The sequence below is a fragment of the Blastococcus deserti genome, from assembly GCF_042682525.1.
GTDB lineage: Bacteria > Actinomycetota > Actinomycetes > Mycobacteriales > Geodermatophilaceae > Blastococcus_B > Blastococcus_B deserti.
Genome location: NZ_JBHUHP010000030.1, coordinates 112,226 through 167,663, shown reverse-complemented (window position 1 = coordinate 167,663; position 55,438 = coordinate 112,226). Strand labels below are relative to the sequence as shown.

The window sequence follows — 55,438 nt, the reverse complement described above, 5'->3', positions numbered from 1 at the left end:
CGACCATCCCCTTCTCGGCGTCGCGGTCGTGGGCCCACAGCGGCGTGAAGCCGCCCGACCGGTCGCCCAGGCCGGCGAGGTACTCGATGCCGGCGCCGTCCTCGAACCAGGGATCGCCCTCGAAGTCGAGGTAGAGGTCGCCGGCGCTAGGCGGCGGCAACCGCAGCAGCCCGAGTCCCGGAACAGGAGGAAGCAGCGTCCGCGAAGGCTGACCCGTCATCCGCTCGCGCAGCTGCTCGGCCGCCTGCTGCTGCAGCCGGCCCCGCGCGTCGGCGCCGATGCCGGACGCCTTCAGCTGCTCCGGTGAGGCCGAAGCCAGGGCCGCCAGGGTCAGGATGCCGGCGGCACGCAGCGCGTCCCGGTGGTCGCCGCGCATGCCGGCGACCAGCCCCAGGTCGTCGGCCTCCCTCAGCTCCGTGTCGCACCGCACCGCCCAGCGGCACTGCTGGCAGTAGCCGATCGGCACTGGGCCTGTCGACGGCGGCGCATCGACGAAGATCTCCAACCGGGCCCGCGCCCGTCGGGCGTAGGCGGCGACGTCGATCAGCCGCCACGGCCGCGACTCCCCGTTCCCGGTGACGACGTGCACGAACTCCGGCGCGACACCCTGCAGCACCGTGAGCCGCTCGGCGTAGGTGGCCATCTGCAGGAGCGCGGCGACCTTCAGCTTCCGCGCGAGCTTCGTGTCGGCGATCTCGTACGACCAGTCGCCGAAGGCCGGGGACGGGGTCTCGACCCGGAGCAGGAAGTCGGCCTGCCCGCCCCAGGCGCCGTCGAAGAACGTCCCCTGGTAGACGACGTCGACGCCGCGCCGCATCGCCTCGACGGTCTGCACCTCGGCCCGGCGTCGCCCCGCCAAGTCGAAGGAAGTGTCGATCCGCGCGACCGTCCTCCCGGAGGCCTCCAGCGACGCGAGGTACCTCTCCTCGTGCGCCATGCCGCGGTCGAGGACGAACTGGAGCTCGTCCGACACCTCGACGTCCGGCGCGGCCCACCGACCGGTCGCGACGCCGAGGTCGAGGAACGTCAGGTGCCGGCACTTCTGGTGGGAGGTCAGGTCGGTCGGGCTGAGCACCAGCCGCCCGTCGAGTCGCTGCATCGCCTGCGTGCCTCCCGATCGCCGTCGTCCGGCAGCCGGGTGGACGACCCTGCCGCGCCGCAGGCGTAGCGGACGCCCCTGACACGAATCGGCGGGCTCAGGCTGCGGGCGCACCGGCGTCACCCGGACGGGCGACCGCAGCGGCTCCCGCACGGTTCCGTCGTCGCGGTCGAGGCAGTGCGTGCGCGCCGCGCGGCACATCGCGGGCGGCGCGCGCGGCGGTCTGTCGACCGACCGCGGAGGGGAGCAGCATCTCCCCCGCGGCGACGCCGCCGGGGCGTCGCCCACCATCCCGAGAGGAGGGCGGCATGTACGCCCGTTCCACCACCGTCCACGCCGACCCGCAGCGCATCGACGACGGCATCGCCTACGTACGCGACGAGGTCATGCCCGCGGTGCAGAGCATGCCCGGCTGCATGGGCCTGTCCATGCTCTGCGACCGCGACTCCGGCCGGTGCATCGTCACGACCAGCTGGGACTCCGAGGAGTCGATGAGCGCCAGCAGGGAGGCGGTCATGCCCATGCGCGAGCGGGCCACCGAGGTGATGGGTGGCCACTTCGACGTCCAGGAATGGGAGATCGCGGTCCTGCACCGCGCGCACCAGGCACCCGAGGGCGCCTGCTGCCGCGTCACGTGGACCCGCGGCGATCCCGCCCGCATGGACGACGTGACCGAGACGTTCCGTACCGGCCTGATCCCGCGGCTGGACGACATCCCGGGCTTCTGCAGCGTCAGCATGATGGGAGACCGGCAGTCCGGCATGGGCGTCGTCACCGCCACGTACGACGACCGTGCGTCCCTGGAGCGTTCCGCCGAGACGGCGCGGGGGATGCGCGAGCAGTTCGCCCGGGAGATGGGCCTGGAGATCACGGACATGGCCGAGTTCGAGCTGGCGATCCACCACCTGCGCGTCCCAGAGATGGCCTGACGGACGGCGGCCGGCGCGGGCGTCCGAGCGCGCGCCGGCCCCCGGCAGGGCGGAGAGCGTCCGGCGGGACGATCCTCAGACGCCGAGGTGCGCCAGGGCCTGCAGCAGCAGCGTGCTCTGCCCGTTCGCCAGCTCCGCCAGCACCACCGGATCGCGCGCCTCGATGGGCGAGAACCAGGTCAGCTCGAGCGCGTCCTGCTGCGGCGCGCAGTCCCCCTCCACCGGCACGACGTAGGCCAGCGACACCGCGTGCTGCCGCGGGTCGTGGAACGGCGTGACGCCCGGCGTCGGGAAGTACTCGGCGACGGTGAACGGCTGCGGCGCGGGCGGCACCCGCGGCAGCGCCAAAGGCCCGAGGTCCTTCTCCATGTGCCGCAGCAGGGCCGCACGGATCCGCTCGTGGTACAGCACCCGCCCCGAGACGAGCGCCCGCTTGATCTGCCCGTCCTCACCGACCCGCAGCAGCAGACCGACGGCGATCACCGTGCCGTCGTCGTCCACCCGCACCGGCACCACGTCGACGTACACGATGGGCAGCCGCTCCCGCGCAGCGTCCATCTCCTCGCGGGAGAGCAGGCCGCCACCGGTCGCCGTCGTCAGCTCCGTCATGGGGACTGTCTAACCGATGCCGCTGGGCGCCGGGGAGGCGACCATCAGACCGGCACCCGGTCCTCCGGCCGGCGGCGCACCGTGCGCACCGTCCGCAGCGCCGCGTTGCGGGCGAGCTCGCGGATGGGACCGGTGTCCCACATCGCCCGGGACGGCTCCTCGACCTGAGCCGGCGCGGCGGGCGTCTGCTGCGGAGCCTGGGTCCGGGCCGCGACCTCGGCCAGAGCCGCCCGACGGCGGGCCAGGATCGCCTCCTTCTGCCGGTCGACCCGCTCCTTCTCGGCGAGCACCAGCAGCTCTTCCTTCGCGATCGCGACGGTCTTCCGCGACTCCTGCGCCAGCTCCTCGATCTCCACGTCGCCGGTGTCGCGCAGGGCGGCGAGCTTGTCGTAGGCGCTGGGCGGGCTGAAGTTGAGCAGCAGCTTCATGAGCACGGGCAGGACCTCGACGCACATGAACAGCAGCGAGAGCATGAACTGGGCAGCGGCCAGGGTGGCGTTCTTGTCCCCGAGCCGGTCCAGCGCCTCGAGCCGCAGCAGGATGCCGCCCGACCCCTCGTTCTGCGCGTCGAAGGCGCCCTGCAGCCGGTCCAGCTCCGCGGTCAACCGGGTCAGCTCGGCCCGGTCGGTCTCCAGCGACGAGGCGGCCAGCGAGGCGCTGCGCGACTCGGCGGCCGACGCGGCATCGACGGCGGCGTCGAGCTCGGAGCGCGCCGTGTCGACGACCGCCGCCTGCGCGTCGGCCGCGGCCCGGGCCTCGACGTAGGCGGTGCCGGTCCCGGCCTCACCGGTGCCGCAGGTGCCGTCGAGCTCGCACTGCGCCTTGGCCTCGAGCGCCCGCGACACCTCCACCGCCTGGTCGAGCACGGCCTGCTTCGCCGTCACCTCGGCCCGCACCACCGCGAGGCCGGTGTCGGCCACTCCCCCGCTGGCCACGATCGATTCCGAGACGGCGATCCGCTCCTCCAGCTCCGGCAGGTGCGCGAACCGCTCGTCCTGCTCCAGCGACGTGCGGTGGGCGTCGGCCGCCTCGGCCTGCATCACCACGATCTCGGCGTCGATCTCCTTGTGGAAGACCTGCAGGGTCAGCGGCGTCGCGACGACGATCCCCAGCACCAGCGCCAGCCCGACCCGCGGGACGGCCATCACGAGGTTGCGCTTCAGCGACGAGTCGTGCGCCATCCCGACCAGCAGCATCCGGTCGAGGTTGACGACGACGGCGCCCCAGCCCAGCCCGACGAGCAACGCGAACGGCCACCACACGCCCAGCGCCATGTGCACCGCGAACGCGGCCGAGACGGCGGCCAGACCACCGGTGCTGAGCAGCACGCCACCCAGCGCCACGAAGCGGGCCCGGGCACCGGGCGCCGCGGCCAGCACGTCGGGACGCGCGCCGGCCAACTCCGCCATGCCGTTGCCGATCCGCCCTCGTCGGAACCTCATGCAGCGCACACCCCCGGCGACGGGGATCGTGGGAGGTCCGTCGCCTGCCCTGCTGTCATCGGCAGTCCCCGGCGGCACCCGGACCGTGATCGCCCTCGCGCGGCTTCTCCGGTGCGGCGTCGTGCCGAAACCCGTTCCCAGCGGACCCCGCGTCGAGGACAGTGAGCGGCCACGGCGACGCCTCCAGGGCGCGCCGGCTCAAGGGGGAGCACCGGCATGTATGCCCGATCGACCACTTTCCGCGGTGAACCAGGCGCCATCGCCGACGGCGTCGCCTACGTCCGCGACCACGTCCAGCCCGCCGTCCAGCAGATGGAGGGCTGCGTCGGCCTCTCGATGCTCGTCGACCGCCACACCGGGCGGTGCATCGTGACGACGTCCTGGGCGGACGCCGACGCCATGCACCGCAGCGCCGAGGCGATGGCCGTGATCCGCGAGACAGCACTGCGGACCTTCCAAGGCGTCGCCGGCGAGACCGAGGTCGCCGAGTGGGAGGTCGCCATCCTGCACCGCGTCCACGAGACCCACGAGAACGCCGCCGCCCGCGTGATCTTCACGAAGGGGCCGCTCGGCGCGGCCGACCGCATCATCGACGGCTTCCGCACGAACATCGTCCCCCGCATCCACACCCTCGCGGGCTTCTGCAGCGTCAGCCTCTTCGTCAACCGGGACACCGGGCGCTGCGCGATCACCTCCGTGTACGAGGACCGCCAGACGATGAACCGCGCGAAGGGGCAGGCCCAGGCGATGCGCGAGGAGTTCACCACGCACCTGGGCATGCACATCACCGAGGTCGCCGAGTTCGACGTCGCCCTCGCCCACCTGCGGGTGCCCGAGACGGTGTGACGGACCGCATCCACCGCCGCGTCCGTCAGTGACCGCCGAGGCCGGCGTGGGCCGCTTCGGCCCGGGGGCAGGCGCCGCGCCGCCGGTGCCCCGCGTGCCACCCCTACTGGACAACTCACACCACCTGGTGGTGATCTGCCCACTCCCTCGTCGACGGCACGAGGCGCAATCCGTCGCGTCCGCCAGGGGGTGTCGTGAAGCCGAGGATCTGCCTGTACACCGACAGCACGGCCCCGTCCGGCGTCGGCCAGCACATGCTGACCCTCGCGGAGGAGCTGCAGGACGGTTTCACGCTCTCCCTCGTCTGTCCGCCCAGCCCGACGGGATCGCGGCTGCTGGGCCGCGCCCGTGCGCTGGGGATCCGGACCGCGGAGATCCCCGTGGGCCGTGCCGACAGCGACGCGCTGCTGGCCGCCTTCCTGAGGGACGCGCACGTGGAGCTCTTCCACTGCCACGCCGGAGTGATGATCGAGGGGTACGCCGGCGTGCGTGCAGCCCGGGGGGCCGGCGTCCCCGCGGTGGTGCGCACCGAGCACCTGGCCGAGCCCTCGACCGTGTTCCCCGTCGAGGAGCTGCCCGACCTGGTGCACTCGCCGTACCACCGCCCCGACCGGCGGCTGTCCGACGCGGAACTGGCGGCGCTGGTCACGGGCTTCCAGAAGGAGTACCTGGACGTCGTCGAGCTCGTCGACCGCGTGATCTGCGTGTCGGAAGGCGTGCGCGACAGCTATCTGAGGGTCGGCGTCGACCAGGCCAAGCTCCGCGTCGTGCGCAACGGGATCCGGCCGACGCGCGGCGCGGCGACCCCCCAGGACGTCCGCGCGCGCCTGCACCTGCCCCCGGAGCGACGGATCGTGCTGAGCGTCGGCCGGATGGTCGACGTGAAGGGTCACCGCTTCGTGCTGGGGGCGGTGGACAAGGTGGTCCGGAGCCGACCGGAGGCGGCGTTCGTGTGGGTCGGCAGCGGACCGCTCGAAAGGGAACTGCGCGAACGGGTGCGGTTGATGGGCCTCGAGGACTGGGTGTGGTTCGCCGGAGAGCGCTCGGACGTCCCCGACCTCATGGCCGCCGCCGACGTCTTCCTCCTAGCCTCGGCCGTGGAGGGGCTTCCGCTCGTCGTCCTGGAGGCGATGGCCGCAGCCCTTCCCGTCGTCGCCACCCGGGTGCCCGGAACCAGCGAGGTCGTGGTGGACGGCGTCACCGGACGGCTGGTCGAGCGGGGAAGGCTGGACGGCACGGGAGACATCGACGCCCTTGCCACTGCCATCCTGCAGCCGCTGGAGGACCCCGAGCTCGCGTCGGCCTGGGGCAGGGCCGGCCTGGCGCGCGTGCAGCACGAGTTCACCAGCGAGCGGATGGCGCAGCAGACGGCCGAGGTCTACGCCGAGCTGCTGCGCTGAGACCGTGCCTCGGGCCGAGCCGTCGACGCCGGCCGCGCTAGGAGCCCATCGGCCCCATCTCGTCCATCTGGCCGGTGCCCGGGACCGTGAGAGCCGGGACCGCGTCCGGGGCCGCGAACACCAGCCCGCCGAGAGCGAGCAGCAGCGCCGCCGTCGCGTAGGTAGCCGCCCGGCGCCACGGCAGCGTCTTCTCGAGGGCGATCAGCCCGGCGACCAAGGCCATCCAGGCCACACTCATGACCCCGAGGGCGAACAGCGCGGCCATGAGCGCCCAGCAGCAGCCGACGCACCAGGCGCCGTGCATGGCGCCCATCCGCACTGCACCCCAGCGGCCGTCCCGCCACGAGCCGAGCAGGAAGCCGAGTGGGCTGCGGCACTTGCCGAGGCACACGTCCTTGAGCGGGGTCAGCTCGTAGACCGCCGCGACGACGAGCGTGGCGCCCGCCACCCACCGGCCCGCGCGGTCCCAGGCGAGCACGCCGCCGGACATCCGATCCACGGCTGCCACGAGGGCGAAGGCGACCAGCCCCGCGCCGACCCAGGTGATCAGATAGCCGCCGGCGAACAGCAGCGGCGACAGCGGAGACCGCTGCCTGGTCATGCGCGAGTACAGCGCGACCGTCGGTGCGACCGACGGGAACATCATCGCGGCCATCATCACGACCCAGACGCCGAGGAACCAGCCCAGCGTTCCGAGGGCGGTCCACGGCCCCTCGTCCATGCCCCGCATCTGTTGGACCGTCCACCACCAGGCGAGGCCGGCGAGCGCGAAGAGCGCGGCGACCAGCCCGAGCCGGGCGCGGACGGCGGCGAAGGCCGGCGCGAGACCGCCACCGGCGGTCGGACGTTCCTGCGCCGGGGCGCTCATCGGCTCAGGCGGCCCAGGAGAACTCGGAGGTGGAGAGACCCGTCTTGCCCTCGTACTGGATGCCGAAGGCGTTGATCCGCGAGCGCCGCGCCTCGGCCATCGTCAGGTTCGAACCGGCCGGGTGGAACATGCCGTCGAACCGGACCGGCCGACCGTCCTCGCTCCCGAACGGCACGATGTCCTCGACCTCGAACTCGATCGTGTCCCCGACCTGGACGCGGTGCCGCAGCCCGCGGTCGTGCATCTCGATCGCCGCCCGCTCGACGCCGACGATCTCGCCCACGAGTGGAGCGAGGGCGGCCATGGGGCCGCCGAGCTGCCCGCCGAAGACCTGGACGAGCTTGTCGAACTGCTCGTCGGTGGCCTGGTCGTCGACGTACATCCCGAGCCGCCAGTTGCCGTCGGTCATGACCTTCGGCGTGTCGATGATCGTCACCACCCGGCGGCCCCCGACGTCGGTGCCGTCGACCTCCCCCTCGCGGATGTCGAAGGCCAGGGTGGCGCGGCAGAAGTCGTAGGTGGCGCCGTGGTCGAACGACAGGTTGCAGGGGCACATCAGCTCGCACGAGCAGGTCTCGACGTAGCTGCCCTTGAGGTTCCACGACATGGCCGCCCCCTCCGCGAGGGAGCAAGTCTCCATCCGACGGAGAAGACCGGTCAATCACCTCCCGAGTGGCAGATTGCGAGTACAGCGGTGGTGTGACGCGGAGGGGAAACCGGTGGACGACGGCGAACTGGTCCTGCCGAGCGCCGGCCCCGACGCGATCTCCTTCGACACCGCGCTGGCCGCCGTCCTCGGGTACGCGCGGGGACGGCGGCCGCTGCACTTCCGCTCCCCCAGCAACCCCGCAGGCCGGTGGGTCACCGTCCCGGCCTTCGGCTACGAGCGGTTCGACCGGCAGCCGGTCCCCGCCGGGCCGCTCGGCGAGCAGGACATCCTCACCGCCGAGGGCCTGCACGGCCGGCTCGACCCGGCCGGGTGGACGGCCATGAAGGCCGTCCTGGACGAGGTCGCCCCCCTCGCCGACGCCGCCACCGACCGCGCCATCGGCCGGCCGTTCTGGGATCTCCCCGACGACGAATTCTCCGTGCTCGCCGAGCCGGGCACCGTGGGAGCGGAGCTCCGCCGCATCTGGCAGCACTGCGAGGTGACGCCGGAGGTGTCGCCGCCGCACGTGGCGGCCGCCCTGCACCACCGCCATCCCGACCTGTTCCCGCTCGTCGTCCGCGCCACCAGGTGGCAGCTGCTCCCCCACGTCCGCGAGGGCGACAGCGGGGTGGAGGCGGTCGTGCACCGCGAGCTGCGCGCCAACGAGGCGGCCTTCGTCCGGCTGGAGCAGGAGTCAGCGCTCGGGCTGTCGAGGCTCCGGCTGCACGACGTCCTGCTGTGGCTCAGCGGCACCCTCCGGTTGACGCATGCCGTCGCGCTGGCCAAGGACGCGCGGCCCGGGTGAACGCGCGCGACGCCGTTCCCTGCGCGCGCCGCGGCGAGGACAGTGGGCCGCGCGGCGATGCCGCAGGGGCGTCGCCGCCGATCCCGAGAGGAGTGGTGGCATGTACGCCCGATCCACCACCGTGCGTGGCAACCCGCAGTCCCTCGACGACGCGATCGCCTACCTGCGCGACGAGGTCATGCCCGCCGTCCAGGAGATGGACGGCTGCATCGGCCTCTCGATGCTGTGCGACCGCGACAGCGGGCGGTGTATCGCCACGACCGCGTGGGAGACCGAGGAGGCGATGCACAACAGCGAGGGACGTGTCCACGACATGCGTCAGCGCTACGCGGAGATGATGGGCGGCGGCCGGCCGGAGGTGCAGGAGTGGGAGATCGGCATCCTGCACCGCGTGCACCCGGCACCGGAGGGCGCCTGCTGCCGGGTCATCTGGGGGCGGACCGATCCGGCGAACATCGAACGGGTGCTGGACGCCTATCGCATGGCTCTGCTGCCACGCATGGAGGACCTGCCCGGCTTCTGCAGCGTGAGCTTGCTGGTCGACCGCGAGAGCGGACGCTCGGTATCGGCGGTGGTCTACGAGAGCCGCGACGCCATGCTGCGCGCCACGGAGATGGGCAAGGCACTACGCGAGGACTTCAGCCGGCAGATGGCCACGGAGATCACCGACATCGCCGAGTTCGACCTCGCGCTCGCCCACCTGCGGGTACCGGAGACGGTCTGATCGTGCGCCCCACGGCGCACGCGGTACGCCGCGTGCGCCGTCAGCGGGACGGCGGGCTCCAGCGCGGGTCGCGGCCGGTCCGACCGAGCAGCCGCTCGAACGGCGGCGCGTCCTCGGGCACGGGCACCACCGGCCCGAACAGCCCGGCGGGCTCGTCGGTGGCATCGCCGCGGTCACCGACCATCTCCAGGCACGCCTGCACGCTCGCCGGATCCGGCCGGTAGTCCTGGCCGGTGGCGGCGGCGAGGTCCCAGCCGTGCACCAGCACCTCGTCGACCGCCACCGCGGCCATCGCCGGTGCCGGCATCCGCACCCCGGCGACCTCCGCCGTCCCCACCCAGGCGCTCGGCTCGCGCCAGGCCGCGGCGAGCGCCGCCAGCTGCGCGGGCAGCCGGGTGCGCCAGTCCGGCGCCAGGTGCGAGGCGTCGGCCGACGGGCCGCCCGGGAGATCCGCCTTCTCCGCGGCCAGCCGGAACGCGACCGTCAGCCCGACCAGGTGGTCGAGCAGCGCCGCGACCGGCATCCCCTCACAGGGCGTGGGACCGGTCAGCTGGTCGTCCCGGACGCCGGCCACCACGCGGCTCACCTCGGCGGTCGGGGGGCCGAGGTCGAGAGTGGTCGTCTGCATGCCCGTACGACCGGCCGGCGGGGCGGAACTCATCGCGGGTGCCGACGGTCGCCCCGCCGTCCAGCCCCAGCCCGGTGAGCACCATCCCGAGGATCAGGAAGCCGGTCTGCACCAGCGGGAACCGGAGCCCGATCACGACGACCTGCCCGATCGACCACAGCACCAGCAGCACGCCGACCGCCGTCGCCGCCGTCCAGCCGCGGGCCGAACGCCGCCGCAGGTGCAGGGCCGCCACCACGGGCAGGAGCCCGAACAGCACGAACAGCAGGAGCCCCGGCACCCGGTAGTCGCCCAGCAGCGGCCAGCCGGGCAGCTCGTCGACGGTCAGGCCCACGCTGCCGCCGGAGGGATCGGTGACCAGCGCCAGGCCGGCGGCCGCGCCGCCCAGGCTGATCACGGCCAGGACAGCGACGGTCAGCGATCGCAGTGACCTCATGACGCCGTCCTCCCCCTCGCGGAACGGGCCCATCCTGGCCGACCGGTCGCCCGCCTGCACAGGGGTGGGAGCCTCGTTGGGTGAGCGATGCCTTCGACCTCCGGCGGTTCCTCGACGCCCAGGCCCACACCTACGACCAGGCGGTGGCCGAGCTGCGCGCCGGCCAGAAGCGCACCCACTGGATGTGGTTCGTCTTCCCGCAGATCGCCGGGCTCGGCCGCAGCGGGATGGCGCAGCGGTTCGCGGTCTCGGGGCTCGACGAGGCCCGCGCCTACCTGGCGCACCCGACGCTGGGCCGGCGGCTGGTCGAGTGCGCGACGGCGCTCACCGACCTCGACACCGCCGACCCGGTGCAGATCCTCGGCCCGGTCGACGCCCAGAAGCTGTGCTCGTCGATGACCCTCTTCGCGCACGCCGCGCCCGATCAGCCCGTGTTCCGGGCCGTTCTCGACCACTACTTCGACGGCGCCGAGGACGACGCGACGATCAGCCGGCTCTGAATGACGTCCACCCCTGCTCGTGGAGCCGCTCGAACCCGTCGAGCAGCAGGTCGAGCGCGAACTCGAACTCGAACTGGTCGTCGCAGCCGCCGCCCACGGTCGACTCCTCCTCGTGGGCGCCGGCCGTGGCCATCTCGATGATCCGCGGATAGCGCGCGGCGAACTGCTCGAACATGGCCGCCCGCGCGTCCGGGTCGGCGGGTGGCGCCGGCGTGGGGAACACCTCCTGGGTGAAGCCCCACATCCGGGTGCCGAGGGCGTGCATCACGTGGTGGGTGAGGTCGATGGAGAAGCCGCCCGCCCGGAAGGTCGCGATCAGCGACTCCATGTGGTCGAGCACGACCGGTGAGGCGTGCGTGCGTGACTCGATCACCTGCGACGCCCAGCGGTGGCGCAGCAACGACCGGCGGGCCGCGAGGATCCGCTGCCGGACGGCGTCCTTCCAGTCCGCGCCGGCGGCGGGTGGCTCGATCTCGGCGACGATCACCTCGACCATGCCGTCGAGCAGCTGCTCCTTGTTCGCCACGTGCTTGTAGAGGGCCATCGGCACCACGCCGAGGCGTTCGGCCAGCGTGCGCATGCTCAGCGCCTCGATGCCGACGTCGTCCGCGAGGGCCACCGCGGCGCGCAGCACGCGGTCCCGGTTCAGCGCCCGTCGCGACGCCGTCTCGGGGCTTGACACGTGTACACCGTACACCTACGGTTTCCTACATGGGTGTACGCCGTACACTTACGTCCTCGAAGGGGTGTCCCGTGAGTTCCTCCCCCACGCGACCGTGGCTCGTCCCCGCCGGCCTGGTCCTGCTCAGCGCCGTGCCGATCCTCGCGGGCGCGGCGCGGGTGTCGGAGCTCGCCGGCGGGGCCGAGGTGACCGCGGACAACGCCCGCTTCTTCGACTCACCGGCTCCGGTGCTGGTGCACATCGTCGGCGCGAGCCTGTACTGCCTCCTCGGGGCGTTCCAGTTCCACCCGGGCCTGCGCCGCCGCCGGCCCGCCTTGCACCGCATGGCTGGGCGGGCACTGGTCCCCCTGGGCCTGGCCGCGGCCCTGTCGGGCCTCTGGATGACGCTGTTCTACCCCCGCCCGCCGATCGACGACGTGCTCCTGACCCCCATGCGGCTGTTCTTCGGTGCGGCGATGGTCGGCTGCATCGTCCTCGGCGTCGCCGCGATCCGGCGCCGGGACGTCGCCGCCCACCGGGCCTGGATGGCGCGGGCCTACGCGATCGGCCTCGGCGCGGGCACCCAGGTGCTCACCCATCTGCCCTGGATGGTGCTGGCCGGACAGCCGACCGGAACTCCCCGTGTCGTGCTCATGCTCGCCGGCTGGGTGATCAACCTCGCCGTGGTGGAGTGGGCGCTGCGGAGGCGGCCCACGAGGTCCATCCGAGCCACGGGCCGGCCATCCGCTCCCGCCGCACTCGCCCGGCTCTGAGCTCGTCGGCAGTCCGGTGAGCCGATGAGTCCGGGCGCTCGGGACGGTCGAACAGCACATGGACGCCACCAATCTCGCAGACCTGTACGGAACTCCGCTGCTCGACTGGCAACGGGTGGAGAACCGTCTGGACCGAGGTCTTGAGCAGGCACCCGGGACCGCGGGCCCGGGTCGCCACACGTGCTGGCTCGCGACGATCAATACCGACGGCAGCCCGCACGTGACAGGCATCGGAGCACTGTGGGTGTCCGGCATCTTCTACTTCGAGACGGGGGAGCGGACCCGCAAGGGACGAAACCTGGCCCGGGATCCACGGTGCGCACTGAGCGTCGCGACCGACGAATTCGACCTGGTGGTGGAGGGGGAGGCATCCCTGGTCGACGAACCGGACGTCGTAGCGGACCTGGCCGCCCGCTGGGCCGCCGACGGCTGGCCGGCATCCGTCGACGACACCGGCGTCGGCCTGACGGCGGAGTTCAGCGCGCCGTCCGCAGGACCGCCGCCATGGCGGATCTACCGGCTCCCGCCCCGGCGGGCCACGGCCCTGCTCGCGGTTCCCCCCGGCGGAGCCACCCGCTGGCGGTTCTGACCGAGGCCACCGCGATCGGGCCCCTCCGAACCCGGGAGTGAACTCCCGCGGAATTCGGGACGGCTGTACCTGTCGGCCGGGACGCGCCTCTTACTGGCGTCGAACGCGTCCGCCAGCCGAAGTCCGAGGTGCCCGATGACCGCCGTCCTCCCCCGCCCGCTCGTCCCGACGCCCCGGGCCTCCTCAGAGCCGACCACCCGCAGCACGCCCGCCGTCGCCTACCAGCGGGTGCTGCACCAGGCCGTGCGCCGCGAGTTCCGGATGCTGGCCGACCTCGCGAGCTGGGCACCGGCCGACGACACCGCCCGCACCGCCGACCTCACCGGGCACGCCGACCTGCTGTCGCGGGTCCTGCTCCAGCACCACGCCACCGAGCGGGAGCTGCTCTGGCCGGCACTGTTCCGCAACCTGCCGGCGCGCGAGCAGGACGCCGCCCGGGACGCCATCGGCTACTGGACCAGCCGGGCCGCACTCCTCGACCACATGCTGCGCGATCTCTCCACCGTCGCCCGGCAGTGGGCGGTCGCCGGCACGCTCCCCGCCCGCAACGCCTTCGCCCGGGCGTGCACGCGGGTCGCGGACACCGTCGAGGCGCACCTCGCCGCGGAGGAGCGCGACCTGCTGCCGCTGCTGTCGCGGTACCTGCCGACCAGCGAGTGGCGGGCGGTCAGCCGGGCGGCCACCACGACGCTCACCGGCCGCGAGCAGCTGCTGGTCCTGGGTCTCGCTCTCGAGGACGCCTCCGCCATCGACCGGGCCCGCCTCATGGCCGGCCTCTCCCCCGCCACCCGCACCGCCTGGCGGGTGATCGGCCGCCGCACCTACCGCGCCGCCGTCGTCCGCCTGCGCGGCGCCCCGCCGGCGGCCTGACGCTCACACGATGATGACCACCTTTCCGCGGACCCTGCCTGCGCGGAGGTGTTCGATGGCCGCACCGGCGTCGGCAAGCGGGAAGGTGCGGTCGACCGGCGCCCGCAGCGTTCCAGCGGCCAGGTGGTCGGCGAGGGTCTGGAGGTCTGCCTCCGTCGGCCCCGACATGTAACTGCGCAGGTTCTGCCGGATGAACGGGCTGAGCAGCATCGCGAGGAGCTGCCGCTCGATGCCCTGCCGCAATCCCCCCACCTCCGCCCCGGTGATGACCAGGGTGCCGTCGGGGGTCAGCGCCCGCCGGAGCTCGCGCAGCCTTCGGTTGCCGCCGGTGTCGAGGATGACGTCGTAGCGGCGTCCGCCGTCGGTGATCTGCTCGCGCGTGTAGTCGAGGACGTCGTCGGCGCCGAGGGACCGGACGAAGTCCACCTTCGCCGTGCTGCAGATGCCGGTGACCTCGGCGCCGGCCGCGACGGCCAGCTGCACCGCGTACGACCCGACACCCCCGCCGGCACCGATCACCAGGACCCGCTGGCCGGCCCGGAGGTCGCCCTTCCGCAGCCCTTGCAGGGCGGCGAGCCCCGAGTTCGCGACGGCGGCGGCCTCCTCGAACGACACGTTGGCGGGCTTGGGCACGAGGTTCTTCGCCGGGACGGACGCGTACTCGGCGTAGGTCCCCTGCCCCGTCCCGAACACCTCGTCACCCGGGCGGAACCGGGTCACGTTCGCGCCGACCGCCGTCACCGTGCCGGCGACGTCCATGCCCGGCACGGGGTTCTTCGGCCGGCGGACCCCGAAGCCCGCGAGCCGGATGAGGTGCGGTCGTCCGGTGATCACGTGCCACACGCCCTGGTCGACGCCCGCCGCGACCACCCGGACCAGCACGTCGTCGTCCCCCACGACCGGCTCCTCGACGTCGGCGAGCCGCAGCTGCCCGGGCGGACCGTAGGTCTCCTGCACGATGGCCTTCATCAGTCGACCGTGCGCAGGATCTGCTCGATGGACGACGTCCGGGAGCGCAGCTCGGAGACATCGGCGGCCGCCCGCTGCTGCGCGTCCAGGGTCTTCTCGGCCAGCTGCTCGTAGCGGCTGATCAGCTGCCGCAGATCGGCGTCCTGCTGCGCGGCGACCTTGAGCTTGCGGGACTCCAGGAAGGTCGCTCCCAGACCCAGGACGAACACCAGGGCCGCGACGATGATCCCCAGGATCAGGATCGTGTCCGGCCACGTGGTGCCGCTTTCGGCAGCGACGGTCATGAGCGCTTCTCCTTCTCTCCGGGACCCGTGGCCGGGTCCGGGCGGGTGAGGGTCGCGGCCGCCCGGGCCAGCGACTCGACGGTGAGGTGCAGGTCGAGGTCGGCGACCTCGAAGTACTTCATGGCCTTGCCGTCGTCGGACAGCTCGAGGCTGCCGACCACGAGGCCGGCGGCCTCCAGGCGCTGCAGGTGCATGTGCAGCAGCGGTCGGCTGATGCCGATCTCGCGCGCCAGGTGGCTGACGTAGTCGCGGCCACCGGCGAGGGTCGCCACGATCCGCAGCCGCAGGGGGTTGGCCAGGGCGGCCAGCATCTCCACCAGTTCGTCGCCGGTCGGCCGGTTCGCTGTCACGCCCCTCCTTCACCTGTAAGCGGTCTTTTTCATGTGCAAGTTAGCGGCGATCGCTGTCGCGGCGCAAGGGGATGCACGAGGACGTCCGCGGCGATCGCTCAGCACCGCGTCGAGGCAGACAGCGGTGGTGGTCCCCAGCTCGAGCCCTGAGGTCGGTGGCGGCCGAGGGCACGGTGCACGCCCACTCCGTCATGGACGTCGGTGGGGCGGGTGGAGGTGCGCATCGAGCCTGTCGGCGAGCGCTGTCCATCGACACCGCACGCCCCCACCGGCGCCACGGTGTGAATCCGGCCCTTCACGCGGCGGGATCAGCGCGTCTCACGCAGGCTGAGGGAGTGAGCGAGGAGAACAGCGGATCGGGCTACGTCGAGGCCGAGTACAAGCGCGACTCGAACTACATCGAGGACCGGATCACCGCCGACGGGTCCAGCGGCTGGCCGGTCGAGCCGGGCCGCTACCGGCTGGTCGTCGCCCGCGCCTGCCCGTGGGCCAACCGTGCGGTCATCGTCCGCCGGCTGCTCGGTCTGGAGCCGGTCATCTCGATGGGCATGTGCGGCCCCACGCACGACGAGCGCAGCTGGACCTTCGACCTCGACCCCGGCGGCCGCGACCCGGTGCTGGGCTACGAGCGGCTGCAGGAGGCCTTCTTCGCCCGCGACCCCGAGTACCCGCGTGGCATCACGGTGCCGGCGATGGTCGACATCCCGAGCGGCGCCGTCGTCACCAACGACTTCGCGCAGATGACTCTCGACTTCTCCACCGAGTGGACCGCCTACCACCGCGAGGGCGCGCCCGACCTCTACCCCGAGCACCTGCGGGACGAGATGGACGAGGTCATGGAGCGCGTCTACACCGAGGTCAACAACGGGGTGTACCGCTGCGGCTTCGCCGGCACGCAGGACGCCTACGACAAGGCCTACCAGCGGCTGTTCGCGGCGCTGGACTGGCTGGAGGAGCGCCTGGAGCACCGGCGCTTCCTGATGGGCGGGCAGATCACCGAGGCCGACGTCCGGCTGTTCACCACGCTGGCCCGCTTCGACGCCGTCTACCACGGCCACTTCAAGTGCAACCGGCAGAAGCTGGCCGAGATGCCGGTGCTGTGGGCCTACGCGCGCGACCTGTTCCAGCTGCCGGGGTTCGGCGACACCATCGACTTCCCGCAGATCAAGGAGCACTACTACGTCGTCCACACCGACATCAATCCGACGCAGGTCATCCCGTCGGGGCCCGACACCTCCAACTGGCTGCTGCCGCACGGCCGCGAGCAGCTGAGCGACCGTCCCTTCGGCGACGGCACCCCGCCCGGGCCGGTGTTCCCGGGCGAGGAGGTGCCGGCCGACCACGGTCCGGGAGGCGTTCCGCACCGCTGAGCGGGCTGTGGACAACGCTCTCCCGCGTCCGCGGGAGCTGCCACGGTGGGCGGCATGACGACGACGCCCCCGCTCGCTGACCTGCCGATCCGCTCCGCCGACGACCTGACCCGCCGCTGGACTGCGCTGCTCGACCCGCCGGTCTTCGGCACGCGCAGCCTCTGGCTGTGCTGGCTCGACACGACCGGCCGCATGCTGCCGGTGGTCGTGCCGGTCGACGACCTGCCACTCCTCCCCGACCCGGCGCTGGTGATGGGCCTGCGCCAGATCCACGACTCGATGCTGGACGAGCAGCTGGGCGGCGACGGTCACCTGGCGCTGGCGCTCTGCCGGCCGGGTCAGCCGCAGATCACCGGGGACGACGACGAGTGGGCAGAGGCGCTGCGGTCGGCGCTGGACGACGGGCAGATCGACGGCTCGTGGTCGCTGCACGTGGCCGCGAGCGGCTCGGTGGTCCCGCTGGTCGCGGCTCCCGAGTGGCGCTGGCGAGGCTGAGGTGGCCGTTCACCCGATCCGGCGGTGGGCCGCCGCCCTGTCCACAGTGAGCGAGAAGCCCCGGTCTCGAACTGCGTAGTCTCCGCCTGTGCGTGATCTTCGGGGGTTGGGTCGGCTCGGACGCACGGTGATCGGTGTACTGGTCGGGACGGCGCTGCTCACCGGCTGCTCCGAGAAGCAGGAGGCCAGCGAGACGCTGCCGTCGCCGAGCGCTGCCGAGACGACCGAGGCACTGCCGCCCTTGGGGCCGGAGGACTTCCCGGTTCCCGACGAGGCCCGCACCAAGGACGCGGCTGGTGCGGAGGCGTTCCTCCGCTACTACATCGAACTCCTCAATCGCTTACAGGCCATTCCGCTAGGTGAGCCTCTCCGCGAGCTGAGCCCTGAGTGCGAGACGTGCCTCCGCATCGCACGTGCCTTCGACGATGCGGCAGCTGCGGGTTGGACGTACCAAGGCGGCGAGGTCTCCCTCAATGACGTCACTGAGCCACAGCTGAATGGTGATACCGCCTCGTTGGTCTTCGGAGCCCGCGTGGAGGTGCTTTCTATTCGGGACTCTGCGGGGACGCCCATTCCCGACGGGCAAGAGGACCTCTCACCCAACGCCGGAAGCGGCATGACGCTGAGGTGGTCGTCCGAGCATCATTCATGGCTCGTAGCAGGACTCACAATCGGATGAACCGAGCCGTAGCGCGGTTGTTGCTTCTCGTGGGCCTGGCTGTCGCGCCAACCCTCCAGGTCGGCACTGCTCACGCGTGCAACTCGATACGAGGATGCTCATCTGGAGTCGAGGACGGCTCCGTGACTATTGCGTACGAGGGGCCTGCTGTAGCCGGAGTCGTGGGCGCACCAGATGCTGAAGCTGTCGCCTTCGAATGGCGGCTGTTCGACCGCTGCCTCTCGGCAGCAGAGACCACGGGGTATTGCTCGCCGACTGACGTGCGGGCATGTCCGCCCGCAGAGCTTGGACGAGTGGTGGGCTTCTTCGTCGTACAACGACGACCGATCGTTCGCCCGGACCTCACCTACGTCAATCCCGACGATCCGGCGGAGGTACTCCCTTCGCCGACCGGCCTCGCACCTGGAGATTCGGTCGGGGATTGGCGCAATCAGTCGGAGGGCTGCTACGACATCACTCCGCTGAACCCGCCGCCGTCCGGCGCGGAGGTGTTCAGCTACTTCCAGCGGTTGCCGCTCCCCCAGCTGACGACCCAGCACCAGCCGCCGGGCGACGGCCTGACCGGACTGCCGGTGATCTTCTACACCGACTCCCCCACGACGCAGACCTTCACCGTCGACATCCGCGGCTTCACCGTCGTCATCGAGGCCACCGCCGAGCAGTTCATTTGGCACACCGGCGACGCCACCGGTCAGATCGTCAGCACCGACCCCGGCGCTCCCTATCCGAACCAGACCGTCGAGCACTCCTACCGGTCCGGCACCTACACCGCCTACCTCACCGTCACCTGGGGCGCGACGTTCACCGTCAACGGCAGCGCGCCGGCCGACGTCCCCGGCACCACGACCACCGACGGCCCGCCGGTCACCTTCGACGTCCTCCAGGCCCGGCCGGTCCTCACCAACCCGTACGACTAGAACCCCGCCAGGCAACCGCCGCCCTGGATGGGCGCCAGGAGCGAGGAGTGAACGTGCACGGAAAGGTCGCCATCGTGACGGGCGCGGGCAGCGGAATCGGATCGGCCACTGCCCTGGCCCTGGCCGCCGATGGCTGGCGCGTGGTCGTGGCCGGCCGCCGACGGGAGGCGCTGCAGGCCGTGGCCGATCAGGAAGGCGGCGGACGGCTGCATCCGGTGGCGACCGACGTGACCGACGAGGCGTCGGTGCGGGCGCTGTTCGACGAGGCCGTCAACGCCTACGGGCGGCTCGACCTGCTCTTCAACAATGCCGGTCAGTTCGGTCCTGCGCTGGAGATCGACGCCGTGCCCCTGACCGAATGGCAGGAGGTGGTGGCGGTGAACCTCACCGGCGTCTTCCTCTGCACCCGGGAAGCTTTCCGGATCATGCGCTCGCAACGGCCACAGGGCGGCCGCATCATCAACAACGGATCCATCTCCGCCCAGGTCCCGCGCCCGAGATCCGCGGCCTATACCGCGACGAAGCATGCGATCACCGGCCTGACGAAGTCGACGTCCCTCGACGGTCGGCCGTACGACATCGCGTGCGGGCAGATCGACGTGGGCAATGCGTCGACCGAGATGACGGAGGCCATGGCGAAGGGGGTCCGGCAGGCCGACGGCAGTGTTCGACCCGAGCCCCGGATGGCGGTTGACGATGTGGCTCGCGCGGTCGTCTACATGGCGAGCCTGCCGCTCGGCGCGAACGTCGCGAACCTGACCGTTCACGCCACCACGATGCCGTACATCGGCCGGGGATGACCGCGTCGGCATGGACGCTGGAGCCTCGACGGTGCCGGCGTTCGGGCCGCTCAGCGCCAAGCCCGCCACCCGAGTCCATGAGCAGACCGACGTCGTCCGCCGTGGTGTCACCTCAGTCGTCGACCACCTCGAGCACCGCCTCGGCCAGCAGCCGCTGCCCCTCCTCGGTGGGATGCACGTCGTTCGGCAGCACCAGCCCCGCCGCGACCGAGTCGCCACCGGCCTGCCTCGCCTCCGACTCGAACGCCTCGTACCCGTTCGCGACATCGGCGCCGTTGGCCTCCGCCACCTCGCCGATCGCCGCGTCCAGCTCCGCCGTCGCGCTTCCCTGGGCGTTCGCGTAGTCGAGCGCGTAGTACGTCACGACGACGATCTGGCCCTCGTAGCCGCCTCCGTCGCGCAGCGTGGACAGGATCGTGCCGAGGTTGGCCCGGACTGTTCGGATCACCCCGGCCAGCTCCTCGGGGGTCGAGCACCGGTTCGCCGTCGTCTGCTGGCAGAGGAAGCCGTCGTTTGCGCCGAGCTGCAGCGTCACCAGCTCCACGTCCCCGTTCTCGGTGAGAGCGTCCAGCGCGAAGTCCAGCTGTGACTGGTCGACCGACTCGTAGCGCACGTGCAGCGGGTACGCCGTCCGGTAGCCGAAGCCCGACTGCAGCGAGTTCTGGCAGCCGTTGCTCTGCGCCGTGGTGTCCAGGAAGCTCGCCGTCGTCTCGCCCGGGCAGGACGCGTTGACCACCTCCAGTCCCAGCTCCGCGCCGACCAGCTCGGGGTAGCCGGCGAAGTTGGCGGCGTCGGAGAACCCGGTGATCGCGCCGCCGCGGAAGCCGAACGGCACCGAGTCACCGAGCGCCAGGTACGTGCCCGAACCGGCGTCGCCGCTGGATTCGGCGGAGGTGCCGGGCACGGCGGACGTGCTGGTATCAGACGACTCCGGCGTCGACCCAGCCGACGAGCACGAAGAGGTGACGACGGACGCCGCCAGGGCGATCGCGGCCCGTGTCATCCGGCCCGCCAGGCGACTCCGCACGTGCAGTACCCCCTGAGTCCGCAGCCCCCGGGCGGTGGTCGATGCGGCGACCGCCACGGTATGCCACCAATCCATCGGCGGATCCGGGGAGGCGGAGCCCGAGGCCTCCTGTTGTGCCCGGATCCCGCGGGAGACTGCACCATGCCGACCCGCGGAGACGTCGCAGCCCTGTTGAGCACCCGATCGACGCTGCGGCGGATCGGCCCGTACGAGATCACCGACGATCCCGACCGCGTCGACGTCGACGTGGTCCATGCCTTCCTGTCCCAGGTCTCCTACTGGCGCAAGGGCGTCGCCCGCGCGCGCGTGGCCACGTCGGTGCGCATGTCACTGCCGCTCTCGGTCCACCTGCTGACGACGGAGCCGACCATGGTGGGGTTCGCCCGCGTCGTCACCGACACCGTCACCCACGCCTGGCTCGACGACGTCTTCGTCCTCCCGGAGCACCGCCGCCAGGGGCTCGCCGGCGCGCTGATCGAGGCGGCGCTCACCCATCCCGCGGTCGCCGACGCCTCGTTCCAGCTCCTGCTCACCGCCGACGCCCACGCGCTCTACGCCCGCCACGGCTTCCGGCCGTTCCCCGACCCGGCCGCGCTGATGGCACGGGCGCCGGGCCCCGCCCCGGCCGCCTGACCCGCGCCGGGACCCGGAGCATTCCTCCCAGGCATGGCGCAACGCCTTCGGCGCCGACGTCCTGCCCTCGGATCGGTCAGTGCCCGACGGCCCGCTCCACCGCGTCCGCCAGGAGTCGCTGACCCTCCGCCGTCGGGTGGACGTCGTTCGGGTGCACCAGCCCCGCGGCGATGGAACTGCCCCCGGCCTGCAGCGCCCGCGACTGGAACGCCGTGAACCCGTCCGCGACGACCGCGCGGTTCTCGGCCGCCGCTGCGGTGATGGCCGCGTTGAGGATCCGGGTGCTGGCCACACCCACCGGGTCGGCGTAGTCGAGGGCGTAGTACGTGACGACGACGAGCCGCCCGCGGTAGTCCCCCTCCTCCCGCAGCGTGCACAGGATGTGGTCGAGGTTCACCCGCACCCGTTCGGCCAGGGCCGCCAGCCCCTCCGGCGTCGAGCACTCCCCGGTGCGCTGGCAGAGGAATCCGTCGTTCGCCCCGAGCTGCAGGGTGACGAGCCGCACGTGCGGTTCCTCTTCGAGGACCTGCAGCGCGTAGTCGAGCTGCGAGCCCTCGTAGTCGACGTGCAGCGGGAAGCGGTCCCGGTAACCCAGGTCCGAGCCGAAGGAGTTCTGGCAGCCGTTGCTCTGCGCGGTGGCGTCGATGAAACTGGCCGTCGTCTCGCCCGGGCAGCTGGCGTTCAGCAGGCGCAGCCCCAGGTCGCGGGCGACCAGCTCGGGATAGCCGACGAAGTTGTCCGGGTCCGGGTACAGATCGGGTCGGTTCCCGACGTAACCGAACGGCACCGAGTCGCCCAGGGCCAGGTAGGTGCCCCCGGGCGCCGTCGCGCCGTGGGACGGGCGCTCCCCCGCTGGCACCGCCAGCGCCGGGTTGGTCACCGCCACCAAACCGATGACCGCTAGCAGGACCAGGACCAGCTGCCACAGCCGCTGTGTCAGGGACGGAAGCATCGGTGCTCCTCGGTGACTACCGACCGGATGGGTCCGGTCACCGTAGAGCCAGCGAATGCGGAACGGTACCCGTTCGATTTCGCCCCCGGCGTGTCGGTCGCGACCCGCCGCGAGGCTCAGAGGATCCGGATCCGCAGCCGGCGGAACCCGCGGCCCTTGTTCTCCATCTTGACCACCTCGACCCGGCCGACCATCGACGTCGAGGCGACGTGGGTGCCGCCGTCCGCCTGCGTGTCGAGGCCGACGATGTCGACGATCCGCACCTCCTCGATGTCCGGCGGCAGCAGGTTGGTCGCGGTCCGGATGATGTCGGGGATCGCGAACGCCTCCTCGCGCGGCAGCGTCTTCACCTCGATCGGGCGGTCCCGTGCGATCTCGGCGTTCACCGACTCGGCGATGCGCTCCTTGAAGTCGGCCGGCACCTCGGCCAGGTCGAAGTCCATCCGCGCGGTCAGCGGCTCCATGTTGCCGCCGGTCACCAGCGCGCCGAAGTCGCGGAAGACCACGCCGGTGAGCACGTGCAGCCCGGAGTGGGTGCGCATCAGCTGGGTGCGCCGCTCGTCGTCGAGCGCGCCGCGGACCGCCGTCCCCACCGGTGGCAGGGGGTCGCCCTCGACCGGGATGAGGTACAGCTCGTCGCCCTTGCGGGTGCCGGCGATACGGGTCCGGACCCCGCCCCACAGCAGCACGCCCTCGTCCGGCGGCTGGCCGCCGCCGCCCGGGTAGAAGGCCGACCGGTCGAGCACGATGCCCTGCTCGGGGTCGGACGAGAGCACCGTCGCGTCCCACTCCCGGACGGTGGCGTCGGCGAGGTCGAGTCGGTGCGTGTGCCCGTGGTGGTGGTCGGTCGCTGTGGTCACGTCGGCATGCTGCCCGTGCGGGAACGGACGGCGACAGGGCCTCCCCCTCCGAGTGGACCGAAAACTGTCGGTACCCCCACCTAACGTGCAGGTGTGCTCGACCAGCCGCCACGAACCGCGGACGACGGCGTCCCGGTCCTCCCCGTCCCCGACACCGTGGCGGCCGACCTGTCCGACCTCGAGCTGGTGGCCGACATCTGGGCCGACGACGCCCGCGAGGCCCGCCATGCCGCCTGCCGTGCCGCCTCCATCGCAGCCCTGGCGCGCCGCCGCGGCGTCGAGCGCGACCGCGAGTTCGGCCCGCTCGGAGGCCCCGGTCCCGACTCCCGGCTGCGCCGGTCACCGGTGCTCACCGACGTCTCGGAGACGTTCGTGTCCGAGCTGGCACTGATCCGTGGGTGCTCGGAGATGGAGGCCGAAGCGCTCGCGGTCGAGTCGATCCTCCTGACGACCACGCTGACCGGCACCTGGGCGGCGCTGTACGAGGGCCGCCTCGACGTCCGCAAGATGCGTGCCGTCGTCGACCTGCTGGGCTCGGCGAAGCCGCAGGTAGCCGCCGCGATCGAGCAGCGCGTCCTGCCCGACGCGGGCCGGCTCACCGTCGCCCAGCTGCGACACCGGATCCGCCGGCTGCTCGCCCGACTCGACGCGAAGGCGCTGGACGAGCGTCGCGCCGAGGCGGCGCGGAGGGCGGACGCCCGCACTCAGCCCACCGGGGACGGCATGAGCCGGCTGGTCGTCGACCTGCCGGTTGCGACGGCCGCGGCGTGCGAGAGCGCCATCCGGCAGCACGCCGAGCATCTTCGAGCGGACGGCGACCGACGGCCGATCGGCGTCATCCGATCCGCTGTCGTGGCCGATCTGATCCTCCGTCCGTGGGACACGTCGCGTCCCTCCGTCACGGCTCAGCTCGTGGTGCACGCGCCCCTCGCGGCGCTCGCGGCCGAGGGCGGGAGCGCCCGGCCCGCCGCCGAGATCGCCGGTCAGGTCGTCACCGCCGCGGAGTGCCGGGAGTTGCTCGAGCAGCTCGACATGCTCGGTGTCCGCTCCTCGCCGTCCGGCGGCTGCGTCCAGGTGGCCATGGGCGACCCGGTGACCGGCCGACTGCTGGCGGTCGCCACCCGCAGCGAGCTGCGCCGTGGAGCCTTCGGCACACGCAGGACCCGCCGCCGGGGCCACGGCCTGACGGTGACGGCGGTGCGCCCGTCCTGGAGACCGATGAGCGCGAGCCCGCCGGCCGACAGCGCCGCAGCCGATGGGCCCGGACTCCGGCCGCCACCGCCCACGCGCAGATACCGCCCGACCGCGCCGCAGCGGCGCTTCGTCCGGATACGCGACCGGCATTGCCGCATGCCGGGCTGCTGCCGGGCCCCCGGCCGGTGCGACATCGACCACGGCACCGCCTACGGCGACGGCGGCCCGACCGACTGCTGGAACCTCTGCTGCCTGTGCCGTCGCCACCACCGGATCAAGACGTTCGCCCGCGGATGGCACTTCGAGCTCCTCGCCGACGGACGGCTGATCGTCCGAACGCCGAGCGGGGTCTCACGGATTACCACGCCGCCTGGCTGGTGCTACGACCCGGAGCCCGACCCGCCCTGGCTCGACGAAGAGGCGCCACCCGACCGGCTCCGGAGCTGATCGCGGCTCTCGACACGACGTCCGGACAGCACCGCTTACCGCGCGCCCGGCCCGATCGCCGGTTACGTTGCCGGGGAGTGACGGCGGTCACGTCGCCGTCTCCGGATCCGACAGGCAGGTTCGCGTGCTCTACACCGCTTACGAATTGCAGCGCCGAGCAGGGGCGCCCGTCGCCGCTGCCTCCGAGCTGACCGCCCGGGCACTGCACGCGCTGCCGGCGCCCTGGGCCCGTGTCCCCGCCGTCCGTCATCTGCGGGCGGCCTGCGACATCGTCGCCCGGGTCCGGCCCACCCACGAGCGGCCGGCCTTCGGCATCGACGCCGTGCAGGTGGGCGACCGGATGGCCGACGTGCACGAGAACCCGCTGAGCCGCACGCCGTTCGCGACCCTGCTGCACTTCGCGAAGCCGTCGGTCACGGGTCAGCCGCGGGTCCTCGTCGTCGGCCCGATGTCGGGGCACTTCACCACCCTGATCCGGCCGGCCATCCGCACGCTGCTCTCCGACCACGACGTGCACGTCCTCGACTGGCACAACGCCCGCGACATCCCGGTCGAGGACGGACGGTTCGGGCTCGACGAGTACATCGAGCACGTCATGGACGCGCTGCGCTACCTGGGGCCCGACACCCACGTCGTCGCCGTCTGCCAGCCCGCCGTCCCCGTCCTGGCGGCCGTCGCGCTGCTCGCCGCCGACGACGATCCCGCCCAGCCGCGCAGCGTCACGCTCATGGCCGGGCCGGTCGACACCCGGGTGAACCCCAACCGGGTGAACACGATGGCCGCCACCAAGCCGCTCGACCACTTCGAGCGCCGGGTGATCGACACCGTGCCCGCGCGCTACCCCGGCGCCGGCCGGCGCGTCTACCCGGGCGTCGTGCAGCTGACCGCGTTCATGTCGATGAACCCGCGCCGGCACCTCAGCGCGCACGCCCGGCTGTACCGCGACCTGGTGTCCGGCAACGTCGAGAGCGCCGCGGCCACCCGCGCCTTCTACGACGAGTACGGCGCGGTGATGGACGTGCCCGCCGAGTTCTACCTCGAGACGGTCGGCCGCATCTTCCAGGAGCACCACCTGGCCACCGGCCGGCTCACCTGGCGCGACCGTCCGGTCGATCCCGGCGCCATCACCCGGACGGCGCTGCTCACCGTCGAGGGCGCCAACGACGACATCTGCTCCCCGGGGCAGACCGAGGCCGCCCACGCCCTGTGCACCGGGATCCCCGAGGAGCGCAAGCAGCACCACCTGCAGCCGGGCGTCGGCCACTACGGCGTCTTCAGCGGCTCACGCTGGGAGGCCGAGGTCTATCCGGTCCTGCGGAGCTTCATCGACCGGGCACGCGCCGAGGAGGAGGTGGCCGCACCGGCCTGACCGCCCCGCGCCGGAGTGCCGGCCCGATCCGCCCGAGGCGTTGACCGTCGCGATCGGCGGCGAGGACCCTCGGGCGTGCGGCGATGCCGCAGGGGCGTCGCCGGCACCGGAGAGGAGTGGTGGCATGTACGCCCGATCGACCACCGTCCGAGGCGACCCGCGAAGGGTCGACGACGGCATCGCCTACGTGCGCGACGAGGTCATGCCGGCCCTGCAGGGGATGAGCGGCTGCGTCGGTCTGTCGATGCTCTGCGACCGCGATTCCGGCCGCTGCATCGTGACCAGCGCCTGGGCCGACGACACCGCGATGCGGGCCACGGAGGAGACGGTCCGCGCGATGCGCGAGCGCGTCGCCGAGATGTTCGACGGCGACATCGAGGTCAACCAGTGGGAGATCTCGGTCCTGCACCGCATGCGGGAGGCCCCCGACGGCGCGTGTACCCGCGTGACCTGGACCCGGAGCGATCCGGCGCAGATGGACCGGGTGATCGACACCTTCCGGTTGGCCCTGCTGCCGCGGCTGGAGGACATCCCCGGCTTCTGCAGCGTCAGCGTCATGATCAACCGGGTGAACGGCATGTGCGCGGTGGCCGCGACCTACGAGAGCCGGGAGGCCATGCGGGCATCGCGGGAGACGGTCGCCGCGATGCGGGACGAGTTCACCCAGCAGCTCGGCCTGGAGGTCACCGACATGGCCGAGTTCGAACTCGTGCTCGCCCACCTGCGGGTGCCCGAGACCGTCTGAGGAGCCGGCCGGTACCCACGGTCACCCGGCCGTGGGTGCCGGCTCGCGGTCCCGGGCGGCGGGCACCCGCCGGCTGGGCCCGACCGGCGCGCGGTCGGCCAGGTGCAGCGCCGCCGCCGAGGCGAGCACCTCGCGGTCGAGCCACTCCAGCAGGAACCTCGACCCGTACACCTCCACGACGTTCGCCTCGGACGGGTGCGGCACTTCCGGGGTCGCGGTCATGGCTCCATGCCACCAGGCGCCGATGTCCGGGACGTGGCCGCCGTGGGTCGCCTCGGTGACGCCTGGCTGCGGCTGTCACACCACGCGGGTCACACCGCGCGGGTCACACCACCCGGGTCAGCGCCGGCCAGAGCCCGTCGGGACCCTCGGCCAGCAGCCCGGCGCCCAGCACCCTCCCCCACGCCAGGTCGCTGCCCGCCTCGTCGCGCCACGACCACAGCCGCCGGGTCAGGTGGTGCAGCTTGTGCTCCTGGGTGAACCCGATCGCGCCGTGCACCTGGTGCGCCAGCCGGGCCACCACCTCGACGGCCGCCCCCGCCCGCACCTTCGCCGCCGCCGCGGCCAGGTGGAAGCCCGGGTCATCGTGTGCCAGCGACTGCACCGCGGCGTCGGTCAGCGCCGTCACCGCGGTCACCTGCCCGGCCATCTCCGCGAGCTCCATCTGGATCGCCTGGAACCGGCCCAGCGGCCGGCCGAACTGGTGCCGCTCCCCCGCGTACTGCACGGTCCACGCCAGCACCTGCTCCAACGCCGCTGCCAGCTGCACCGCCCGCGCGAGGGCGAAGCGCGCCCGCACCCCGCCCGCCTGCGCCTCGGTCAGCAGGGCACCCGACGCCGGCGCCTCGTCGAGCACCAGCGAGCCGCGGGGCTCACCGGCCAGGTTGGAGGCGTCGGTGGCCGGCAGCCCGGAGGCGTCGACCAGCGCCAGGACGGCGCCGCCGATCCCGGCCGGCGCGGGCGCGAGGACGGCGACGTGCTGCGCCACCCCGGACCACGCGATGTCGGTGACGGTGCCGTTGAGCGTGAACCGCCCCGGCCCGTCGCCGTCGTCGACCGGGTGCACGGTCACCGCGTCGGCCACCGCGAACGTGGTCGGCCGCTCCGGCGACGGGAGCTCCAGGTCGGCCGCGAGAAGCGCCGGACCGGCGACCAGCAGCTGCTCGGCGACCGGCACGGCGCCGGCCCCCTTGGCCACGGTGGCCACGATGGCCACGGCGTCGGCGAGCTCGCCGCCCGAGCCGCCGGCCTCCTCGGGTAGCCCCACGCCGGTCAGGCCGGCGTCGGCCAGGGCGCCCCAGAGCCCGGCGTCCCACCGGCGGTCAGGAGTGAGCACGAACGGCGGGAAACCGCTCAGGATGTCGCGGACGGTCTCGACCACCAGGTCCTGGTCCGTGGTCACCGCAGGCCCAGCCCACGCGCCACGATCCCCTTGAGGATCTCGTTGGTCCCGCCGCGCAGCGTGTAGCCGGGCGCGTGCAGCTGCGCCTCGGCCAGCGCCCGGCCCAGCGGATCGGGTGAGTCCAGCGACGGCGTCACGTCGACCACCCGGCGGATCTCCTCGATCACGTCCCCCTCGAACGTCGTCCCCACGTCCTTGACCAGGGCGGCCGGGATGTCGGGCAGCTCGCCGCGGTCCAGCGCGGCGGCGATCCGCAGCGACATCTGCCGCAGCGCGAGCAGCCGGGCCGACAACCGCCCGAGCGTCGCCAGCGCGGCCGGGTCCGGCGAGCCGGCGACGCGACGCGCGAACTCGGCGACGAGCGGATACGTCGACAGGAACCGTTCCGGCCCCGACCGCTCGAAGGCCAGCTCGGCGGTCACCTGGTGCCAGCCGTTGCCCTCCTCGCCGAGCAGCATGTCGCCGGGGACGACGACGTCCTCGAACACGACCTCGTTGAAGTGGTGGCCGCCGTCGAGGATCCGGATGGGGTTCACCGTGATGCCCGGCAGCGACAGGTCGACCAGCAGCTGCGACAGCCCCTGGTGCCGCCCGCGCGGGCCCTCACCGGGCGGCGAGGTGCGCACCAGCACGATCCCGTAGTGCGACGCGTGCGCGTTCGACGTCCAGACCTTGGCGCCGTTGACCACCCAGTCGCCGTCGCCGTTGCGGCTGGCCTTCGTGCGGATCGAGGCCAGGTCGGAGCCGGAGTCCGGCTCGCTCATCCCGATGACGAAGTAGCACTCCCCCGCGGCGATGCGCGGCAGGATCGTCCGCCGCTGCTCCTCGGTGCCGTAGCGCAGCAGGTTCGGGCCCGACTGCCGGTCGGCGATCCAGTGCGCCGCGACCGGGGCACCGGCGGCGAGCAGCTCCTCGGTGACGGCGTAGCGCTCCATCGCCGAGCGCTCGTGGCCGCCGTACTTCCTGGGCCACGTCATGCCGAGCCAGCCGCGCTGCCCCAGCTTCCTCGAGAAGGCCGGGTCGACGCCGGACAGCCAGGTGTCCACGTGGGTCCGGAAGGTGCCGGCGGCCAGCTCGGCGGCGAGGAACTCGCGCACCTCCGCCCGCACCTGCTCGGCCGCCTCGGACCGCGGCGCGGGCGCCAGCGTCAACGAGGTGTTGCTCATGCGACTCCCCACGTCGGTGTGGCTGCTGCCGGAGTCGGTTCTACCCGTCGCCCGTCCCGCCCCGTGCAGTGGGCCCCGACATACTGCGGCCCATGGACGCCTGCGCCGCCTGCGGCTACGACTACGCGGCCCTCCCCCGCCCTGCCCTGGCGCCGTCGCTCGCACTCGGCGCCGCGCAGCACGCCGCCCGGTTGACCGCCGCCGACGCCGCGCTCCGCCACCGGCCGGCCCCCGGGGTGTGGTCGCCCCTGGAGTACGCCTGCCACGTCCGAGACGTGCTCCGCGTCCAGCGCGACCGGGTCCTGCGTACCCAGGCCGAGGAGCAGCCGCAGTTCGTGCCGATGGACCGCGACCGTCGCGCGGTCGACGAGGACTACAACGGCCAGGACCCGGCCCGGGTCGCCGGCGAGCTGCGCTCGGCCGGAGCCGCGATCGCTGCGCTGCTCGACGGCCTCGACGGCTCCGGGTGGGCGCGCACCGGCGTCTACAACTACCCCACCGCCGCCGTCCGGGACGTCGACTGGATCGCCCGGCACACCCTGCACGAGGTGATCCACCACCTCATGGACGTCGACCGCGGGCTGGGCGCGGCCGGCTGAGCGTCAGCGCTCCGGATCGTCGTCCTGGGCCGGGCCGCGGGTGAGCTGGCGGAACTCGCTGACCACGTCGGTCGCGACGGTCCCGAGCGAGTTCAGCGCCCCGGTGACCAGCCGGCGCACCCCGGTGATGTCCAGCCCGAGGCCGGCGCCGAGACCCGCCGCGACGTCCCTCCCGCGCAGCTCCCCGGCCGGGCCGTCCCGCTCGGCGAGCTCCGGTGACCAGCGCATCGCGTCACCGGACATGGACCAGTCACCGGTGGCGCCGTCGATCGCCTGCGCGACCGGATTGGGAACCGCCCGGTCGACCTGCGCGCCGGGATCCGCTCCTGAGTGCATGGCCGCCCCCTGGTGGAGTGCTCCACACCATGGTGACCCCGACCCCGGCACGGGGGAAGGGCCGCGGGTCAGCTCCGGCGGGTCAGCGCCAGCAGCGCGATGTCGTCGGCACGGTGTGCTCCGGTGAGGTCGGCCAGCAACCGGTCGCACAGCTCGTCCGGGTCCGAGGTGCCCGCGTCGACGGCCGCCGCCAGCAGGTGCGCCAGGCCCTCGTCGATGTCGGCCGACCGGCTCTCCACCAGCCCGTCGGTGAACAGCACCAGCGTGGCGCCCACCGGCAGCACCCCCGCCCACTCGAGGGCCGGGGCGGGCGCCGGCGGCGCCCCCAGCATCCGGCTCGGGGCCACCGGCAGGAACTCCGCCTGCCCGGCGGTGATCAGCATCGGCGGCAGGTGGCCGGCCGAGGCGATCCGCAGCTGACCGGTGGTCGGGTCGAGCGTCGCGAAGAGCGCGGTCGCCATGCGCTGCAGGCCCAGCAGCGACCAGCTGGCCTGCAGCCGGTCGATGATCGCGCTGGGTGACGGCCGGTCGACCAGCAGCGCCCGGTAGACCGAGTTGAGCTGCCCCATGGTGGCCGCCGCCGTGATGTCGTGACCCACCACGTCACCGACGGCGAGGGCCACTTGGTCGCCGGGCAGCCGGACGACGTCGTAGAAGTCGCCGCCCACCGCCACGCCCTGCGTCGCCGCCAGGTAGCGGACGGCCGTCGCCAGCCCGGGCAGCTCCGGGGGCTGCGGAGGGAGCAGGTTCTCCTGCAGGGTGTGCGAGGTGGCGACGTCGACCTCGTACCGCTGGGCCTTGGCCACGACGAGGGCGACCTGCAGCCCCAGCTGCTCGGCGACCTCCACGTCGGCCGGCGTGAAGGCGCCGCGGGCCCGGTCGGCGCAGAGGGTGACCACCCCCAGCCGTCGCCCGTCGGCCACCAGCGGAACGGCCACGACGCTGGCGATGTCGAGGACCTGGGCCACCTCGACGTGCCGCTCGTCGGAGGCGATCGACGCGATGAGCTCAGGATCCATCGACCGCACCCACTGCGTGCGCCCCTCCCGCAGTGCCCGCACGCTCGGATGGCTGTCCCGGCGCGTGGTCAGCGGGCGGTCGCGCAGCTCGTCGGCCAGTGGCTGGGACCGCGGATCGCGGTGCCGGACCGCGGGCCGGGTGAGTCCCTGCTCGGTGACGAGGTCGATGACGCACAGATCGGCCAGCCGTTTCACGGCGAGCGCCGCCAGCCGGTCCACCGTCTCCGTCACGTCGGCCGCGCCGGCCAGCAGCCGGGCGGCGTCGAGGAGGAACGCCGCCCGCTCGGCCTGCCGGGCGGTCTGCTCGTGCAGGCGCGCCCGCTCCAGCGCCTGCCCGGCCTGCCGGCCCAGGGTCCACAGCAGGTCGGTCTCCCCCGGCGTGAGGGCACGGCGCTCGTCGGGATCCTCCAGCCTGATCAGGTCGCCGGACCTCGCCCCGAGGCCGAGCACCAGCACGCCGAGCCGCCGGCTGTCGGCCGACACGGGCACGATCACCAGGTCGGAGATCTCGCCCTCCGCCATCGCGGTGGCCAGACCCGGCTGCGCCGACCTCAACCGCGCGTCCAGCGGGATCGACCGGACCCCCTGGGCCAGCTCCAGCGCCAGCTGACCGCCGGCCGCGTCGCGCAGCTCCCCGAGCAACGTCGGCGGCAGCCCCTCCACGCGCAGCAGTCGCAGGGTGGGCAGGGCTCCCGGCTCGGTCCCGGACTGCTCGTCGATGAGCACGAGTGCCGCGCCGCGCGCCGACATCGCCGCCCGGCTGCGCTCGACGATCACCGTCGCGACGTCCTCCACCGTCGTGGCCGCGGCGAGGTCGGAGACCACCTTCTGCAGGGTCCGCGAGCGAGCCTCGGACTCCTCCGCCGCCCGCTGTGCGGCCAGCAGCTCGCGCTCGTACCGCCGTCGGGCCGTCGCCTCGAACAGTGTCGCGCGCACCAGGACCGGCGCCCCGGACTCGTCCCGCAGTTCCACGGCATTGAGCAGGCACGGCAGCAGGGAGCCGTCCACCCGGACGACGTCCAGCGCGATCTCCCGCACCGCGCCCTGCATGCGCAGCAGCGGGGCCAGGTGGGTCTCGTAGAAGACCCGCCCGCCGACGCTGAGCAGCTCCTGGAAGCGGGTGCCGATCAGCTGCTCGGCCGGGCGGCCGGTCCACGCGCAGAACGTCCGGTTGACCTTGACGATCCGGCCGTCGGGCAGCGTGGACAGGTAGCCCATCGGCGCGTTCTCGTAGAGGTCGGCCGGGTCCTCCTCGAGCAGGCGCCCCAGCTGCGCCCGTGGATCGTGGCCCTGGCTGCCGATGGGGTCCGTGGCGCTCACCCCGTCAGGAAGGCCCGGATCGCGGCCGTCGTCTCCTCCGGCGCGCTCAGGTGCGGCACGTGCCCGGTCGCCTTCAGCTGCGTGAAGGCGCTCCCGGGGATGCTGGCGTGCACGTACCGGCCCACCACCTCCGGCGCGATGACGTCGTCGCTGCACTGCAGCACCAGGGTCGGGACGGTGACGCCGGGCAGGTCGGCCCGGTTGTCGGAGAGGAAGGTGACACGGGCGAACTGCCGCATGATGTCGGGGTCGGTGCGGCAGAAGCTGTTGGTCAGCTCGTCCGCCAGCTCCGGATGCCCGGGGTTGCCCATGATCACCGGCGCCATCTGGGCCGACCACCCCAGGTGGTTGGCGTCGAGCGCGTCGAGCAGGCCCATGATGTCGGTGCGGCTGAACCCGCCGACGTAGTCGCCGTTGTCGATGTACCGCGGGCTGGGTCCGACCATGACCAGCGCGCCGAAGAGCTCGGGCGCCTGCTGCCAGGCCAGGACGCCGATCATCGCGCTGACCGAGTGCCCGACGAGGACGACGTCGCGCAGCTGCAGCTCGCGGCAGATCTCCACCAGGTCGCCGGCGTATCCCCGCAGGGACGAGTACTTCTCGAAGTCGTAGGCGCTGAGGTCGGAGTTCCCCGAGCCCACCAGGTCGAGCAGCACGACGCGGTGGTCGACCTCGAAGTCGGGTGCCACGAACCGCCACATCGCCTGGTCGCAGCCGAAGCCGTGGACGAACACGATCGGCCGCCCGTCGGGCACACCGCTGACCCGGACGCAGTTGCGTACCAGGACCGATCCCATCGTTCGACAGTAGCGATGGCGACGCCGGGTGTCGCCGTCGGCCGTCGCCGGAACGGTCACGCACCGGACGGACACGCCGCGGGACGACGCGCCGGTCCGGCGGCCGCGCGGACCACGGTCCATGACCGGAATGCTCTGTCGGACCTGCACCGGCGGTCCTAGCCTGCCCGCGACCGCTCCGGCAAGCGTCGCCGGACGCAGGCACGACCGCTGAACGAGGTGCTCGATGACCGCTACCGCGGTCCGACCGACCGGTGTGCTCCCGCCCCCCCGTGCCGCCGCCGACGACGCGTCCCCGCCGAGCCCGCGGCCCGGCCCGTCCGCGTCCCGGGCCGTCGCCTACCAGCGGGTCCTGCACCAGCTGGTGCGGCGCGAGCTGCGACTGCTGGCCGATCTGTCCGCCTGGGCGCCGGCCGACGATCAGGAGCGCATCGGCGCGCTCACCCGGCACGCCGAGCTGATCAGCCGGGTCCTGCTGCACCACCACACCGTCGAGCGGGAGTCGGTGTGGCCGGCGCTGCTGCGCGCCGTCCCCTCCGCCCGCCCGGTGGTGGAGGACTGGACCCGTCGCTGTGCGCGGATCGACCACATGCTGCGCGACGTCGCCACCGCCGCCCGGCAGTGGCAGGTCGCCGGCACCACCCCGGCCCGGACCGCGTTCGCGACCGCCTGCCGGGTCCTGGCCGACGCCGTGGAGGACCAGACCGCCGACGAGGAGCGTTCGCTGCTGCCCCTGGTCGCCGCGCACCTGGCCGCCGAGGACTGGGCCGCCATCGCTGCGTCGTCCCGCTGCCGGCTGTCCGGCCCCGAGCAACTGCTCGTGCTGGGCCTGGCGCTGGAGGACTCCTGCGCCGCCGACCGGGCCCGTCTGCTCGAGGGTCTGCCCTGGTCGGTCCGCACGGCCTGGCGGGTCTACGGCGCCCGGCGCTACCGGGCCGCCGTCGTCCGGCTGCGCGGCGCCCCGCCCGCAGCCTGAGCGTCGGACCGGACGGGTCAGTAGCGGGACGTCCCGCAGTCGCGGCAGCGCTTGCGCGCCGCCGGCGTGACGCCCTGGCAGTTCTCGCAGACCCAGGTGCTCCGCTCGGTCGTGGTCGTGGTCGTGGTCATCGTCGTCCTCCCCCTCGCCCGAGCTCCCCGGCCGGGCTCACCACGCACGCTAGGCAGCCGCTGTGTCGGCGAGGTGTCCCCCGGGTTGCACCTCGGGGACGGTGCGGCCGGGCCCGACGGCCGAGGTCACACGCTGAGCCGTCCGCGGTTCCTGCTCGGACGCCGCCCGGGCCGTACGGTGGAACGCCGCCCGGCTCCCCCGCACGGATCCCACGACCGCTGCTGCTCGGGGGGCCGACGACCTTCCGCTGACGAGTGCGCACCGCTGGGCGGTGCAGAGGAGAACGGACGCCCGTGACCACCGTTCGACCGGGGACCGGCCGGTCCGCCGGCCACGCCGCCGAGCTCGCCGCGGAGCAGACGTACGTGAGCGGGCTCTACGCGCGCCTCGACGAGCTCCGCGCGCGCACGGTGCACCGGCTCGAGGAGCAGCTGGCCACCGTGCCGCACAACCCGCAGGCCATCGGGGAGCGGGAGGCGCAGGTGGAGCTGCACACCCAGCGACTGGTCGCCCTCGACGCGGCCGAGAGCGGGCTGTGCTTCGGCCGGCTCGACCGCCACGACGCCGACGTGCCGCGCTACGTGGGCCGGATCGGCCTCTCCGCCGAGGACGGCGACGACGAGCCCCTGCTGGTCGACTGGCGGGCCCCCGCCGCCCAGCCGTTCTACACCGCGACGCCGCTGCACGACCTCGGGGTCCGGCGACGCCGGCACATCCGCACCCGCGGCCGCACGGTCGAGTCCATCGCCGACGAGACGCTGGACCTGTCCGATCCGGAGCTCGCCGAGCGCCCCGGGCCCGCCGGCGAGTCGGTGCTGCTCGCGGCGCTGAACGCCACCCGGACCGGGCGGATGACCGACATCGTCCGCACCATCCAGGCCGAGCAGGACCGGATCATCCGCGCCGACGCGCGCGGCGTCCTGGTGGTGCAGGGCGGGCCGGGCACCGGCAAGACCGCCGTCGCCCTGCACCGCGCGGCGTACCTGCTCTACACCCACCGCGAGCGGCTGGCCCGCAGCGGCCTGCTCGTCGTGGGCCCCTCCCCGACCTTCCTCCGCTACATCGCCGACGTGCTGCCCTCCCTCGGCGAGACCGGCGTGGTGCTCGCCGACCTCGGCGGGCTGCGGCCCGGGCTGCAGGCACGGGCACCCGAGCGGCCGGAAGTCGCCGAGGTCAAGGGCCGCCTGGCCATGGCCGACGTCGTCGCCGCCGCCGTCCGCATCCGGCAGGCCGTCCTGGACGCGCCGGTGGAGCTCGAGATCGACGGCACGCCCCTGCGGTTCACCAAGGCCGACGCCGTCCGCGTCCGGTCCCGCGCCCGCGCCTCTTCCCGGCTGCACAACGAGGCCAGGCCGGCGGCGGCCCGCGCCGTGGTCGAGCTCGTGACCCGCAGGTACGCGGACGAGCTGGGCGCGAACGTCGTCGGCGGCGCCAACCTGCTGGGCGAGGGCGACGTCGCGGCCCTGCGCCGCGAGGTCGCCGTCGAACCGGCCGTCGCCCGCCTGATCGACCGGTTGTGGCCCCGGCTCACCGCCGAAGGGGTCGTGGCCCGGCTCCTCTCCTCCCCGGACGAGCTCACCGCCGCCACGCCGGGGTGGAGCGAGACCGAGCGGGCGCTGCTGCACCGGCCCGCCTCCTCCCCGTGGACCGCGGCGGACGTCCCGCTGCTGGAGGAGGCCGACGAGCTGCTCGGTGCCGACGACTCCGCGCAGCGGGCCGCCGACCGGCGGGCGGCGCAACGGCGGCTGCGGCACGCGCAGGAGACCCTCGACCTGCTGCACGGCTCGCGCTCGGTGGACAACGAGACCGAGGAGGAGTCCGAGGAGCTGAGCGCGGGCGACCTGCTCGACGCCGAGGGCCTCGCCGAGCGCCAGGAGGAGACCGACACCCGGACGACGGCGGAGCGGGCCGCCGCCGACCGCAGCTGGACCTACGGGCACGTGATCGTCGACGAGGCCCAGGAGTTGTCCGCCATGGCGTGGCGCGTGCTCCTGCGCCGCTGCCCGACCCGGTCGATGACCCTGGTCGGCGACGTGGCGCAGACCGGGTCGGCGGCGGGGGCCGCGAGCTGGGAGCAGGTGCTCACCCCGCACCTCGGGTCGCACTGGCGGCTGGAGGAGCTGACCGTCAACTACCGCACCCCCGCCGAGATCATGGCGGTCGCCGACCGGGTGCTCGCGGCCGGCGGCTCCGGCGGTACGGCCGCGCAGGCGGTGCGCTCCACCGGCGTGGCCCCGTGGTCGTGGCGGGTGGCCGACGACGAGCTCGCGGACGCGGTCGCCGAGGCCGCCGCCGGGTTCGACAAGGAGGAGGGCACCCTCGCCGTCGTCGTCCCCCGGCGCCGGCTGCCCGAGGTGGCCGGGGCCGTCCGCGCCCGGTTGCCGGAGACCAGCACCGAGGGTGACCTGACCAGCGGGCCGGCGGTCCTGCCACCCGACGCCGTCAAGGGCCTGGAGTTCGACTCGGTGCTCGTCGTCGACCCGGCGGGCATCGTCGCCGACGGCGTGCGGGGGCTCAACGACCTCTACGTCGCCCTCACCCGCGCGACCCAGCGACTCGGCGTCGTCCACCCGGACGAGGTGCCCGCGATGCTGTCGGGACTGGAGGTCCGAGGCTAGGCGGCGCTGCCGCGCACCTGCAGGACGACGCCGCTCCTCGGCCTGGCCGGGATCCGCCGCAGCGAGATGGAGAGGTCCTGCTCGGGGACGTCGACCTGCAGGCAGGCCAGCCGGACGGCGAGGGCCGACAGCACGGCGACGGTGATCTGCTCGCCCGGGCAGCGGTGGTCGGCACGCGGGTCACCGGCCCCCTGCGGCACCAGCTCGAAGGCGCCGATCTCGCGACCCAGGAACCGCTCGGGCCGGAACGCGTACGGATCGCCCCACAGGTCGGCGTCGTGGTTCTGGCCGTACAGGTCGAGCAGCACCATGGCGTTCTCCGGGATCCGCTCGCCGTCCCACTCGACCGCCCGCGGCGCGCGACCACCGATGAAGGGCGCGAACGGGTAGAACCGCCGCACCTCGTGGGCGAACGCCTCCGCGAACGCCGCGTCGCCGTCCGCCAGCCGCTTGCGGTTCTCCGGCCAGCGGATGAGGGCGTGCGCCGAGAAGGCGACGAACCAGCTGATCGCGGTGGTCGGCCGGATGATGTTCAGCAGCTCCACCGCCGCCACGTGCGAGTCCAGCTGCTCGCCGTCGACCTCGCGGTGCTGCGCCACCACCTCGACCGCCGAGCCGGGCTCCACCGAAATCGTCCCGCTGCGGACGTCGCGCACCAGCCGGCCCAGCCAGGCCTCCCGCCGGCCGCGGGCACGGCGGGCGCGGACGTGCCGCGGCCCCCCGGTGGCGAAGCCGTCGACCATGGCCTGCAGGTCGCGGGCGAGCGCCGGCACCTCGCCGTCGGTGACCGGGACGCCGGCCCACCGCGCCACGGCACCGGCGATCACGTTCGCCGACTCCTCGAACAGCACGATCTGCGGCCGCCGCGCCCACTCCTCCACGGCGTCGTCCCACGCGGCGGTCATCCGCTGGACCAGCGACGCGATCCCGTCCTCGCGCATGAGCAGGGCGACGAACATCGCCTTGCGGACCCGGTGCTTCTCGCCGTCGAGCGTGTGCACGGCGCCCTTGCCGAACAGGGTGCCCCGCACCGGCTCCGGGATCGCGTGCGACCGCACGACGTGGTCCTCGTCGTAGAGGAAACGCGCGGCCTCGGGCCCCTCGATGCCGTACGCCGGCAGGCCGCCGAGCCGGGTGGGCACCGTGCGCCGGCCCAGCGCCCGCCGCTTGTCGGGCAGCCAGCCGTACCCCTTGGCGAACAACTGCAGGCTGTTCTCGAGTCGAGGCATGCGGCGTCGGTGCCCACGAAGATCACCGGGCAACCGCGCGGCTCAGCCGGGCCGCTGCTCCTGCATCCGGTCGTCGCGCTCCGCGGTCGGCGCGTCCGGCGGGGGATCGTCCCCGTCCGAGGCCGAGCCGCCGTGCCCGAGCCGGCGCAGCAGCGCGACCACCTCCTGGGCGGCCGTCGACCCCGAGTCCTCCCGCACCGCCCCGGCCACGCTCTGCAGTGCGTCGGCCAGCGCGCACTCCTCCTCGTCGAGCAGGCCGCGGTAGGCCGGGTCCAGGAGGTAACCCGTGGGCGGCGTCGAGAGGCAGCCGATCAGGTCGAGGAGCACCTCCAGCCGCCGGGCCGCCTCGGCGGGCGGGATCTCGGCCGGGCCCATCGCGACGGTCTCGACGTCCTGCTCCCACAGCCGCGCGCGGGCCAGGTCCTCCCGCAGGGCGAGGACGGTGCCGTTCCGGCGGCCGGTCGCCGATCCCTGCATCTGCAGCGCGCTGCGCACCTGGTGGGCGATGCGGATGAGGTCGTCGTCGAGCATCGACGTGCCGACGAAGAGCACGTGCCGGGTGAGCAGGAGCGAGTGCAGGACCCCGGCCAGCGCCGCCCGGGTGTCGCCGAACTGGAGGTACTCCTCCCGGGTCAGGACGACGCTCTCCGGATGCGCGGCGTCGCCGTGCAGCTTGAGCAGCCAGGGCGCGCCCGGGGCGGCCTCCTCGAACGGCAGCACCCGCACCTGGCGGCCGATGTCGGCGGCGGCCTGCTCCACCAGCGGGTCGTAGTTCGTGGTGACGAACTCCTGCACCGGCAGGTCGGCGATCAGCGCGTGCGCGAGCGCGTAGGAGCCGGGGCCGAACCGCTCCTTGACGAAGGTCTCCAGCCGTTCGCGGCCCAGCTCCCGGGCCAGCAGGGCCGCGGAGTCCTGCGGAGGCAGCCGGGACAGGCCCTCGCGGAGCTCGCCGGCCAGCCCCGACGCCTCGGCCAGCTCGTCGACGAGCTCCTCCCAGGTGGGCAGGCCGGCCGCCGCGCTCACCCCGGCGCCGAAGAAGACGGCCAGCTGGCCGCGGCGCGCCTTGTCCCCGAGCTGCTGGGCCAGTGCCCGCAGGTCGTCGGGCAGGTCCCACCCGCCGTCCTCCCCCCGCCGGACCCGCTGGGCCGCGGCCAGGTCGCTGGGCCCGCGCAGCACCAGGGCGACGTCGAAGCCGTGCTCCCCGGCCGCCTCGCGCAGCACCGGCAGCAGCTGCTGCAGGAGCGCGCCGCGCTGCCCGGCCGCGCCGCCCCAGCCGGTGCCGAGCGCCGGCAGGCCGACCAGCCGGCGGGCGCGGCCGTGCGCGGGGTGCGCCACCTCCCGCCGGGCGACGGCGGCCAGCGCCTGCCGCGCGCCGTCGAGCAGCCACGGGAGGCTGCTCTCCCCCTCGTGCCCGCGGTCGTCGACCGTGTCGACCAGCCACACCCGCCGGTCGCCGTCGCCGGGCACCTCCAGCACCCGCTCCGCGCCGGACCACTCCAGGCCGACGCAGGCCCCCCCGGCGTCGGTCTCGGTGACGACGTCGGGGGGCAGCAGCGAGCACCAGCTCGGCGCGACGCGCAGTGTCCGGTCGGTCGGGACCAGGACGTCGTCGCAGGACAGCCGCGTCAGGTCCGCGCCGACGACGAAGACGTGACCACTCACGCCGGGACCCTTACCCAGACTCCGGCCGGGAACCGGACGGATCGCGACGGAAGGGGGCCGGGCCGGTGCGGTCAGGCGCCGCACCCGCCCGCGCCGCAGGCGCAGCCGGCGCAACCGGCACGGACGGTCGGCGCGGGGCGGACCGCGACGGCGCGCACGCCCACGGCGCCGACGAGCACCGGCACGGCGAGGACGGCGAGCGCCAGGGCGCTGACCACGGTCGCGACATCGGCGGCCCGCTCCCAGCTCTGCCCCAGCACCGTGGCGACCAGGAGCCCGGTCATGAGCAGGGCCCAGAGGACCAGTCCCTGCCCACCCCGCCGAGCGGCGCCGCCGCGCCCGGTCAGCGCGACCCCGGCGGCGAGCAGGGCCACGGGTACGGCGATCAGCAGCACGGTGCCCGCCACGGCTTCGGACACGAGCGCGGCGACCAGGCCCGCCGCGCCCCAGCCGAGCGCCGCAGTGCCGAGCACGCGCGCCCGGCCGGCCAGCTCGGCGTCCGCCGTCCCCGACCGCACCCCGCGCAGCAGGGTCCCACCGCGGACGACGAGGAAGAGGCCCAGCGCCCCGAGCAGCAGCCGCGCGCCGGCGGCCTCCCAGAGGAGCGCGGCGACGGCCACGACGACCATGAGGACGCCCAGCCCGACCAACCGCGGCCACGTGCGCCGGGCGACCTCGGGAGCCATCGACTCGGTGCTGCCGGTCAGGATGCCGGTTCCGCCGTTCGCCACGGGCCCAGTGTCCCTCACCGCTCGGCCGGATCGGCGGGCACGGCCGGATCGGCGGGCACGGCCGGATCGACGGGCACGGCAGGATCGACGGGCACCCGGATCCGGGCGGTGGTATCCCGGCTTCGGAACGGGCGGCCACGCGCCGGCCGTGTCACGCTGAGCCGTTGGCGCACCGCCGTCGGAGGAGCCGGTCATGAGCGCACAGGGAGCGGCCGGTTCGGCGCTGCGGACCGCCCGCCAGGCGGGCGACAGCGACGGCCTCGAGCACCTCGCCCGCGTCGGGCTGGTGGCGTACGGCGTGGTGCACGTGCTCGTGGCGTGGCTCGCGCTGCAACTGGCCTGGGGCGGTGGCGGCGAGTCCGCCGACCAGTCCGGCGCGATGGAAACGCTGGCCGAGTCGCCCCTCGGCACACCCCTGCTGTGGGTGCTCGCGGTCGGGCTGATCGCGCTCGCCGCCTGGCAGGCCGCCGAGGTGCTGCGCTGGCGGAGAGGCTGGTCGGCCACCGGCAAGGCCCGCACGACGGCCGTCGAGAAGTCCGGCAAGGCCATCGTCAAGGCGGTCATCTACGTCGCACTGGCCGTGCTCGCCGTCCGCTTCGCCACCGGTGGCGGGCAGTCCAGCTCCCAGCAGCAGCAGCAGACCACGGCCGGCGTCTTCGCGTGGCCCGCCGGACGGTGGCTGGTCGGTGCCGCGGGGCTCGCCCTCATCGCGGTCGGCGCCTACCACGTCTACAAGGGCGTGACGAAGCGCTTCCTCAAGGAGATCGACACCACCGACTGCTCTCGGGCCGCCATCCGGCTCGTGACGCGACTGGGTCAGGTCGGGTTCCCCGGCAAGGGCATCGCCCTGGCGGTGGTGGGCGGGCTGCTGGCCTACGCCGCGATCACCTTCGACCCTTCGAAGGCGCGGGGCCTCGACGGCGCGCTCAGGACCCTCCTGGACCTGCCGTTCGGCCAGATCCTGCTCACCCTCGTCGCTGTCGGGATCGCCGCGTTCGGCGCGTTCTGCTTCGTCCGGGCCCGGTACCCCGAGCGCACCTGATCCCTCCGGGGGACCGTCGCTCCGCAACGGTCCCCCGGAACGCCCCCGGTCGCTCGCGGCGCGCCCGTCCCGCACGATCAGCCCGTGCCGTCTCCCCGCCCGTTGCGCGATCGGGTGCACGACGTGGTGCACGACCTGGTGGAGCGGGCCCGGGCGGTCACCGACCACCCGCTGCTCACCCACCTCGCGCGGGCCGGACTCGTCGCCTACGGCGCCATGCACCTGCTCATCGGCTACCTGGCGGTTCGGGTGGCATGGCACCTGCGTGGCGCCGACGCCGACCAGACCGGTGCGCTGCAGACGGTGGCCGGGGGTCCCGGTGGCTCCGTGCTGCTGTGGGCAATCGGGCTCGGGATGCTCGCCCTCGCCCTCTGGCAGGCCGGAGAGGTGCTGCTGTGGTGGCGCGGGCTGCTGGACGGCGCACGCCGGCTGCGTACCGCCGTCGTCTGCGCCAAGTGCCTGGCCAAGGCGTTCGTCTACGCCCTGCTCGGGGTCACCGCCGTGCTGTTCGCCGTCGGCGCCGGCTACGAGGCCGACGAGCGGCTGCGCGACCTCACCGACGACGCCCTGGCGATCCCCGGCGGGAGCGGGCTGGTCGCGCTGGTCGCGGCGGGCGTCGTGGCCGTCGGCCTGTACACGCTGGTACGCGGGTTCACCGGCGGCTTCATGCGCGACATCGACCTGCCCACCGCGCCCGACCGCTGGGAGCCGCTGATCGAGGCCATCGGCCGGGTCGGGTACGTCGCCAAGGGCATCGCGTTCGCGCTGGTCGGCGTCCTCCTGGGGCGGGCCGCAGCCTCGGCCGACGTCTCGACCGCCACCGGTCTCGACGGCGCCATGACGGCGATCGCCCAGGTGACCGCCGGGCCGTGGCTGCTCACGGCCGTCGCCGCCGGCTTCGCGGCGTTCGGCATCTACGCGCTGGCCCGTGCGCGGTATCCCGACCGCGACCCCTCGTCCTGAGCGAGAACCCCCTGCCCCCGGCGCTCGCACGCTCGCCGCGGGCCGCTGCCAGGGCCGCTAGGCGCGCGGACCGCCGGCGACGTAGATGACCTGCCCGGAGATGAACCCGGCGCCCTCGCTCACGAGGAACGAGACGGTGTGCGCGATGTCCTCGGGCTGCCCGGCGCGCAGCACCGGGATCTGGGCGGCCCGGGCCTCGACGTAGGGCTCCCACGCCTGGCCGATCCGCGCCGCGGTGGCCTTGGTCATCTCGGTCACGATGAACCCGGGCGCGATCGCGTTCGCGGTGACGCCGAACTTGCCCAGCTCGATCGCGAGGGTCTTGGTGAAGCCCTGCAGCCCGGCCTTCGCCGTGGCGTAGTTGGCCTGCCCGCGGTTGCCCAGCGCCGACGTGCTCGACAGGTTGACGATCCGACCCCACTTCGCCTCGACCATGTGCTGCTGCACGGCCCGCGTCATCAGGAACGAGCCGCGCAGGTGCACGTGCATGACCAGGTCCCAGTCGTCCTCGGTCATCTTGAACAGCAGGTTGTCGCGGGTGACGCCGGCGTTGTTCACCAGCACGACCGGCGGACCCAGCTCGGCGACCACCCGGTCGACGGCGGCCTGCACCTGCTCGGCGTTCCCGACGTCGGCCCCCACGGCGAGCGCCCGTCCCCCCGCGGACTCGATGTCGCCCACGGTGCCCCGCGCGTCGGCCTCGGCGAGGTCGACGACGGCGACGGCGAACCCGTCCGCGGCCAGCCGGCGGGCGGTGGCCGCGCCGATTCCGCGGGCGCCGCCGGTGACGATCGCGACACGGGCGCTGGGGGACGCTGTCATGCGGAACTCCTTCTGTCCGGGGATGACGGGGCCGGCCCGGTCCGGGGGTCGGTTGCGAGCGGTTCCGGTGACCCCGCCCGGGTCCCGCCCGAGCATGCCGGGGCGGGCAGGACGGGGTCCTCCCGGGGTCCCGCTACGGGGGTCGGGGGTCCTCGCTCAGACGCGCTCGAACAGCGCGGCCAGCCCCTGGCCACCACCGATGCACATCGTCTCCAGGCCGTAGCGTGCGTCACGGCGCTGCATCTCACGCAGCAGCGTGGCGAGGATCCGCCCGCCGGTCGCGCCCACCGGGTGTCCGAGGGAGATGCCGGAACCGTTGACGTTCGTCCGCTCGAAGTCGGTCTCGGTGAAGCCCCACTCGCGGGTCACCGCGAGGACCTGGCTGGCGAAGGCCTCGTTGAGCTCGATGAGGTCGACGTCGGAGAGCTTCACGTCGGCCTGGGCCAGCGCCTTCGCTGTGGCGGGCACGGGACCGATGCCCATGGTCCTGGGCGGGACGCCGGCAACGCCCCAGGAGACCACCCGGGCCAGCGGGCGCAGCCCGAGCTCGGCCGCCTTGTCGGGGTGCGTGACCACGCACACCGCGGCGCCGTCGTTCTGCCCGCTCGCGTTTCCCGCGGTCACGGTCGCCTCGGGGTCGTCCTTGCCCATGATCGGGCGGAGCTTGGCCAGGGTCTCGACGTTCGAGTCGGGGCGGATGTGCTCGTCGCGGTCGACGACGGTCTCGCTCTTCCGTCCCTTCACCGTGACGGGGACGATCTCGTCGGCGAAGCGGCCGGCCTCGGTGGCGGCGGCGGCGCGCTGGTGGCTGCGGACGGAGTACTCGTCCTGCTCCTCGCGCGAGATCTTGTACTCGCGACGCAGGTTCTCGGCCGTCTCCAGCATCCCGCCGGGCACCGGGTGGTGCTGCCCGCCGGCGGTGACCCGGCCGCGCGCCAGGCCGTCCTGCAGCAGGACGCCGGGCCCCGCCTTGACGCCCCAGCGCATCGCGGTCGAGTAGAAGGGCGCGTTGCTCATCGACTCCGCCCCACCGGCCAGGACGACGTCCGAGACGCCCGACTGCACCTGCATCGCCGCGTAGAGAACCGCCTGCAGGCCCGACCCGCAGCGGCGGTCGACCTGGATGCCGGAGGCCGTGACGGGCAGACCGGCGTCGAGTGCGGCGACCCGCCCGAGCGCCGGCGCGTCCATCGTCGGGTAGCAGTGCCCCAGGACCACGTCCTCGACGTCCTCGGGCGGGAGACCGGTGCGGTCCATGAGCGCGCGGATCACCGTCGCCGCGAGCTCCTGGACCGGTACGTCCCGCAGCGATCCACCGAAGCCCCCCACCGGGGTCCGCAACGGCTCGCAGATGACCGCATCTCGCACGGTGGTCCTCCCTGTTCTCGACTCCGGAGCCCAGCGCCGTCAGGCGGGACGGGCGGCACCGAGTCTCCTCCCGCGCGGATCGGCGCGCGCGAGGGGTCCGGGGCAACGGTGGCTGCCCGTGGGCGCGGGGCCCGGGGGGAGGGTCAGGCGGCGCCGTGCCGGCCCGCGGAGCCCGCCGCCGTGCCGTCGACCTGCTGGGCGCCCAGGAGCTCCCACAGACCGGTGATCTGCAGCGGGCGGATCACCGCCCTCGAGGATGCCAGCACGCGCATGGTCACGTCCTGGCGCGTCGCCCGGCGGTGGGCCGCGGCCAGGACGCAGAGGCCGGCGGAGTCGAGGAAGGTCACCTGGCCCAGATCGACGGTGAGGTCCCGGACGTCACCGTCCAGGAGGGCCTCGAGGCGCTCCCGGAGCACGGGAGCGGAGGTGGAGTCGACCTCCCCGACAGCGCTCACGTGGACGGCGGGACCACTGCCCGAGACGGTGACGGAGACCAGGTTGCTGGTCGAGGAATCGAGCGAGGCTGCGGTCACGGTGGTGCCTCTCGTGGCGTGAACCGAACCGGTCGAGCGCCCTCGGTGGACACAGGAGCCGGCGAGACGGCTGACTGTTGAACCGCTGTCCCACAACGTAGGGACCTCGGTCCCGCACCGCAAGGCCCGATCGGTCACTCCCGCCCCACCCGTCACTTCCGCGCGTCCCGCCCGCCCTGCCGGTTCCCGCGACGCACGGCGGATACTGGGGGCGTGTCGAGTCGGTGGATGGCGTGCGGTGCAGTGGCGGTCATCGGGTCCGCGGCCGCGTTCCTGTACCTCGACCCGATCCTCGCCTCGTTCGTGGTCATCATGCTGGCGACCGTGCTGGTCATCGCCGTCGCCGCCCGCGACTGGGACCGGCACGCGACGTTCGAGGAGCGGGAGCTCGAGCGCGCCCGCCGCCGGGCCGAGAAGTGGGAGCGCGGCAAGGAGGCCCGCGAGCGCGACCGCGCCCGGTGGGAGGCCCACCGGGCCCGCCAGGAGGCGAAGAAGGCCGCCCGGCCGGACCGGTGATCCAGCGGCCACCGCGGGTCCACCCCGCCTGACGTCCGCCCGCGCCTACTCCCCGACCGCGTCCTCGGCGGCCAGGTCGGCGCCACGGTCGGGGAAGGCGAACGCCTCGGCCAGGGCCTGCCGGCGCGACCAGGCACCGGTCCGCCACGCGAGCGCCCGGCCCAGGCTCCCGGGCGCCCCGTCGACGTGGTCGGCGTCCCCGCCCGGCCACCAGGGCACCGTTGCGCCGTCGACCTCGAGCCGGTCGTGCACGACGACGTCCCCCGGCAGTTCCTCCAGGCCGAGGCGCGCGGCCGCCAGGCCGGCGCCGGGGAGGTCCGCCCACCGCCGCCGTTCCCCGGCTCCGCGCACGGTGCCGCGGACCAGCTCGGTGGCCAGGGGCAGGTCGAGCAGGTCCGCGACCGCGCCCGGGGCGCCCCCGGCCGGGACCACGGGCACTCGCACCAGTGGCTGTACGTACGGCACGTCGAGCACCACCGCGTCGGTCACCACCCGGTCCGGGGCCACGCGCACCCGGTCGGGCGGCTCGACGTCGACCCCGTCGAGCGCCGCGGCGAGCCGCGCGTAGACCGTGCGCAGCACCTCCGGACGCACCGTCCGCACCGGGTCGCCGAGGCGGTCGAGCAGGTGGAGCGCGTCGTCGACGTCGGCCAGCACGTCGCCGACCGCGGCCGGCGGCCGCAGCAGCGCGAGCACCTCGGCGGAAGCCGTCGCGGGTTCGTACAGTCCCTGTAACTCCGCGCCGTCCGGGTGGCGGAGGCGGTCGGGACGCCGGCCGTCCAGCACCGGGTGGGTCGCCAGCCACCAGCGCAGGTAGCCCGGCACGGGCACGCCGCCGAGGACGACGTCCGCCCGGGCCTCGGCCGGCAGGGCAGCCAGCAGCGGGAGGGCACCGGCCCAGTCGGCGACCAGTTCCAGGTCACGGACGGCGGTCACCTCCGGCCACTCCGGCGGAGGCGCGTCGGGCGGCAGGCGGTCGAGGACGGCGTCGGCCCAGTGCTCCGCGGCGTCGACGTCCAGCGCGTCGGGGTCCTCCCCTCGCACCAGGGCGAAGGTGTCGAGCACCCCGACGGCGCGCAGCGCCGCCGGATCGGCGGTGGCCGCCATGTCGCCGTCCAGCATCCCCAGCGAGCCCTCGGCCAGGACGGCGGCCAGCGGCGATCCCGGCAGCACCAGCTCACCGGCCGGCGCCCATCCGCCGTCGGCGTCGGGAAGGGCGAGCTCGGCCAGCCACGGCAGCTCCTCAACCGGCGGGCGGGCCACCGCGACGAGGGCCAGCACGGCCTCGGCCAGCTCCTCCGGCCGGGGCCTTGCGCCGAAGGCGTCCTCCACCGCGTCCATCGAGGTCTCGACGGCGGCGCGCACCGCCGGGTCGGCCAGGACGGCCGCGGCGGTCGCCGGCCGGGCACCGAGCCGCTCGAGCAGCCGGCGGGCCGCAGCCGGCGCGACCGCGTCCGGCTCGGCCAGCCGCAGACCGAGCGGGCCGAGCCGGTGCACGGGCAGGCCGGCGTCGGGCAGCAGCACGCCCGCCGGACCGTGGGCGGTCCGCCCGTCGGCGAGCGGCACGGGCAGCGCGGCCAGCTCCTCCCGGTCCGCCCCGTCCAGGGCCGCGTACAGGCCGGCCCACCAGGACGGCGGCCGTTGCACGCCCCGGACCGCCTCCACCGCCTCGGCCGTGCCGACCCGCCGCACGCCCAGGGCGGTCAGCGCCGGGCCGTCCGAGCGCCGTGACCAGCCGGCCGGGAGCAGGCCGGGCACCACTCCGGCGAGCGCCGCGACCCGCTCCTCGGTCGGGTCGTCCAGGGCGGCGGCGCGGTCGGGCGACTGGCGGGCCCCCGGGTCGTCGGCGACCGGGAGCCAGGCCGCGGAGCGCAGCCGGTCGAGGACCGCGGCGCAGAGCGCGGCGTCGAGCGCGGCCCCGGCCAGGCCGGCGCGGGGCACCAGGGCCAGCAGCGCGGGATCGGCGGGGAGGGCGGTGAGGAGGGCGGCGCAGGTGCCGGCCGCCGCGGCGACCAGTGCGTCGGTGACCGCGCCCGGTGCCACGTGCCGCCGGTCGGGCCCCAGCGGGAAGGGGGCGATCAGGCGCAGGGGGAGCGACAGGGGCTCGTCGCTGGGCGTGGGCGCGTGCACGACCTGTCCCGGGGGCAGCGGCCGCGGTCGGGCGTCGTCGTCGAGGGGCACGGCGACCGTCACCGTCCAGGCGCGGCGGGACCGCTCCTCCACGGGCCGGTCGGCCAGCAGCTCCGCCGCCAGCTCCCCCGAGCTCTCGGCGACGGCCCAGGTCGTCGTCGCGTCGCCGTCGGAGATCCGGGCGGTCGCGCCGGTCCGCTCGACGGTGAGGCGGCGCTCGGCGCCGTCGACGACGACGTCGATCCGGGTCAGCCCCGGCAGCGCCAGCAGCAGGTCGGCGCGGAGCGCTTCCAGCGCGGCCGCGACCCCGGGACGGGAGCCGCTCCGCAGGGGCAGGACGACCTCGGTGGCGAACCCGTCGGGGGGCGGCTCGTCGACCGGCCAGGGCAGGCGCAGCACGGGCACCGCGCCGTCCCGGCGGGCCACCTCGTCGGCGAGTGCGGGAACCGCGGTGACCGCCTCCCGGGTCGCGGCCACGCTGAAGCGCACCCCGCCGCCCTCCGACACGACGGCGGGCTCGTCGCTGACGGCCAGCACCGCCGCGAAACCCACTCCGAACCGCCCGACGCTGCCGGCCTCCTCCCGCTTGGCCGAGGCGCGCAGCGTGGCCAGCCCCTGGACGCCTCCGGCGTCGAGGGGGGCGCCGGTGTTGGCCGCGCGCAGCGTCGTCCCGGTCAGCTCCAGCCGGAGCCGGCCGGGCACCCCGGCACGGACGGCGGCGTCGGCGGCGTTCTGCGCCAGCTCGACCAGCAGCCGGTCGCGGTAGCCGCCGCGGACGAGATCCTCCTCGGCGTTGGCGTCCTCCCGGAAGCGGGCCGGATCCGCCGTCCACGCGCCGAGCACCCGCCGCCGGATCGCATCGGTGCCGAAGGGATCTGCCGGGGCGCCGGAGATCGCGGTGTGCATGCTCGGGCCTTCCCTGGACGGGGCCGTCGGGCTCCTCGCCGGCGACAGTAGTGCGCCGCCGTCCGCCGCCGTCTCCAACTATGGGGTGACCTCAGGGTTCGCGGCCGCCGGGAGCGGGCACCGCAGCCGTGCACGACCACGACCGGACAGCGGCGTGGCAAGCAGCCTGAGGACGGGGCTCGGCGACGAGGCGGTGGCAGTGGCGCTCTGGCACTCCGCGCCGCTCCCCTCCGGCTTCCGCGAGCACTGGTGCCAGGAGCTGCACTCCCTGGCGGAACTGGGCCAGCTGCGCGCCCGCCTGCGGGCCACGCTGACCGGCAGCCCGACCGTGACCCGCCCCGAGCGGGAGCACTGGTCGGAGCGGCTCGTGCTGATCGCCGACGAGCTGGCCTCCAACGCCCTCCGTCACGGCGGCGCACCCGTGGCGACGACGCTCGGCTCGGCCGGGAACGAGTGGCTGCTGGCGGTCAGCGACTCCTCCCTCGAGGTGCCTCCCGCGCCGGCACAGGGGCGCGACCCGGGGCTCGGTGGCTTCGGCCTCTACCTGGTCGCCGACCTCTCGGTCCGCCACGGGTGGACCCGCCACCGGCATGCCAAGATCGTCTGGGCGGTGGTCGCGGCCGACGACTGACCAGGGGCATCGCCTGACCAGGGGCATCGCCTGACCAGGGGCATCGCCTGACCAGGGGCATCGCCTGACCAGGGGCATCGCCTGACCAGGGGCATCGCCTGACCAGGGGCATCGCCCGGTCGGGTCGCGCTCCGGCACTCCGCCTGTCGGGCAAGTGACCCGCGGGTAACCTCCGTTCCCATGTCGCTCGTCGAGCAGATGGACACGGTCACCGACGCCTCTGCGGGCACCGTCGACCGCCACGCCACCACGCAGACCTTCGAGTCCACGAACCCCGCCTCGGGCGCCGTCGTCGGCGTCTTCCCGGTGCACGACGCGGGCGCCGTGGCCGAGACGGTGGCGCGGGCCCGCGCGGCCGCCACCCACTGGGCCGAGCTCGGGTTCGACGGGCGACGGCAGCGGCTGGCCGCCTACCGGGGCTACCTCGCCCGGCGGATGAACGAGCTCGCCGACCTGGTCCACCGCGAGAACGGCAAGCCGCACGGCGACGCGATCCTCGAGATCACGCTGACCATCGACCACCTCGCCTGGGCGGGGGCGCACGCCCGCGGGACGCTGGGGCCGCGCCGGGTCCGGGCCGGGATGCTGGCGGCCGACCACGCCGCCTACCTCGAGTACCAGCCGCTGGGCGTCATCGGCGTCATCGGGCCGTGGAACTACCCGGTGCTCACGCCGATGGGGTCGATCGCCTACGCGCTCGCCGCCGGCAACGCCGTCGTCTTCAAGCCCTCCGAGTACACCCCGGCCGTCGGCGCGTGGCTGGCCGCCGCGTGGCGGGCCGCCGTCCCCGATGCCGCCGACGCCTTCCAGGTCGTCACCGGCTTCGGGGAGACCGGCGCCGCGCTGTGCCGGGCGGGGGTGGACAAGCTGGCGTTCACCGGCTCGGCGCCGACAGGCAAGAAGGTCATGGCCGCCTGCGCGGAGAACCTGGTGCCGGTGCTCCTGGAGCTCGGCGGCAAGGACGCGATGATCGTCGACGACGACGCCGACGTGGTCGCCGCCGCCGACGCCGCCGTATGGGGCGCGATGAGCAACGCCGGCCAGACCTGCATCGGCATCGAGCGGGTGTACGCGACGGAGCGGGTCTACGACCGGTTCGTCGCCGAGGTCACCGCCCAGGTGCGCACCCTGCGCCCCGGATCGGACGACGAGGCGGCCTACGGCCCGATGACCATGCCGTCGCAGGGCGACGTCGTGCGCCGGCACGTCTCCGACGCCGAGGCCGCCGGGCGGGTGGTCCGGGGCGAGGCCGACCCGGCCCTGTTCCCGAACGAGCACTTCCTGGCCCCGGCCGTGCTGCTCGACCTGCCGGAGTCCTCCCCCGCCATCCGCGAGGAGACCTTCGGCCCGACGCTGGCCATCACCAAGGTGAAGGACGCCGAGGAGGCGCTCGAGCGGGCCAACGCCACCTCCTACGGGCTCGCGGGCGCGGTCTTCTCCCGCTCCAGGTCGCGCGCCATGGACCTCGCCCGCCGGATGCGCAGCGGCATGACCTCGGTGAACTCGGTGCTCACCTTCGCCTCGATCCCGGCGCTGCCCTTCGGCGGCGTCGGCGAGAGCGGCTTCGGCCGGATCCACGGCGAGGACGGGCTCAAGGAGTTCACCCGCGCCAAGGCGATCACCCGCCGGCGGGTCGCGCTGCCGGTGAACCTGATGAGCTTCAGCCGGCCGGCCTCGGCCACCGACGCGCTGGCCCGGGTCATGGGCATGATCCACGGGCGGCACCGGTGAGCGAGCAGCGGGAGGAGTTCGACGTCGTCGTCGTGGGTGCCGGGTCGGCCGGCTGCGCCCTGGCCGGGCGGCTCTCGGAGGACCCGACGCTGCGGGTGCTGCTGCTCGAGGCCGGCGGCTCGGACGACGTCCTGGAGGTGCAGGTCCCGGCCGGGCTCTACAAGACCTGGCGCACCCGGCTCGACTGGAACTACACGACCGAGCCGCAGCCCGGCCTCGGCGGGCGGAAGCTGTTCTGGCCACGCGGGAAGCTGCTGGGCGGGTCGTCGTCGATCAACGCGATGATCTACATGCGCGGCGCGCGGTGCGACTACGACGAGTGGGCCGAGCTCACCGGCGACCCGTCCTGGTCCTACGACTCGGTGCTGCCGCTGTTCCGCCGCATGGAGGACAACGCCCGCGGCGCGGACCGCTTCCACGGTGTCGGCGGCCCGCTGCGGGTGGAGGACCTCCGCTCGCCGCACCCGTGGACCCGCGCCGTCGTCCGGTCGGCGGTGGCCGCCGGCCACCCGCGCAACGACGACTTCAACGGCGCCACGCTCGAGGGCGTCGGCCAGTACCAGGTGACCCAGCGGCGCGGGCGCCGGTGGTCGTCGGCCGACGCCTACCTGCACCCCGCGGAGCGCCGTCCCAACCTGACCGTGCGGACCGGGGCCCTGACCACCCGGGTGCTCGTCTCCGGCGGCCGCGCGACGGGGGTCGAGTACCGCTGCGGCGGACGGGTGCACACCGCGCACGCCACCCGCGAGGTCGTGCTCTCCGGCGGCGCGGTGAACTCCCCCCAGCTCCTCCTGCTCTCGGGCATCGGCCCGGCCGACCACCTGCGCGAGGTCGGCGTCGACGTCGTCCACGACCTCCCGGGCGTCGGCGGCGGGCTGCAGGACCACCCGCTCGTGCCGGTCGTGTGGCACGTGCGGTCGGGCCGGTCGCTGTTCCGCGCCGAGTCGCCGTCGGGCTACGCCCGGTGGTTCGGCGCCCGCCGCGGGCCGCTCACCTCCAACCTGGCCGAGGCGGGCCTCTTCACCCGGTCGAACCCGGAGCTGTCCGAGGTCGACCTGCAGATGCATTTCCTGCCGGTGAAGTTCTGGAAGCAGGCCGAGGTCGACCCCGACGTCGACGCCTTCACCGCGGCCGTCGTGCTGGTGCACGTCCGGTCGCGGGGCTCGGTGCGGCTGCGGTCGGCCGACCCGACGTGGGCACCGGCGATCGACGCCGGCTACCTCACCGACGAGCGTGATCTCGAGGCGCTGGTCAGCGGCGTGGAGCAGGCCCGCGAGATCGGCGCGACGGCACCGCTGTCGGCGGTGCTGACCGAGGAGTGGTCACCCGGCGCCTCCGTGCAGGGCCGCGAGGCGCTCCGCGCGACGGTGCGGAACACGCTCGAGTCGCTCTACCACCCGGTCTCCTCCTGCCGGATGGGCCCTGCTGACGGTTCGGACGAGCAGGCGGTCGTGGACTCCCAGCTGCGGGTGCGCGGCATCGAGGGCCTGCGGGTGGTCGACGCCTCGGTGATGCCGACGCTGGTGCGGGGCAACACGAACGCGCCCACGATCATGATCGCCGAGCGCGCGGCCGACCTGATCCTGGGCCGCACCGTCGACCCCGCCCTGGCCGCCGCCTGACCCCTTCTCCCCCGCTTTCCGTACCGGAAGCTGCGCTCGGCACCGCAGCTTCCGGTACCGAAAGCGGGTTCAGCCGTGGGCCTGGGCGGCCGCGGCCTCCTCGGGGTTCGTCGGCAGCGCCGTCTCGGCGGGTGGCGGCGCGCTGCGGCGGATCGAGATGGACGCCGCCGCGGCCACCATGCACAGTCCGCCGGCGAGGGACCAGGCCAGGTCGTAGGAGCCGGTGACGTCGCGGATCACGCCGCCGCCGAACGCGGCGACCGCGGAGCCCAGCTGGTGGGAGGCGAAGACCCAGCCGAAGACCACCGGCGCACGGGCGCCGAAGTGCTCCCGGCACAGCGCGAGGGTGGGCGGCACGGTGGCGACCCAGTCCAGGCCGTAGAACACGATGAACGCGATCATGCTGACGTGCAGGTCCGGCCCGAACAGGGGCGGCAACAGGAACAGCGAGAAGCCGCGCAGCCCGTAGTAGGCCAGCAGCAGCACCCGGGGGTCGACCCGGTCGGTGAGCCAGCCGGAGAACACCGTCCCGGCGATGTCGAAGACGCCGACCACGGCCAGCAACCCCGCCGCCGTCGTCACCGGCATCCCGTGGTCGTGCGCGGCCGGGATGAAGTGCGGCTGCACCAGCCCGTTGGTCGACATGCCGCAGATGAAGAACCCGAGGGCCAGCAGCCAGAACGGCCGGCTGCGCGCCGCCTCCACCAGCCCCCGGACCGCCGCCCGGGCGGCACCGGCGCGCACCGGATCGACGTCGTCGGCCGCCGTGCCCCCGTAGGGCGCGACGCCGAGGTCGCGCGGCCGGTCACGCAGCAGCCACAGCACCAGGGGGACGACGGCGAGGGCGGCCGCGGTCGTCCCCAGCGAGGCCGACCGCCAGCCCCACTGCGCGTCGGCCCAGGCGACCAGCGGGAGGAACACCAGCTGCCCGGTCGCCCCGCCCGCGGTGAGGATGCCCGAGACCAGCCCGCGGCGGGCGACGAACCAGCGGCCGGTCACCGTCGCCACCAGCGACAGCGCCATCGAGCCGGTGCCCAGCCCGACGAGGAAGCCCCACAGCAGGACCAGCTGCCAGCTCGCCGTCATGAAGACCGTCAGCCCGCTGCCCACGGCGGTGAGCAGGAGCGCGCCCACGACGACCCGGCGGATGCCGAAGCGCTCCATCAGGGCCGCGGCGAACGGCGCGGTCAGCCCGTACAGCGCCATGTTGACCGCGACCGCGGCCGAGATGGTCGAGACCGACCAGCCGAACTCGTCGCGCAGGGGATCGATCAGCACGCCCGGCACCGCGCGGAACGCGGCCGCGCCGACCAGGGCCAGGAAGGTCACCGCGGCGACCCACCAGGCGGGGTGGACGCGGTACGTGCGCGGGCGGCCGGCGGTCGTCGTCACGCCGGACAGCATGGCGGACGGCGATCCGGCGGAGCGAGTGGCCCGGCGGCCAACATGTGCAGGGATCCGGCCATGGATGCCGGTGCTCCGCCTGCCGCGCCGCGGCACGAGGTCGTCGTTCTCGCGCTGCCCGGGACCATGGCCTACGAGATCGGGCTCCCGCACCAGTTCCTCGGCGGCGCCGCGGGCCCCGACGGCCGCAGGCTGTACCGCGTCCGGGTGGCCAGCCTCGACGGCGGCCCGGTGCGGACGTCGGCGGGCTACTCGGTCCTCCCCGAGCACGATGCGTCGATCCTGGCCACGGCGCAGACGGTGGTGATCCCCGGGGTCCAGGGCACCTCGGCCATGACCGAGGGAACCGTGCCCGACGACGTCGCCGGCCTGCTGCGGACGGCGGCCGGCTCGGCGCGGCTGGTCTCCATCTGCACGGGCGCCTTCGTCCTCGCGGCGGCGGGCCTGCTCGACGGACGCCCCGCGACGACCCACTGGGTGCACAGCGCCGCCTTCGCCCGGCTCTTCCCCCGGGTGCGGCTCGACCCCGACGTGCTGTTCGTCGACGACGGCGACGTCCTGACCTCCGCCGGCAACGCGGCCGGCATCGATCTGCTCCTCCACGTCGTCCGCCGCGACCACGGCAGCGAGGTCGCCAGCCGGGTCGCCCGCCGCAGCGTCGTCGCCCCGTGGCGGGAGGGTGGCCAGTCGCAGTTCATCGAGCGCCCGGTGCCCGAGCCCGGCGACTCCGGGACGGCGGCCACCCGGGCGTGGGCCCTCGAACGGCTGGGGGACCCGCTCACCCTCGCCGACCTCGCCGCCCACGCGCGGATGAGCGTGCGGACCTTCACCCGGCGCTTCCGCGAGGAGACCGGGTCCTCGGCC

Annotated in this window: 55 protein-coding genes and 1 pseudogene (2 of these 56 cut by a window edge); 28 read left to right on the top strand and 28 right to left on the bottom strand. The window is 74.1% G+C overall.

Annotated features, from left to right (window positions below):
* A pseudogene (locus ACFSHS_RS20710) lies at positions 1–1,099 on the bottom strand (TM0106 family RecB-like putative nuclease) (its annotated part extends 17 nt beyond the left edge of the window); the annotation flags it as partial.
* A 308-nt stretch (positions 1,100–1,407) separates the two neighbouring features.
* Between ACFSHS_RS20710 and ACFSHS_RS20705 the strand changes: the two are divergent.
* Positions 1,408–2,028 (top strand): antibiotic biosynthesis monooxygenase, encoded by a 621-nt coding sequence (locus ACFSHS_RS20705; RefSeq protein WP_376880303.1) that lies wholly within the window; start codon positions 1,408–1,410, stop codon positions 2,026–2,028.
* A gap of 75 nt (positions 2,029–2,103) precedes the next feature.
* Here the strand turns inward: ACFSHS_RS20705 and ACFSHS_RS20700 are convergent, their stop codons facing one another.
* Both ACFSHS_RS20700 and ACFSHS_RS20695 read right to left on the bottom strand, forming a co-directional pair.
* Positions 2,104–2,637: a DUF4916 domain-containing protein gene (locus tag ACFSHS_RS20700; RefSeq protein WP_376880301.1), complete on the bottom strand. Its 534-nt coding sequence runs from the start codon at positions 2,635–2,637 to the stop codon at positions 2,104–2,106.
* Positions 2,638–2,681: 44 nt separating this feature from the next.
* Positions 2,682–4,079: a DUF4407 domain-containing protein gene (locus ACFSHS_RS20695; protein ID WP_376880299.1), complete on the bottom strand. Its 1,398-nt coding sequence runs from the start codon at positions 4,077–4,079 to the stop codon at positions 2,682–2,684.
* A gap of 216 nt (positions 4,080–4,295) precedes the next feature.
* Here ACFSHS_RS20695 and ACFSHS_RS20690 point away from each other — a divergent pair, with 216 nt between their 5' ends.
* Positions 4,296–4,925, top strand: a complete 630-nt coding sequence (locus ACFSHS_RS20690) for an antibiotic biosynthesis monooxygenase (protein WP_376880297.1) — start codon at positions 4,296–4,298, stop codon at positions 4,923–4,925.
* A gap of 194 nt (positions 4,926–5,119) precedes the next feature.
* A complete protein-coding gene (locus ACFSHS_RS20685; protein ID WP_376880294.1) occupies positions 5,120–6,325 on the top strand; it encodes a glycosyltransferase family 4 protein in 1,206 nt (401 codons plus the stop codon).
* A 37-nt stretch (positions 6,326–6,362) separates the two neighbouring features.
* Here the strand turns inward: ACFSHS_RS20685 and ACFSHS_RS20680 are convergent, their stop codons facing one another.
* Together ACFSHS_RS20680 and ACFSHS_RS20675 are read right to left on the bottom strand one after the other, a co-directional pair.
* Positions 6,363–7,193 (bottom strand): DUF2182 domain-containing protein, encoded by an 831-nt coding sequence (locus ACFSHS_RS20680; protein ID WP_376880292.1) that lies wholly within the window; start codon positions 7,191–7,193, stop codon positions 6,363–6,365.
* A gap of 4 nt (positions 7,194–7,197) precedes the next feature.
* Positions 7,198–7,833: a DUF1326 domain-containing protein gene (locus tag ACFSHS_RS20675; RefSeq protein WP_376880289.1), complete on the bottom strand. Its 636-nt coding sequence runs from the start codon at positions 7,831–7,833 to the stop codon at positions 7,198–7,200.
* A gap of 79 nt (positions 7,834–7,912) precedes the next feature.
* On the opposite strand from ACFSHS_RS20675, the gene ACFSHS_RS20670 reads away from it, so the two are divergent.
* Positions 7,913–8,647, top strand: a complete 735-nt coding sequence (locus ACFSHS_RS20670) for a hypothetical protein (RefSeq protein WP_376880286.1) — start codon at positions 7,913–7,915, stop codon at positions 8,645–8,647.
* 100 nt (positions 8,648–8,747) lie between these two features.
* The gene (locus ACFSHS_RS20665) at positions 8,748–9,371 is read left to right on the top strand and encodes an antibiotic biosynthesis monooxygenase (RefSeq protein WP_376880283.1); all 624 of its coding nucleotides are present in this window, start codon (positions 8,748–8,750) and stop codon (positions 9,369–9,371) included.
* 40 nt (positions 9,372–9,411) lie between these two features.
* Here ACFSHS_RS20665 and ACFSHS_RS20660 read toward each other — a convergent pair whose 3' ends face one another.
* Complete coding sequence (locus ACFSHS_RS20660; RefSeq protein ID WP_376880280.1) at positions 9,412–9,999, bottom strand: TIGR03086 family metal-binding protein; 588 nt, start codon at positions 9,997–9,999, stop codon at positions 9,412–9,414.
* Positions 9,899–10,435 (bottom strand): hypothetical protein, encoded by a 537-nt coding sequence (locus ACFSHS_RS20655; protein WP_376880278.1) that lies wholly within the window; start codon positions 10,433–10,435, stop codon positions 9,899–9,901. Before ACFSHS_RS20655 ends, ACFSHS_RS20660 begins: the two co-directional genes overlap by 101 nt.
* An 80-nt stretch (positions 10,436–10,515) precedes the next feature.
* Here ACFSHS_RS20655 and ACFSHS_RS20650 point away from each other — a divergent pair, with 80 nt between their 5' ends.
* On the top strand, positions 10,516–10,935 hold the full coding sequence (locus tag ACFSHS_RS20650) for a DUF1810 domain-containing protein (protein ID WP_376880276.1): 420 nt from the start codon (positions 10,516–10,518) through the stop codon (positions 10,933–10,935).
* Here the strand turns inward: ACFSHS_RS20650 and ACFSHS_RS20645 are convergent.
* Entirely contained in the window at positions 10,922–11,617 is a 696-nt protein-coding gene (locus ACFSHS_RS20645; RefSeq protein WP_376880273.1) for a TetR/AcrR family transcriptional regulator C-terminal domain-containing protein, read from the bottom strand. The genes ACFSHS_RS20650 and ACFSHS_RS20645 overlap by 14 nt on opposite strands.
* A gap of 71 nt (positions 11,618–11,688) precedes the next feature.
* Between ACFSHS_RS20645 and ACFSHS_RS20640 the strand changes: the two genes are divergently transcribed.
* The 3 genes from ACFSHS_RS20640 (at position 11,689) to ACFSHS_RS20630 (ending at position 13,828) form a co-directional block, all read left to right on the top strand.
* Positions 11,689–12,369 carry a DUF2306 domain-containing protein gene (locus ACFSHS_RS20640; protein WP_376880271.1) on the top strand — a complete coding sequence of 227 codons (681 nt, stop codon included), beginning with the start codon at positions 11,689–11,691 and terminating at the stop codon, positions 12,367–12,369.
* 58 nt (positions 12,370–12,427) lie between these two features.
* On the top strand, positions 12,428–12,958 hold the full coding sequence (locus ACFSHS_RS20635) for a pyridoxamine 5'-phosphate oxidase family protein (protein WP_376880269.1): 531 nt from the start codon (positions 12,428–12,430) through the stop codon (positions 12,956–12,958).
* 135 nt (positions 12,959–13,093) lie between these two features.
* On the top strand, positions 13,094–13,828 hold the full coding sequence (locus tag ACFSHS_RS20630; protein ID WP_376880266.1) for a hemerythrin domain-containing protein: 735 nt from the start codon (positions 13,094–13,096) through the stop codon (positions 13,826–13,828).
* 3 nt (positions 13,829–13,831) lie between these two features.
* Here the strand turns inward: ACFSHS_RS20630 and ACFSHS_RS20625 are convergent, their stop codons facing one another.
* Genes ACFSHS_RS20625 through ACFSHS_RS20615 form a run of 3 tightly spaced genes read right to left on the bottom strand, consistent with a single transcriptional unit; the run spans position 13,832 to position 15,431 of the window.
* Positions 13,832–14,797: an NAD(P)-dependent alcohol dehydrogenase gene (locus tag ACFSHS_RS20625; RefSeq protein WP_376880264.1), complete on the bottom strand. Its 966-nt coding sequence runs from the start codon at positions 14,795–14,797 to the stop codon at positions 13,832–13,834.
* A complete protein-coding gene (locus ACFSHS_RS20620; protein WP_376880262.1) occupies positions 14,797–15,081 on the bottom strand; it encodes a hypothetical protein in 285 nt (94 codons plus the stop codon). The genes ACFSHS_RS20625 and ACFSHS_RS20620 overlap by 1 nt, the downstream gene beginning before the upstream one ends.
* Complete coding sequence (locus ACFSHS_RS20615) at positions 15,078–15,431, bottom strand: ArsR/SmtB family transcription factor (RefSeq protein ID WP_376880260.1); 354 nt, start codon at positions 15,429–15,431, stop codon at positions 15,078–15,080. Before ACFSHS_RS20615 ends, ACFSHS_RS20620 begins: the two co-directional genes overlap by 4 nt.
* 335 nt (positions 15,432–15,766) lie before the next feature.
* Between ACFSHS_RS20615 and ACFSHS_RS20610 the strand changes: the two genes are divergently transcribed.
* From ACFSHS_RS20610 to ACFSHS_RS20590, 5 genes are all read left to right on the top strand, one after another.
* The gene (locus ACFSHS_RS20610; protein ID WP_376880257.1) at positions 15,767–16,801 is read left to right on the top strand and encodes a glutathione S-transferase family protein; all 1,035 of its coding nucleotides are present in this window, start codon (positions 15,767–15,769) and stop codon (positions 16,799–16,801) included.
* Positions 16,802–16,855: 54 nt separating this feature from the next.
* Positions 16,856–17,296 (top strand): hypothetical protein, encoded by a 441-nt coding sequence (locus ACFSHS_RS20605; protein WP_376880254.1) that lies wholly within the window; start codon positions 16,856–16,858, stop codon positions 17,294–17,296.
* 127 nt (positions 17,297–17,423) lie between these two features.
* Complete coding sequence (locus ACFSHS_RS20600; protein WP_376880251.1) at positions 17,424–17,975, top strand: DUF6318 family protein; 552 nt, start codon at positions 17,424–17,426, stop codon at positions 17,973–17,975.
* Positions 17,976–18,268: 293 nt separating this feature from the next.
* A complete protein-coding gene (locus ACFSHS_RS20595) occupies positions 18,269–18,892 on the top strand; it encodes a hypothetical protein (protein WP_376880249.1) in 624 nt (207 codons plus the stop codon).
* A 47-nt stretch (positions 18,893–18,939) separates the two neighbouring features.
* Complete coding sequence (locus ACFSHS_RS20590; RefSeq protein ID WP_376880247.1) at positions 18,940–19,692, top strand: SDR family oxidoreductase; 753 nt, start codon at positions 18,940–18,942, stop codon at positions 19,690–19,692.
* Positions 19,693–19,804: 112 nt separating this feature from the next.
* Here ACFSHS_RS20590 and ACFSHS_RS20585 read toward each other — a convergent pair whose 3' ends face one another.
* On the bottom strand, positions 19,805–20,596 hold the full coding sequence (locus ACFSHS_RS20585; RefSeq protein ID WP_376880245.1) for an SGNH/GDSL hydrolase family protein: 792 nt from the start codon (positions 20,594–20,596) through the stop codon (positions 19,805–19,807).
* Positions 20,597–20,860: 264 nt separating this feature from the next.
* Here ACFSHS_RS20585 and ACFSHS_RS20580 point away from each other — a divergent pair, with 264 nt between their 5' ends.
* Positions 20,861–21,352, top strand: coding sequence for a GNAT family N-acetyltransferase (locus ACFSHS_RS20580; protein ID WP_376880243.1), 492 nt, complete (start codon positions 20,861–20,863; stop codon positions 21,350–21,352).
* A 76-nt stretch (positions 21,353–21,428) separates the two neighbouring features.
* Here the strand turns inward: ACFSHS_RS20580 and ACFSHS_RS20575 are convergent, their stop codons facing one another.
* Both ACFSHS_RS20575 and ACFSHS_RS20570 read right to left on the bottom strand, forming a co-directional pair.
* Positions 21,429–22,304 (bottom strand): SGNH/GDSL hydrolase family protein, encoded by an 876-nt coding sequence (locus ACFSHS_RS20575; protein WP_376880241.1) that lies wholly within the window; start codon positions 22,302–22,304, stop codon positions 21,429–21,431.
* Between the two features lie 116 nt (positions 22,305–22,420).
* The gene (locus tag ACFSHS_RS20570; RefSeq protein ID WP_376880239.1) at positions 22,421–23,164 is read right to left on the bottom strand and encodes an alanyl-tRNA editing protein; all 744 of its coding nucleotides are present in this window, start codon (positions 23,162–23,164) and stop codon (positions 22,421–22,423) included.
* A 93-nt stretch (positions 23,165–23,257) separates the two neighbouring features.
* Between ACFSHS_RS20570 and ACFSHS_RS20565 the strand changes: the two genes are divergently transcribed.
* The 3 genes from ACFSHS_RS20565 (at position 23,258) to ACFSHS_RS20555 (ending at position 26,919) form a co-directional block, all read left to right on the top strand.
* Positions 23,258–24,805, top strand: coding sequence for an HNH endonuclease signature motif containing protein (locus ACFSHS_RS20565; protein ID WP_376880237.1), 1,548 nt, complete (start codon positions 23,258–23,260; stop codon positions 24,803–24,805).
* A 124-nt stretch (positions 24,806–24,929) separates the two neighbouring features.
* Complete coding sequence (locus ACFSHS_RS20560; protein ID WP_376880234.1) at positions 24,930–26,174, top strand: polyhydroxyalkanoate depolymerase; 1,245 nt, start codon at positions 24,930–24,932, stop codon at positions 26,172–26,174.
* A 124-nt stretch (positions 26,175–26,298) separates the two neighbouring features.
* Complete coding sequence (locus ACFSHS_RS20555; RefSeq protein WP_376880232.1) at positions 26,299–26,919, top strand: hypothetical protein; 621 nt, start codon at positions 26,299–26,301, stop codon at positions 26,917–26,919.
* Between the two features lie 21 nt (positions 26,920–26,940).
* Here the strand turns inward: ACFSHS_RS20555 and ACFSHS_RS20550 are convergent, their stop codons facing one another.
* From ACFSHS_RS20550 to ACFSHS_RS20540, 3 genes are all read right to left on the bottom strand, one after another.
* Positions 26,941–27,141, bottom strand: a complete 201-nt coding sequence (locus ACFSHS_RS20550) for a hypothetical protein (RefSeq protein ID WP_376880230.1) — start codon at positions 27,139–27,141, stop codon at positions 26,941–26,943.
* A gap of 103 nt (positions 27,142–27,244) precedes the next feature.
* Positions 27,245–28,321, bottom strand: coding sequence for an acyl-CoA dehydrogenase family protein (locus ACFSHS_RS20545; protein ID WP_376880227.1), 1,077 nt, complete (start codon positions 28,319–28,321; stop codon positions 27,245–27,247).
* Positions 28,318–29,487, bottom strand: a complete 1,170-nt coding sequence (locus ACFSHS_RS20540; protein ID WP_376880224.1) for an acyl-CoA dehydrogenase family protein — start codon at positions 29,485–29,487, stop codon at positions 28,318–28,320. Before ACFSHS_RS20540 ends, ACFSHS_RS20545 begins: the two co-directional genes overlap by 4 nt.
* A gap of 92 nt (positions 29,488–29,579) precedes the next feature.
* Between ACFSHS_RS20540 and ACFSHS_RS20535 the strand changes: the two genes are divergently transcribed.
* A complete protein-coding gene (locus ACFSHS_RS20535; RefSeq protein WP_376880221.1) occupies positions 29,580–30,086 on the top strand; it encodes a DinB family protein in 507 nt (168 codons plus the stop codon).
* Positions 30,087–30,089: 3 nt separating this feature from the next.
* Here ACFSHS_RS20535 and ACFSHS_RS20530 read toward each other — a convergent pair whose 3' ends face one another.
* The 3 genes from ACFSHS_RS20530 to ACFSHS_RS20520 form a co-directional block, all read right to left on the bottom strand.
* Positions 30,090–30,422 carry a hypothetical protein gene (locus ACFSHS_RS20530; RefSeq protein WP_376880219.1) on the bottom strand — a complete coding sequence of 111 codons (333 nt, stop codon included), beginning with the start codon at positions 30,420–30,422 and terminating at the stop codon, positions 30,090–30,092.
* 68 nt (positions 30,423–30,490) lie between these two features.
* Complete coding sequence (locus ACFSHS_RS20525) at positions 30,491–32,761, bottom strand: SpoIIE family protein phosphatase (protein WP_376880216.1); 2,271 nt, start codon at positions 32,759–32,761, stop codon at positions 30,491–30,493.
* Positions 32,758–33,558, bottom strand: a complete 801-nt coding sequence (locus ACFSHS_RS20520; protein ID WP_376880214.1) for an alpha/beta fold hydrolase — start codon at positions 33,556–33,558, stop codon at positions 32,758–32,760. The genes ACFSHS_RS20525 and ACFSHS_RS20520 overlap by 4 nt, the downstream gene beginning before the upstream one ends.
* 226 nt (positions 33,559–33,784) lie before the next feature.
* Here ACFSHS_RS20520 and ACFSHS_RS20515 point away from each other — a divergent pair, with 226 nt between their 5' ends.
* Complete coding sequence (locus ACFSHS_RS20515) at positions 33,785–34,534, top strand: hemerythrin domain-containing protein (protein WP_376880212.1); 750 nt, start codon at positions 33,785–33,787, stop codon at positions 34,532–34,534.
* Positions 34,535–34,959: 425 nt separating this feature from the next.
* Positions 34,960–37,284, top strand: a complete 2,325-nt coding sequence (locus tag ACFSHS_RS20510) for a HelD family protein (protein ID WP_376880209.1) — start codon at positions 34,960–34,962, stop codon at positions 37,282–37,284.
* Here the strand turns inward: ACFSHS_RS20510 and ACFSHS_RS20505 are convergent.
* The 3 genes from ACFSHS_RS20505 to ACFSHS_RS20495 form a co-directional block, all read right to left on the bottom strand.
* The gene (locus tag ACFSHS_RS20505) at positions 37,281–38,513 is read right to left on the bottom strand and encodes a cytochrome P450 (RefSeq protein ID WP_376880206.1); all 1,233 of its coding nucleotides are present in this window, start codon (positions 38,511–38,513) and stop codon (positions 37,281–37,283) included. The two genes, ACFSHS_RS20510 and ACFSHS_RS20505, sit on opposite strands and share 4 nt — an antisense overlap.
* Positions 38,514–38,555: 42 nt before the next feature.
* Positions 38,556–40,175: an SIR2 family NAD-dependent protein deacylase gene (locus ACFSHS_RS20500; RefSeq protein ID WP_376880204.1), complete on the bottom strand. Its 1,620-nt coding sequence runs from the start codon at positions 40,173–40,175 to the stop codon at positions 38,556–38,558.
* Positions 40,176–40,246: 71 nt separating this feature from the next.
* Positions 40,247–40,906, bottom strand: a complete 660-nt coding sequence (locus tag ACFSHS_RS20495; protein WP_376880201.1) for a hypothetical protein — start codon at positions 40,904–40,906, stop codon at positions 40,247–40,249.
* A 193-nt stretch (positions 40,907–41,099) separates the two neighbouring features.
* Between ACFSHS_RS20495 and ACFSHS_RS20490 the strand changes: the two genes are divergently transcribed.
* The gene (locus tag ACFSHS_RS20490) at positions 41,100–41,948 is read left to right on the top strand and encodes a DUF1206 domain-containing protein (protein ID WP_376880199.1); all 849 of its coding nucleotides are present in this window, start codon (positions 41,100–41,102) and stop codon (positions 41,946–41,948) included.
* 84 nt (positions 41,949–42,032) lie between these two features.
* Entirely contained in the window at positions 42,033–42,911 is an 879-nt protein-coding gene (locus tag ACFSHS_RS20485) for a DUF1206 domain-containing protein (RefSeq protein ID WP_376880197.1), read from the top strand.
* A gap of 57 nt (positions 42,912–42,968) precedes the next feature.
* Here ACFSHS_RS20485 and fabG read toward each other — a convergent pair whose 3' ends face one another.
* From fabG to ACFSHS_RS20470, 3 genes are all read right to left on the bottom strand, one after another.
* Complete coding sequence (gene fabG / locus ACFSHS_RS20480) at positions 42,969–43,733, bottom strand: 3-oxoacyl-ACP reductase FabG (protein ID WP_376880195.1); 765 nt, start codon at positions 43,731–43,733, stop codon at positions 42,969–42,971.
* A gap of 156 nt (positions 43,734–43,889) precedes the next feature.
* A complete protein-coding gene (locus tag ACFSHS_RS20475; RefSeq protein ID WP_376880193.1) occupies positions 43,890–45,101 on the bottom strand; it encodes an acetyl-CoA C-acetyltransferase in 1,212 nt (403 codons plus the stop codon).
* A 143-nt stretch (positions 45,102–45,244) separates the two neighbouring features.
* Positions 45,245–45,634: an STAS domain-containing protein gene (locus ACFSHS_RS20470; RefSeq protein ID WP_376880191.1), complete on the bottom strand. Its 390-nt coding sequence runs from the start codon at positions 45,632–45,634 to the stop codon at positions 45,245–45,247.
* Positions 45,635–45,862: 228 nt separating this feature from the next.
* Here ACFSHS_RS20470 and ACFSHS_RS20465 point away from each other — a divergent pair, with 228 nt between their 5' ends.
* Complete coding sequence (locus ACFSHS_RS20465; RefSeq protein WP_376880189.1) at positions 45,863–46,150, top strand: hypothetical protein; 288 nt, start codon at positions 45,863–45,865, stop codon at positions 46,148–46,150.
* A 45-nt stretch (positions 46,151–46,195) separates the two neighbouring features.
* On the opposite strand, the gene ACFSHS_RS20460 is transcribed toward ACFSHS_RS20465, so the two are convergent.
* On the bottom strand, positions 46,196–49,186 hold the full coding sequence (locus ACFSHS_RS20460; RefSeq protein WP_376880186.1) for a sacsin N-terminal ATP-binding-like domain-containing protein: 2,991 nt from the start codon (positions 49,184–49,186) through the stop codon (positions 46,196–46,198).
* Positions 49,187–49,340: 154 nt separating this feature from the next.
* Between ACFSHS_RS20460 and ACFSHS_RS20455 the strand changes: the two genes are divergently transcribed.
* From ACFSHS_RS20455 to ACFSHS_RS20445, 3 genes are all read left to right on the top strand, one after another.
* Complete coding sequence (locus ACFSHS_RS20455; RefSeq protein ID WP_376880183.1) at positions 49,341–49,817, top strand: ATP-binding protein; 477 nt, start codon at positions 49,341–49,343, stop codon at positions 49,815–49,817.
* A gap of 180 nt (positions 49,818–49,997) precedes the next feature.
* The gene (locus ACFSHS_RS20450) at positions 49,998–51,548 is read left to right on the top strand and encodes an aldehyde dehydrogenase family protein (RefSeq protein WP_376880181.1); all 1,551 of its coding nucleotides are present in this window, start codon (positions 49,998–50,000) and stop codon (positions 51,546–51,548) included.
* On the top strand, positions 51,545–53,170 hold the full coding sequence (locus ACFSHS_RS20445; protein ID WP_376880178.1) for a GMC family oxidoreductase: 1,626 nt from the start codon (positions 51,545–51,547) through the stop codon (positions 53,168–53,170). Before ACFSHS_RS20450 ends, ACFSHS_RS20445 begins: the two co-directional genes overlap by 4 nt.
* Positions 53,171–53,239: 69 nt before the next feature.
* On the opposite strand, the gene ACFSHS_RS20440 is transcribed toward ACFSHS_RS20445, so the two are convergent.
* Positions 53,240–54,562, bottom strand: coding sequence for an MFS transporter (locus ACFSHS_RS20440; protein ID WP_376880176.1), 1,323 nt, complete (start codon positions 54,560–54,562; stop codon positions 53,240–53,242).
* Positions 54,563–54,634: 72 nt separating this feature from the next.
* Here ACFSHS_RS20440 and ACFSHS_RS20435 point away from each other — a divergent pair, with 72 nt between their 5' ends.
* On the top strand, positions 54,635–55,438 hold the 5' portion of the coding sequence (locus ACFSHS_RS20435) for a GlxA family transcriptional regulator (RefSeq protein WP_376880173.1). The gene runs 198 nt beyond the window's last position; 804 of the gene's 1,002 nt are visible here — the first part of the coding sequence; the start codon lies at positions 54,635–54,637; its stop codon lies beyond the right edge, outside the window.

Excerpts from the sequence above, each read along its gene's own strand:
- ACFSHS_RS20605 (WP_376880254.1), top strand. The coding sequence starts at position 16,856 with ATGACGACGACGCCCCCGCTCGCTGACCTGCCGATCCGCTCCGCCGAC.
- ACFSHS_RS20655 (WP_376880278.1), bottom strand. The coding sequence starts at position 10,435 with ATGAGGTCACTGCGATCGCTGACCGTCGCTGTCCTGGCCGTGATCAGC.
- ACFSHS_RS20630 (WP_376880266.1), top strand. The coding sequence starts at position 13,094 with ATGACCGCCGTCCTCCCCCGCCCGCTCGTCCCGACGCCCCGGGCCTCC.
- ACFSHS_RS20465 (WP_376880189.1), top strand. The coding sequence starts at position 45,863 with ATGGCGTGCGGTGCAGTGGCGGTCATCGGGTCCGCGGCCGCGTTCCTG.
- ACFSHS_RS20520 (WP_376880214.1), bottom strand. The coding sequence starts at position 33,558 with ATGGGATCGGTCCTGGTACGCAACTGCGTCCGGGTCAGCGGTGTGCCC.
- ACFSHS_RS20675 (WP_376880289.1), bottom strand. The coding sequence starts at position 7,833 with ATGGAGACTTGCTCCCTCGCGGAGGGGGCGGCCATGTCGTGGAACCTC.
- ACFSHS_RS20680 (WP_376880292.1), bottom strand. The coding sequence starts at position 7,193 with ATGAGCGCCCCGGCGCAGGAACGTCCGACCGCCGGTGGCGGTCTCGCG.
- ACFSHS_RS20515 (WP_376880212.1), top strand. The coding sequence starts at position 33,785 with ATGACCGCTACCGCGGTCCGACCGACCGGTGTGCTCCCGCCCCCCCGT.
- ACFSHS_RS20695 (WP_376880299.1), bottom strand. The coding sequence starts at position 4,079 with ATGAGGTTCCGACGAGGGCGGATCGGCAACGGCATGGCGGAGTTGGCC.
- ACFSHS_RS20460 (WP_376880186.1), bottom strand. The coding sequence starts at position 49,186 with ATGCACACCGCGATCTCCGGCGCCCCGGCAGATCCCTTCGGCACCGAT.
- ACFSHS_RS20690 (WP_376880297.1), top strand. The coding sequence starts at position 4,296 with ATGTATGCCCGATCGACCACTTTCCGCGGTGAACCAGGCGCCATCGCC.
- ACFSHS_RS20505 (WP_376880206.1), bottom strand. The coding sequence starts at position 38,513 with ATGCCTCGACTCGAGAACAGCCTGCAGTTGTTCGCCAAGGGGTACGGC.
- ACFSHS_RS20575 (WP_376880241.1), bottom strand. The coding sequence starts at position 22,304 with ATGCTTCCGTCCCTGACACAGCGGCTGTGGCAGCTGGTCCTGGTCCTG.
- ACFSHS_RS20550 (WP_376880230.1), bottom strand. The coding sequence starts at position 27,141 with ATGACCGCGACCCCGGAAGTGCCGCACCCGTCCGAGGCGAACGTCGTG.
- ACFSHS_RS20530 (WP_376880219.1), bottom strand. The coding sequence starts at position 30,422 with ATGCACTCAGGAGCGGATCCCGGCGCGCAGGTCGACCGGGCGGTTCCC.
- ACFSHS_RS20625 (WP_376880264.1), bottom strand. The coding sequence starts at position 14,797 with ATGAAGGCCATCGTGCAGGAGACCTACGGTCCGCCCGGGCAGCTGCGG.
- ACFSHS_RS20635 (WP_376880269.1), top strand. The coding sequence starts at position 12,428 with ATGGACGCCACCAATCTCGCAGACCTGTACGGAACTCCGCTGCTCGAC.
- ACFSHS_RS20535 (WP_376880221.1), top strand. The coding sequence starts at position 29,580 with ATGGACGCCTGCGCCGCCTGCGGCTACGACTACGCGGCCCTCCCCCGC.
- ACFSHS_RS20705 (WP_376880303.1), top strand. The coding sequence starts at position 1,408 with ATGTACGCCCGTTCCACCACCGTCCACGCCGACCCGCAGCGCATCGAC.
- ACFSHS_RS20450 (WP_376880181.1), top strand. The coding sequence starts at position 49,998 with ATGTCGCTCGTCGAGCAGATGGACACGGTCACCGACGCCTCTGCGGGC.
- ACFSHS_RS20540 (WP_376880224.1), bottom strand. The coding sequence starts at position 29,487 with ATGAGCAACACCTCGTTGACGCTGGCGCCCGCGCCGCGGTCCGAGGCG.
- ACFSHS_RS20555 (WP_376880232.1), top strand. The coding sequence starts at position 26,299 with ATGTACGCCCGATCGACCACCGTCCGAGGCGACCCGCGAAGGGTCGAC.
- ACFSHS_RS20490 (WP_376880199.1), top strand. The coding sequence starts at position 41,100 with ATGAGCGCACAGGGAGCGGCCGGTTCGGCGCTGCGGACCGCCCGCCAG.
- ACFSHS_RS20580 (WP_376880243.1), top strand. The coding sequence starts at position 20,861 with ATGCCGACCCGCGGAGACGTCGCAGCCCTGTTGAGCACCCGATCGACG.
- ACFSHS_RS20665 (WP_376880283.1), top strand. The coding sequence starts at position 8,748 with ATGTACGCCCGATCCACCACCGTGCGTGGCAACCCGCAGTCCCTCGAC.
- ACFSHS_RS20700 (WP_376880301.1), bottom strand. The coding sequence starts at position 2,637 with ATGACGGAGCTGACGACGGCGACCGGTGGCGGCCTGCTCTCCCGCGAG.
- ACFSHS_RS20620 (WP_376880262.1), bottom strand. The coding sequence starts at position 15,081 with ATGACCGTCGCTGCCGAAAGCGGCACCACGTGGCCGGACACGATCCTG.
- fabG (WP_376880195.1), bottom strand. The coding sequence starts at position 43,733 with ATGACAGCGTCCCCCAGCGCCCGTGTCGCGATCGTCACCGGCGGCGCC.
- ACFSHS_RS20660 (WP_376880280.1), bottom strand. The coding sequence starts at position 9,999 with ATGCAGACGACCACTCTCGACCTCGGCCCCCCGACCGCCGAGGTGAGC.